General features: G+C 71.6%; 47 protein-coding genes. 17 read left to right on the forward strand and 30 right to left on the reverse strand.

Annotated features, from left to right (window positions below):
• Positions 1–139: 139 nt before the first annotated feature.
• The 3 genes from ABZ915_RS37565 to ABZ915_RS37575 form a co-directional block, all read right to left on the reverse strand.
• Positions 140–1,801: an ABC transporter substrate-binding protein gene (locus ABZ915_RS37565; RefSeq protein ID WP_361812797.1), complete on the reverse strand. Its 1,662-nt coding sequence runs from the start codon at positions 1,799–1,801 to the stop codon at positions 140–142.
• Between the two features lie 573 nt (positions 1,802–2,374).
• Positions 2,375–4,282, reverse strand: a complete 1,908-nt coding sequence (gene typA / locus ABZ915_RS37570) for a translational GTPase TypA (RefSeq protein WP_361812799.1) — start codon at positions 4,280–4,282, stop codon at positions 2,375–2,377.
• A 185-nt stretch (positions 4,283–4,467) separates the two neighbouring features.
• A complete protein-coding gene (locus ABZ915_RS37575; RefSeq protein ID WP_361812801.1) occupies positions 4,468–6,585 on the reverse strand; it encodes an ABC transporter family substrate-binding protein in 2,118 nt (705 codons plus the stop codon).
• 290 nt (positions 6,586–6,875) lie between these two features.
• Here ABZ915_RS37575 and ABZ915_RS37580 point away from each other — a divergent pair, with 290 nt between their 5' ends.
• The 4 genes from ABZ915_RS37580 to ABZ915_RS37595 all read left to right on the forward strand — a co-directional run bounded on the left by ABZ915_RS37580 (position 6,876) and on the right by ABZ915_RS37595 (position 10,856).
• The gene (locus ABZ915_RS37580; RefSeq protein ID WP_361812803.1) at positions 6,876–7,166 is read left to right on the forward strand and encodes a hypothetical protein; all 291 of its coding nucleotides are present in this window, start codon (positions 6,876–6,878) and stop codon (positions 7,164–7,166) included.
• A gap of 143 nt (positions 7,167–7,309) precedes the next feature.
• Positions 7,310–8,131 carry a hypothetical protein gene (locus tag ABZ915_RS37585; protein ID WP_361812805.1) on the forward strand — a complete coding sequence of 274 codons (822 nt, stop codon included), beginning with the start codon at positions 7,310–7,312 and terminating at the stop codon, positions 8,129–8,131.
• 17 nt (positions 8,132–8,148) lie between these two features.
• A complete protein-coding gene (locus ABZ915_RS37590) occupies positions 8,149–10,089 on the forward strand; it encodes a fumarate reductase/succinate dehydrogenase flavoprotein subunit (protein ID WP_361812807.1) in 1,941 nt (646 codons plus the stop codon).
• Entirely contained in the window at positions 10,086–10,856 is a 771-nt protein-coding gene (locus ABZ915_RS37595) for a succinate dehydrogenase/fumarate reductase iron-sulfur subunit (RefSeq protein WP_361812809.1), read from the forward strand. Before ABZ915_RS37590 ends, ABZ915_RS37595 begins: the two co-directional genes overlap by 4 nt.
• Here the strand turns inward: ABZ915_RS37595 and ABZ915_RS37600 are convergent.
• The 3 genes from ABZ915_RS37600 to ABZ915_RS37610 all read right to left on the reverse strand — a co-directional run bounded on the left by ABZ915_RS37600 (position 10,837) and on the right by ABZ915_RS37610 (position 13,381).
• Positions 10,837–11,151, reverse strand: coding sequence for a hypothetical protein (locus ABZ915_RS37600; RefSeq protein ID WP_361812811.1), 315 nt, complete (start codon positions 11,149–11,151; stop codon positions 10,837–10,839). The genes ABZ915_RS37595 and ABZ915_RS37600 overlap by 20 nt on opposite strands.
• 21 nt (positions 11,152–11,172) lie before the next feature.
• Entirely contained in the window at positions 11,173–12,090 is a 918-nt protein-coding gene (locus ABZ915_RS37605; protein ID WP_361812813.1) for a class I SAM-dependent methyltransferase, read from the reverse strand.
• Positions 12,091–12,211: 121 nt separating this feature from the next.
• Positions 12,212–13,381, reverse strand: a complete 1,170-nt coding sequence (locus ABZ915_RS37610; RefSeq protein WP_361812815.1) for a hypothetical protein — start codon at positions 13,379–13,381, stop codon at positions 12,212–12,214.
• Between the two features lie 86 nt (positions 13,382–13,467).
• Between ABZ915_RS37610 and ABZ915_RS37615 the strand changes: the two genes are divergently transcribed.
• Positions 13,468–15,033 (forward strand): hypothetical protein, encoded by a 1,566-nt coding sequence (locus tag ABZ915_RS37615; RefSeq protein ID WP_361812817.1) that lies wholly within the window; start codon positions 13,468–13,470, stop codon positions 15,031–15,033.
• A gap of 7 nt (positions 15,034–15,040) precedes the next feature.
• On the opposite strand, the gene ABZ915_RS37620 is transcribed toward ABZ915_RS37615, so the two are convergent.
• The 6 genes from ABZ915_RS37620 to ABZ915_RS37645 form a co-directional block, all read right to left on the reverse strand.
• Entirely contained in the window at positions 15,041–17,626 is a 2,586-nt protein-coding gene (locus ABZ915_RS37620) for a SpoIIE family protein phosphatase (RefSeq protein ID WP_361812819.1), read from the reverse strand.
• Positions 17,627–17,889: 263 nt separating this feature from the next.
• The gene (locus tag ABZ915_RS37625) at positions 17,890–18,318 is read right to left on the reverse strand and encodes an ATP-binding protein (protein WP_361812821.1); all 429 of its coding nucleotides are present in this window, start codon (positions 18,316–18,318) and stop codon (positions 17,890–17,892) included.
• A gap of 97 nt (positions 18,319–18,415) precedes the next feature.
• Positions 18,416–18,814 carry a (deoxy)nucleoside triphosphate pyrophosphohydrolase gene (locus tag ABZ915_RS37630; protein ID WP_361812823.1) on the reverse strand — a complete coding sequence of 133 codons (399 nt, stop codon included), beginning with the start codon at positions 18,812–18,814 and terminating at the stop codon, positions 18,416–18,418.
• A 43-nt stretch (positions 18,815–18,857) separates the two neighbouring features.
• Positions 18,858–19,055 (reverse strand): SPOR domain-containing protein, encoded by a 198-nt coding sequence (locus tag ABZ915_RS37635; protein ID WP_361812825.1) that lies wholly within the window; start codon positions 19,053–19,055, stop codon positions 18,858–18,860.
• A 331-nt stretch (positions 19,056–19,386) separates the two neighbouring features.
• Positions 19,387–20,139 carry a GntR family transcriptional regulator gene (locus ABZ915_RS37640; protein ID WP_361812827.1) on the reverse strand — a complete coding sequence of 251 codons (753 nt, stop codon included), beginning with the start codon at positions 20,137–20,139 and terminating at the stop codon, positions 19,387–19,389.
• Between the two features lie 147 nt (positions 20,140–20,286).
• Entirely contained in the window at positions 20,287–21,468 is a 1,182-nt protein-coding gene (locus ABZ915_RS37645; RefSeq protein WP_361812829.1) for a DUF4190 domain-containing protein, read from the reverse strand.
• Between the two features lie 89 nt (positions 21,469–21,557).
• Between ABZ915_RS37645 and ABZ915_RS37650 the strand changes: the two genes are divergently transcribed.
• Positions 21,558–22,763 (forward strand): serpin family protein, encoded by a 1,206-nt coding sequence (locus ABZ915_RS37650; protein WP_361812831.1) that lies wholly within the window; start codon positions 21,558–21,560, stop codon positions 22,761–22,763.
• A 2-nt stretch (positions 22,764–22,765) separates the two neighbouring features.
• On the opposite strand, the gene ABZ915_RS37655 is transcribed toward ABZ915_RS37650, so the two are convergent.
• The 6 genes from ABZ915_RS37655 to ABZ915_RS37680 are packed head-to-tail and all read right to left on the reverse strand — an operon-like array spanning position 22,766 to position 32,365.
• Positions 22,766–26,215, reverse strand: coding sequence for a hypothetical protein (locus ABZ915_RS37655; RefSeq protein ID WP_361812833.1), 3,450 nt, complete (start codon positions 26,213–26,215; stop codon positions 22,766–22,768).
• On the reverse strand, positions 26,212–27,285 hold the full coding sequence (locus ABZ915_RS37660; RefSeq protein WP_361812835.1) for a hypothetical protein: 1,074 nt from the start codon (positions 27,283–27,285) through the stop codon (positions 26,212–26,214). Before ABZ915_RS37660 ends, ABZ915_RS37655 begins: the two co-directional genes overlap by 4 nt.
• On the reverse strand, positions 27,282–28,301 hold the full coding sequence (locus tag ABZ915_RS37665) for a hypothetical protein (protein WP_361812837.1): 1,020 nt from the start codon (positions 28,299–28,301) through the stop codon (positions 27,282–27,284). Before ABZ915_RS37665 ends, ABZ915_RS37660 begins: the two co-directional genes overlap by 4 nt.
• Positions 28,298–29,917 (reverse strand): vWA domain-containing protein, encoded by a 1,620-nt coding sequence (locus ABZ915_RS37670; protein WP_361812839.1) that lies wholly within the window; start codon positions 29,915–29,917, stop codon positions 28,298–28,300. The genes ABZ915_RS37665 and ABZ915_RS37670 overlap by 4 nt, the downstream gene beginning before the upstream one ends.
• Positions 29,914–31,344, reverse strand: a complete 1,431-nt coding sequence (locus ABZ915_RS37675; RefSeq protein WP_361812840.1) for a hypothetical protein — start codon at positions 31,342–31,344, stop codon at positions 29,914–29,916. Before ABZ915_RS37675 ends, ABZ915_RS37670 begins: the two co-directional genes overlap by 4 nt.
• Position 31,345: 1 nt before the next feature.
• Positions 31,346–32,365 (reverse strand): hypothetical protein, encoded by a 1,020-nt coding sequence (locus ABZ915_RS37680; RefSeq protein ID WP_361812842.1) that lies wholly within the window; start codon positions 32,363–32,365, stop codon positions 31,346–31,348.
• Positions 32,366–32,468: 103 nt separating this feature from the next.
• Here ABZ915_RS37680 and ABZ915_RS37685 point away from each other — a divergent pair, with 103 nt between their 5' ends.
• Positions 32,469–33,611 carry an FHA domain-containing protein gene (locus tag ABZ915_RS37685; RefSeq protein WP_361812844.1) on the forward strand — a complete coding sequence of 381 codons (1,143 nt, stop codon included), beginning with the start codon at positions 32,469–32,471 and terminating at the stop codon, positions 33,609–33,611.
• A 77-nt stretch (positions 33,612–33,688) separates the two neighbouring features.
• On the opposite strand, the gene ABZ915_RS37690 is transcribed toward ABZ915_RS37685, so the two are convergent.
• On the reverse strand, positions 33,689–35,524 hold the full coding sequence (locus ABZ915_RS37690; RefSeq protein ID WP_361812846.1) for a hypothetical protein: 1,836 nt from the start codon (positions 35,522–35,524) through the stop codon (positions 33,689–33,691).
• 203 nt (positions 35,525–35,727) lie between these two features.
• Here ABZ915_RS37690 and ABZ915_RS37695 point away from each other — a divergent pair, with 203 nt between their 5' ends.
• Positions 35,728–36,633 carry an alpha/beta hydrolase gene (locus ABZ915_RS37695; RefSeq protein WP_361812848.1) on the forward strand — a complete coding sequence of 302 codons (906 nt, stop codon included), beginning with the start codon at positions 35,728–35,730 and terminating at the stop codon, positions 36,631–36,633.
• Between the two features lie 40 nt (positions 36,634–36,673).
• Here ABZ915_RS37695 and ABZ915_RS37700 read toward each other — a convergent pair whose 3' ends face one another.
• The 3 genes from ABZ915_RS37700 to ychF are packed head-to-tail and all read right to left on the reverse strand — an operon-like array spanning position 36,674 to position 38,772.
• Positions 36,674–37,123 carry a hypothetical protein gene (locus ABZ915_RS37700; RefSeq protein WP_361812850.1) on the reverse strand — a complete coding sequence of 150 codons (450 nt, stop codon included), beginning with the start codon at positions 37,121–37,123 and terminating at the stop codon, positions 36,674–36,676.
• Positions 37,120–37,623: an RNA polymerase sigma factor gene (locus tag ABZ915_RS37705; RefSeq protein ID WP_361812852.1), complete on the reverse strand. Its 504-nt coding sequence runs from the start codon at positions 37,621–37,623 to the stop codon at positions 37,120–37,122. Before ABZ915_RS37705 ends, ABZ915_RS37700 begins: the two co-directional genes overlap by 4 nt.
• Positions 37,624–37,683: 60 nt before the next feature.
• Positions 37,684–38,772, reverse strand: a complete 1,089-nt coding sequence (gene ychF / locus ABZ915_RS37710; RefSeq protein ID WP_361812854.1) for a redox-regulated ATPase YchF — start codon at positions 38,770–38,772, stop codon at positions 37,684–37,686.
• A 189-nt stretch (positions 38,773–38,961) separates the two neighbouring features.
• Between ychF and ABZ915_RS37715 the strand changes: the two genes are divergently transcribed.
• A complete protein-coding gene (locus ABZ915_RS37715) occupies positions 38,962–39,528 on the forward strand; it encodes a DUF6542 domain-containing protein (protein WP_361812856.1) in 567 nt (188 codons plus the stop codon).
• Between the two features lie 127 nt (positions 39,529–39,655).
• On the opposite strand, the gene ppgK is transcribed toward ABZ915_RS37715, so the two are convergent.
• Both ppgK and ABZ915_RS37725 read right to left on the reverse strand, forming a co-directional pair.
• Positions 39,656–40,426, reverse strand: coding sequence for a polyphosphate--glucose phosphotransferase (ppgK, locus tag ABZ915_RS37720; RefSeq protein WP_361812858.1), 771 nt, complete (start codon positions 40,424–40,426; stop codon positions 39,656–39,658).
• A 51-nt stretch (positions 40,427–40,477) separates the two neighbouring features.
• On the reverse strand, positions 40,478–41,485 hold the full coding sequence (locus ABZ915_RS37725; RefSeq protein ID WP_361812860.1) for a 4-hydroxy-3-methylbut-2-enyl diphosphate reductase: 1,008 nt from the start codon (positions 41,483–41,485) through the stop codon (positions 40,478–40,480).
• An 81-nt stretch (positions 41,486–41,566) separates the two neighbouring features.
• Here ABZ915_RS37725 and xseA point away from each other — a divergent pair, with 81 nt between their 5' ends.
• From xseA to ABZ915_RS37740, 3 genes are all read left to right on the forward strand, one after another.
• Positions 41,567–42,787 carry an exodeoxyribonuclease VII large subunit gene (gene xseA, locus ABZ915_RS37730; RefSeq protein ID WP_361812862.1) on the forward strand — a complete coding sequence of 407 codons (1,221 nt, stop codon included), beginning with the start codon at positions 41,567–41,569 and terminating at the stop codon, positions 42,785–42,787.
• Positions 42,784–43,008, forward strand: a complete 225-nt coding sequence (locus ABZ915_RS37735) for an exodeoxyribonuclease VII small subunit (protein ID WP_361812864.1) — start codon at positions 42,784–42,786, stop codon at positions 43,006–43,008. Before xseA ends, ABZ915_RS37735 begins: the two co-directional genes overlap by 4 nt.
• Positions 43,009–43,141: 133 nt before the next feature.
• Complete coding sequence (locus ABZ915_RS37740) at positions 43,142–43,732, forward strand: malonic semialdehyde reductase (protein ID WP_361812866.1); 591 nt, start codon at positions 43,142–43,144, stop codon at positions 43,730–43,732.
• An 86-nt stretch (positions 43,733–43,818) separates the two neighbouring features.
• On the opposite strand, the gene ABZ915_RS37745 is transcribed toward ABZ915_RS37740, so the two are convergent.
• Complete coding sequence (locus ABZ915_RS37745) at positions 43,819–44,343, reverse strand: DUF4245 domain-containing protein (RefSeq protein WP_361812868.1); 525 nt, start codon at positions 44,341–44,343, stop codon at positions 43,819–43,821.
• 127 nt (positions 44,344–44,470) lie between these two features.
• On the opposite strand from ABZ915_RS37745, the gene glpX reads away from it, so the two are divergent.
• Positions 44,471–45,505: a class II fructose-bisphosphatase gene (gene glpX / locus ABZ915_RS37750; protein ID WP_361812870.1), complete on the forward strand. Its 1,035-nt coding sequence runs from the start codon at positions 44,471–44,473 to the stop codon at positions 45,503–45,505.
• Between the two features lie 59 nt (positions 45,506–45,564).
• Here the strand turns inward: glpX and ABZ915_RS37755 are convergent, their stop codons facing one another.
• Entirely contained in the window at positions 45,565–45,936 is a 372-nt protein-coding gene (locus tag ABZ915_RS37755) for a WhiB family transcriptional regulator (RefSeq protein WP_361812872.1), read from the reverse strand.
• A 174-nt stretch (positions 45,937–46,110) separates the two neighbouring features.
• On the reverse strand, positions 46,111–46,830 hold the full coding sequence (locus ABZ915_RS37760; protein WP_361812874.1) for a DUF1707 domain-containing protein: 720 nt from the start codon (positions 46,828–46,830) through the stop codon (positions 46,111–46,113).
• A gap of 166 nt (positions 46,831–46,996) precedes the next feature.
• Here ABZ915_RS37760 and ABZ915_RS37765 point away from each other — a divergent pair, with 166 nt between their 5' ends.
• Positions 46,997–48,664 (forward strand): fumarate hydratase, encoded by a 1,668-nt coding sequence (locus ABZ915_RS37765; protein WP_361812876.1) that lies wholly within the window; start codon positions 46,997–46,999, stop codon positions 48,662–48,664.
• A gap of 370 nt (positions 48,665–49,034) precedes the next feature.
• Here the strand turns inward: ABZ915_RS37765 and ABZ915_RS37770 are convergent, their stop codons facing one another.
• The gene (locus ABZ915_RS37770; protein WP_361812878.1) at positions 49,035–49,535 is read right to left on the reverse strand and encodes a hypothetical protein; all 501 of its coding nucleotides are present in this window, start codon (positions 49,533–49,535) and stop codon (positions 49,035–49,037) included.
• Positions 49,532–50,047, reverse strand: a complete 516-nt coding sequence (locus tag ABZ915_RS37775) for a SigE family RNA polymerase sigma factor (RefSeq protein WP_361812880.1) — start codon at positions 50,045–50,047, stop codon at positions 49,532–49,534. Before ABZ915_RS37775 ends, ABZ915_RS37770 begins: the two co-directional genes overlap by 4 nt.
• A 161-nt stretch (positions 50,048–50,208) precedes the next feature.
• Between ABZ915_RS37775 and ABZ915_RS37780 the strand changes: the two genes are divergently transcribed.
• The 3 genes from ABZ915_RS37780 (at position 50,209) to ABZ915_RS37790 (ending at position 54,747) form a co-directional block, all read left to right on the forward strand.
• A complete protein-coding gene (locus ABZ915_RS37780; protein ID WP_361812882.1) occupies positions 50,209–51,594 on the forward strand; it encodes a class II fumarate hydratase in 1,386 nt (461 codons plus the stop codon).
• Between the two features lie 94 nt (positions 51,595–51,688).
• Positions 51,689–52,390, forward strand: a complete 702-nt coding sequence (locus ABZ915_RS37785; RefSeq protein ID WP_361812884.1) for a DUF402 domain-containing protein — start codon at positions 51,689–51,691, stop codon at positions 52,388–52,390.
• 275 nt (positions 52,391–52,665) lie between these two features.
• The gene (locus ABZ915_RS37790) at positions 52,666–54,747 is read left to right on the forward strand and encodes a SpoIIE family protein phosphatase (RefSeq protein ID WP_361812886.1); all 2,082 of its coding nucleotides are present in this window, start codon (positions 52,666–52,668) and stop codon (positions 54,745–54,747) included.
• A gap of 87 nt (positions 54,748–54,834) precedes the next feature.
• On the opposite strand, the gene ABZ915_RS37795 is transcribed toward ABZ915_RS37790, so the two are convergent.
• Positions 54,835–57,222: a transglycosylase domain-containing protein gene (locus ABZ915_RS37795; protein ID WP_361812888.1), complete on the reverse strand. Its 2,388-nt coding sequence runs from the start codon at positions 57,220–57,222 to the stop codon at positions 54,835–54,837.
• Positions 57,223–57,245: the final 23 nt, after the last annotated feature.

The raw sequence follows: 57,245 nt of genomic DNA on the forward strand, positions 1-57,245 counted from the left end.
CCTCGACCCTCCCCCCCCGCCGCTCTCGCCGGCCCCGCCGCGCCCCGGCCCCCCGGCGCGGCGGCGCGGGGGGGGGCCCCCCCCCCCGCCCCCCCCCCCACGACCCCCATCACCGAACGCCGCCGTCAGCGGCACCCGATTACTTCAGGCTGATCTCCGGAAGGCTCGGGTTCTCGTGGAAGTCCAGCGTGGCGTTGCCGAACTTCTTGGTGTTGACCAGACGGAACTGGGTGCGGTTCCACAGCGGGATGAGCGCCATGTCGTCCAGCGCGACCTTCTCGGCCTGCTTGTACAGGTCGTTGCGGCCGGCCTGGTCCGCGGTGGCCCGGGCCTTGGCGACCAGACCGTCGAACTTCTTGCTGTTGTAGCGCTCCCGGTTGTCACCGGTGACCTTGCCGGAGGCGTCCTTGTTGATGGACGCGGAGTCCAGCAGCGGGAACAGGTAGTTGTCCGGCGTCGGGTAGTCCGCGCCCCAGGCGAAGCGGTACAGGCCCGTGGCGCCCGGCTTCTGCTGGTCACCGAGGAGCTCGGCGAACGGCTTGCCGGCGGTCTTCACCTTCACCCCGAGGACGTCCTGGAGCTGCGCCTGGACGGCCTGGATCCACTCCTCGTGGCCGGCACCGGTGTTGTAGGCCAGCTCGATGGTGGTGCCCGGCTTCAGGCCGCCTTCCTTGGCGAGCTGCTTGGCCTTGGCCTTGTCCTGCTTGACGCAGGAGGCGCACAGGTCCTTCTGGTACACGTCCTTGAAGACCGGCGGCAGGATCGTCGTGGACTTCGTCATCATGCCCTGGAAGACGCCCTTGATGATGGCGTCCCGGTCGATGGCGTAGGAGATCGCCTCGCGGGCCTTGACGTTGTTCAGCGGCTTGTTGTCCGTGATCGGCAGCAGGTAGTTCATGCCGTTGGTGTCGACACCGATCCACTCACCCTGCGCGTCGTACTTGGCCTTGGCGGCCGGCAGCTGCGGGGTGGGCATACGGGCCCAGTCGTACTGGCCCGATTCGAAGCCCTGGTACTCCAGGGTGACGCCGTTCTGGGAGTTGAGGATGTCGATCTGGACCTTGTCCAGGTGGGCCTTCTTCAGGCCGTAGCTGTCGTTGCGGACGAGCGTGACCGACTTGTTGTGCTCCCACTTGCCCTGCATCTTGAACGGGCCGTTGCCGATGGGGGCTTCGTTGTACGTCTTGTTGTGGGCGTCGCCGGCGACCTTGGGGACCGGGCTGAAGACGGTGTGCGAGGTCTTGATGTAGAACTCGAAGTCCGGCTTCGACAGCTTCACCTGGAGGGTGTACGGGTCCGGGGCGGACAGACCGGACATGGTCTTGGCCTTGCCCGACTGGGCGTCGTCGAAGCCCTCGATGCCGGCCATGTGGTAGGCCACGTCGGACGCGGCCGACTTCACCGCGACACGGTTCCAGGCACGGATGAACGACTCGGCGTTCACGTCCTCACCGTTGGTGAACTTGGTGCCCTTCTTGATGGAGAAGGTCCAGGTCTTGCCGTCGCTGCTGACCTTCTTCGAGGTGGCCAGCGCCGGAACGACCTGACCGTCCGCGGTCGGGTCGTACAGACCGGTGAAGAGGTTGTCCGTGACGAGCTGACCCTCGGACTCCTGCGAGTTGTAGGGGTCGATGGCCACCGGCTCGGTGATACCCATACGCCAGGTGCCACCGTTCTTGCCGGAGCCCTTGCCGCCGCCGCCGCTGCCGCCCCCGTTGTCGTCGCTGCTTCCGCAGGCCGTCGCAGCCAGTGCTATGACGATCGCACCCGCAACCCACTTGGCGCTCTTGGCACCACGCATGGGGCTCCTCCTCCTGAGTCCAATGATTCACCGCATCAGGGAACACAAGACACATCACCGTTACCGGTGCCTGAAATGGTCAAGTGCCCCCGCGCTCGTGAGTCGGCGCCGCCTCCAGCGCGTGACGCGTCGATCCGAGCTCTACGCGCCTAACTATCTGCCATGCCCCAGCGACCGAACCACACCTGCAAGGTCTCGGTTCGATCACACCTGACGCGTACTTCTTCCAAAATCCGGACAAAGGGTTTGCCGAAAGATCCCTGCGAAACGGACTTGTTACACAACTATCGGGCATCGATGTCCGTATACCGGACGGAAGGGCTGGAAAACCTGTTGCGCGGCCAGGCGGACCGAGCTGTGGACCAAGCTGTGTCGACGCCATGACGCGGGACAGACCGGCGCGAGAGCCCGAATGCCGCAGAATCCGGTCACTTTACCAACGGTAAACAGCCAGGTGGGGTCCCGGACGGGATCTGACGCCCTTTCATAGGGAAAACCCTCTACACGCGGCACGGCCGGGCGTCCTGGGACACCCGGCCGTGCTTTTTACCCGATTTTTCCCGTTGCCGTGCCTCAGCCGTGCTTGGCGCGGCTGGCGGCGCGGGCGCGCTCGCGGGCGTCCAGGTTCACCTTGCGGATGCGGACCGCCTCCGGGGTCACCTCGACGCACTCGTCGTCGCGGCAGAACTCCAGGGACTGCTCCAGCGACAGCTTGCGCGGCGGCACGATCGACTCGGCCACGTCGGCCGTCGACGACCGCATGTTGGTGAGCTTCTTCTCCTTGGTGATGTTGACGTCCATGTCGTCGGAGCGGGAGTTCTCGCCGACGATCATGCCCTCGTACACCTCGGTGCCCGGCTCCGTGAACAGCACGCCGCGCTCCTGGAGGTTCGTCATCGCGAACGCGGTGACGGCACCGGAGCGGTCGGCGACCAGCGAGCCGTTGTTACGGGTCTGGAGGGTGCCGAACCAGGGCTCGAAGCCCTCGTGGATGGAGTGGCCGATGCCGGTGCCGCGGGTCTGGGTCAGGAACTCGGTCCGGAAGCCGATCAGACCGCGGGACGGCACGACGAACTCCATGCGGACCCAGCCGGAGCCGTGGTTGGACATGTTGTCCATCCGGCCCTTGCGGACACCCATGAGCTGCGTGACGGCACCCATGTGCTCCTCGGGCACGTCGATGGTCATGCGCTCGACGGGCTCGTAGACCTTGCCGTCGACGTCCTTGGTGACGACCTGCGGCTTGCCGATGGTCAGCTCGAAGCCCTCGCGGCGCATGGTCTCGACGAGGATGGCGAGGGCCAGCTCACCACGGCCCTGGACCTCCCAGGCGTCCGGACGCTCGGTCTCCAGGACGCGCAGGGAGACGTTACCGATCAGCTCGCGGTCCAGGCGGTCCTTCACCTGGCGCGCGGTGACCTTGCGGTCCTTGACGGCCGCCTTGTTGTCGGCGCCCTTGCCGGTGCCGCCGCGGCCGACCAGCGGGGAGGTGTTGGTGCCGATGGTCATGGAGATCGCGGGCTCGTCGACCGTGATCAGCGGCAGCGGGACGGGGTTCTCGGTGTCGGCGAGCGTCTCGCCGATCATGATGTCGGGGATACCGGCGACGGCGCAGATGTCACCCGGGCCGGCCTTCTCGGCGGGCTTGCGGGTCAGCGCCTCGGTCATCATCAGCTCGGAGATGCGGACGTTGCTGATGCTGCCGTCCCGCTTGATCCACGCGACGGTCTGGCCCTTGCGCAGCTCGCCCTGCTCGACGCGGAGCAGCGCGATACGGCCGAGGAAGTTGTCGGCGTCCAGGTTGGTGACGTGGGCCTGGAGCGGGGCGGCCTCGTCGTAGGTCGGGGCCGGGATGTGCTCCAGGATCGTGGAGAAGAACGGCTCCAGGCTGGTGGAGTCGGCCGGGACCGTGCCGTTGTCCGGCTTGGTCAGCGAGGCGATGCCGTCACGGCCGCAGGCGTAGACGATCGGGAACTCGATCTGCTCCTCGTCCGCGTCCAGGTCGAGGAAGAGGTCGTAGGTCTCGTTGACGACCTCGTCGATACGGGAGTCCGGGCGGTCCGTCTTGTTGATGCACAGGATGACGGGCAGGCGCTGCTGGAGGGCCTTGCGCAGCACGAAGCGGGTCTGCGGCAGCGGGCCCTCGGAGGCGTCGACGAGCAGCACGACACCGTCCACCATCGACAGACCGCGCTCGACCTCACCACCGAAGTCGGCGTGGCCGGGGGTGTCGATGATGTTGATCGTGATCGGGTCCCCGCCGTCCTTGGGGTGATACTTCACCGCCGTGTTCTTGGCGAGGATCGTGATGCCCTTCTCACGCTCCAGGTCGTTCGAGTCCATCATGCGGTCGTCGACGGAGTCGAGCTGGTGCGCGGCGAAGGCACCGGCCTGCTTCAGCATGCCGTCGACGATGGTCGTCTTGCCGTGGTCTACGTGGGCGACGATGGCGACATTGCGGATGTCGTGGCGCGTGGCCATATTGCGGCGTACTCCCGGAGTGTGAGGATTGCCCTGCGCGGACGTCTGCAATTGCGCGGGCCCTGCCGGGCTGGACACGCCACGGCCTCACCCCATGGTACGGGGCCCTCCGGGGGTTTGGCGTTCCGGGGTACGTCGGTGCAGCTCAGGGGCGGTTTTGGGGTGCCCAGGAGCAGCGGTGGCGATCAGCTTCCGGACGGGGCCGGTGAGGCCTTCGCGCCCTTCGCTCCCTTTTTCAGGAAGCCCATGTCCTCGTAGACCGGGGTCTGGAAGCCGAAGGCCCCGGTGTTGGCCAGGGTGGTGCGGGCGCCGACGAGCTGGGGGCGCTGGTAGAGCGGGATCGAGCCGGCGGCGGCCCAGATGCGGGCGTCCGCCTTGCGGATGAGGTCCCGGGACTCGTCCTCGTCCAGCGTGGTGGCGGCCTGGTCGAAGAGCTGGTCGATCTGGTCGGTGCCGACGCGGGTGTAGTTCTGCTCGACGTTCAGGGAGCCGTCGGCGGCCGGAACCGGCTTGGCGTAGATCGGGCGGGCGTCGGTGGCGGGAAAGGCGGAGGACGGCCAGGAGTACAGGGCGAGGTCGTACTGGCCGGCGGCGATGTGGTCCTTGAAGTAGCTCTCGTCCGGGACCTTGGTGATGTCGGTGCGGATGCCGATCTTCTGGAGCATGTTCGTGATCCGGTCGGCGACCGCGCGGAGGGCCTCGGAGCCGGGGCCGGAGGGGAGCACGAAGCGCAGGATGAGCGCCTTGCCGTCCTTGGCGAGCGCTCCGGTCGCGGCGCCCCCGGGGGCGGCGGTGCCCCGGGGGGCGTACGCGCCCGGGGCACCGCCCTGCTTGCCGGTGTGCTGCCTGCCGTCCTGCGCGAGGTGCTTACCGCCCTCGTCGGTCTTCGTGTGGTCCTGGTGGTCCCTGGCGTCCTTGTTGTCCTCGCCGACGATGTACGCGCCGTCGTCGCCGCCCTCCGACTCGTCCCCCTTCTTCTTCTTCACCTCGGGGCCGGCCGCCTTCTCGGGCTTCTTCTGCTCCTTGACCGGCCCGCCGAGCACCCACCCGGCGTCCGCGAGCAGCGCCTGCGCCTCGGCGGTGTCCTGACCGCCCAGGGCGCCGCTGTTGTCGGCGTAGTCGGGCTGCCCGGACAGGGCGAGGTGGCTGCCGACCGGGACGGCGGGCAGGCCGAGGGGGGTGAGGACGACCTTGGCGAGCTCGGTGCGGTCGAGGGCGTGGGCGACGGCGCGGCGGACCCGCTCGTCGGCGAGGGGGCCCTCGGCGCCGTTGAGGGCGAGCTGGGTGTAGGCGGGTTCGAGGGACTTGCGGACCTGGAAGCCGCGTAGCTGCTGCTGCCGGCGCAGATAGGTGGAGAGGGACTCGCGCAGTTTCTTGGCGGCGGTGCGCCCGGCCCCCTGGAGGGGGGTGCCGGTGCCCTTCTCGCGGGTGGCGAGGTTGATGCGCTGGGCCTCGCCGGTGTCGACGTCGGCGAGGTCCACCGTGCCGTCGGCGAGCGCGGCGGCCCGCTTGTCGCGGGGCACGGCGTGCAGCACGATCTCGGACAACTTGGCGGGCCGGCCCCACCAGCGGGGGTTGCGGGAGAGGACGACGTCCTTCTGCGCGGTGTCGACGTTCTTGACCTTGAAGGGGCCGGCGGTGACGTCGAGCTTGCGGCGGGCGCCGTCGTTGAAGGCGTCGGGGGTGCCCATGACGTCCTTCGGGTACAGCGGGGAGAACAGCGACCGCCAGTCGGCGTAGGGGCGGTCGAAGGTGACCCGGACCTCCAGGTCGTTGGCGCCGCGTTCGATCTTGGCGATGCGGTCGTAGCCGGCGTTGCGGGCGGTCCAGTAGGCGGCGTCCTTGCCGGACAGGGCGCGCCACTGGGCGGCGAAGTCGGCGGCGCCGATCTCCCGGCCGTCGCTCCACACGGCCTGCTGGTTCAGCCGGTACAGGACGACCTGGCGGGGCTCGGTCTCGATGACCTTGGCCTCCTCCAGGTAGTCGGGGTTGCGCACCGGGCGGCCGAGGGCGTCGAGGCGGAACATCGACGGCAGGACGGCCTGGGCGACCCGGGTGGTGGCGGCGTCGGCGTCGGCCTGGAAGGTGTTCAGCGTCTCCGGTACGTCGTCCACGGCCCAGCGGAGGGTGCCGCCGTCGGCGATCCGGGTCCGGGCGGCGGAGGCGATGTCCTGCCCGGCCAGCGGGGCGCTCGGCTCGTCGTCGGATCCGCAGCCGCCGAGGAGGGGCATCGTGAGCGCGCCGGCGGTGAGGAGGGCGACCGAGCGCATGACCGCGCGCAGTCCGACGCCGTCGTGGGACATCTCTGCTACCTCCGGGGAGCCGCGGGCGTTATGATCACTTTTGGCGGTATATGGAGCTGATCAGATCTATCTCACCCACTGAAGAGGAAAGGATCCGGCAACAGAGCGCGACACGGCGGCGACAGACGGCAAACCCACCCGTGCGGCGCAACACACCAGGAGATGCACCCGTACGCCCCCGGCCAATCGATGCACATCTCTTCACAGGGGCAGGTGTGGCGCGCAACACTCGCAGGCGCATGAACGTTGCCGCCCAGGGCCCGCAGGACCCATGGAAGTGAGGGCAAGTCATGTCCGTGCACGACGAACTGACATCAGTCCAGCGCTGTCTCGACGACCTCTACCGGTCGCTGGGACATCTGGAGAAGCAACTCGGCAGCGGCGGTCTGGAGATGCGCCGGGTCCGGACGGACGCCGACCATCTGCGTGAAAGCGTGGCGCTGCTGCGGGACACGGCCGCCGCCCCGGCCACCGCCAAACGGCCCGACCTCGTCACCATCTCCGACGCCCCCTACGACATGAGCCTGTGGACGGACACGGACGACGAGGGTCTCGGCGCCCGCGACCGGCACGCCCCCTGACCCGACCGGAGTGAGCCGGAGGGGCGCGCCGGTGTCGAGTGGCCGAGCGCGCGGAGGCCCGGAGGGCTGAGCACGATCGGTCACTCGACACCGGCTTCGGGCGCCCCGGAGGCGAACGGAGCAATTGGAAGCGGAGTCCTGCTTTGGCCACTGGTACGGAACCCAGACCTGACAGCGGCGGTGTACGCACCGGTACGCGCGCCGCGATCGCCGCCCCGCACCTGCGGACCGACCGCTGGTGGCTGGCCCCTGCCGTCACCGCGGCCGGTCTGTTCGCGTTCGTCGTGTACTCGACCTGGCGGGCCTTCGCCAACGCGGACTACTACGCGGCGCCGTACGTCTCGCCCTTCTACTCGCCGTGTCTGGCGGAGAACTGCCGGACGATGCACGCGGGCCCGAACGCCGACCTCTTCGGCAGCTGGTGGGCGATCTCCCCCGCGATCATCATCCTGATCTTCCCGCTCGGCTTCCGGCTGACCTGCTACTACTACCGCAAGGCGTACTACCGCAGCTTCTGGGCGTCGCCGCCCGCCTGCGCGGTGGCCGAGCCGCACCGGACCTACACCGGCGAGACCCGCTTCCCGCTGATCCTCCAGAACATCCACCGGTACTTCTTCTACGCCGCCCTGCTGGTCGCCGGGGTGCTCACCTACGACACCGTGCTGTCCTTCCGCGACGAGCACTACCGCTGGGGCCACATGGGCCTCGGCACCCTGGTGTTCCTGGCCAACATCGTGCTGATCTGGGCCTACACGATCTCCTGCCACTCCTGCCGGCACATCGTCGGCGGCAAGCTCAAGCACTTCTCCAAACACCCCGTGCGCTACCGGATGTGGCAGTTCGCGGGGCGGCTCAACGCCCGCCACATGCAGCTGGCCTGGGCGTCCCTGGTGAGCGTGGCGCTCGCCGACTTCTACGTGTACCTGGTCGCGTCCGGCGTCTTCGACGATCCGCGCTTCTTCTAAGTGAGTGGGGCTTTGTGATGTCCGTGGTCGACCGTCAGGAGTGGGACGTCGTCGTGGTCGGCGCGGGCGGCGCCGGGCTGCGGGCCGCCATCGAGGCCCGTGAGCGGGGCGCCCGTACGGCGGTGATCTGCAAGTCGCTGTTCGGCAAGGCCCACACGGTGATGGCCGAGGGCGGCATCGCGGCGGCCATGGCCAACGCCAACGAGCACGACAACTGGCAGGTCCACTTCCGGGACACCATGCGCGGCGGCAAGTTCCTCAACCAGTGGCGGATGGCCGAGCTGCACGCCCAGGAGGCCCCGGACCGGGTGTGGGAGCTGGAGACCTGGGGCGCGCTGTTCGACCGGACCAAGGACGGCCGGATCTCGCAGCGCAACTTCGGCGGCCACGAGTACCCGCGCCTCGCGCACGTCGGCGACCGTACGGGCCTGGAGCTGATCCGCACGCTCCAGCAGAAGATCGTCGCGCTCCAGCAGGAGGACCACCGGGAGACCGGGGACCACGAGTCCCGGCTGAAGGTCTTCCAGGAGTGCACGGTGACCCGGGTCCTGAAGCAGGACGACCGGGTCTCCGGCGTCTTCGCCTACGAGCGCGAGACCGGCCGCTTCTTCGTCCTGGAGGCGCCCGCCGTGGTGATCGCCACCGGTGGCATCGGCAAGTCCTTCAAGGTGACGTCGAACTCGTGGGAGTACACCGGCGACGGGCACGCCCTCGCGCTGCTGGCCGGGGCGCCGCTGCTGAACATGGAGTTCGTGCAGTTCCACCCGACGGGCATGGTCTGGCCGCCGTCGGTGAAGGGCATCCTGGTCACCGAGTCCGTGCGCGGCGACGGCGGGGTGCTCAGGAACTCCGAGGGCAAGCGGTTCATGTTCGACTACGTCCCGGACGTCTTCAAGGAGAAGTACGCCGAGTCGGAGGACGAGGGCGACCGCTGGTACGAGGACCCGGACAACAACCGGCGCCCCCCGGAGCTGCTCCCCCGGGACGAGGTCGCCCGCGCGATCAACTCCGAGGTGAAGGCGGGCCGCGGCTCCCCGCACGGCGGGGTCTTCCTGGACGTGTCGACGCGGATGCCCGCGGAGGTCATCAAGCGCCGGTTGCCGTCCATGTACCACCAGTTCAAGGAGCTGGCCGACGTCGACATCACGGCCGAGGCGATGGAGGTCGGGCCGACCTGCCACTACGTGATGGGCGGCATCGCGGTCGACTCGGACACGGCGGCGGCGCGCGGGGTACCGGGGCTGTTCGCGGCCGGTGAGGTCGCGGGCGGCATGCACGGCTCGAACCGGCTCGGCGGCAACTCGCTCTCCGACCTGCTGGTGTTCGGGCGCCGGGCGGGCTGGCACGCGGCCGAGTACGCGGCGGGTGCGGCGCCGGTCCGGCCGCCGGTGGACGACGCCCAGGTGGACGCGGCCGCGGCCGAGGCGCTGCGGCCGTTCTCCGCCGAGGCGGAGGGAGCGGAAGCGGCCGACGGGCCGCCGGAGAACCCGTACGCCCTGCACCAGGAGCTCCAGCAGACCATGAACGACCTGGTCGGCATCATCCGCCGCGAGGGCGAGATGGAGCAGGCGCTGAAGAAGCTCGGGGAGCTGCGGGTACGGGCGCGGCGGGCCGGGGTCGAGGGGCACCGGCAGTTCAACCCCGGCTGGCACCTCGCCCTGGACCTCAGGAACATGCTGCTGGTCAGCGAGTGCGTGGCCCGGGCGGCGCTGGAGCGCACGGAGTCGCGCGGCGGGCACACCCGCGAGGACCATCCGTCGATGGACCGCGCCTGGCGCCGGCTCAACCTGCTGTGCCGGCTCACCGATCCCACGGGCGGACTGGCGGCGACGGACCCGGTCCGCGGCCAGATCACACTCTCCCGGGAGACCACCGATCCCATCCGTTCCGACCTGCTCGCCCTCTTCGAGAAGGAGGAGCTGGTCAAGTACCTCGCCGAAGAGGAGCTGTACGAGTGAGCAGCTACGAGGCCCGCTTCAAGGTGTGGCGGGGTGATGTCGGGGGCGGCGGCCTGGAGGACTTCGAGGTCGAGGTCAACGACGGCGAGGTGGTGCTCGACATCATCCACCGCCTCCAGGCCACCCAGGCGCCGGACCTGGCGGTGCGCTGGAACTGCAAGGCCGGCAAGTGCGGTTCGTGCTCCGCGGAGATCAACGGGCGGCCCCGGCTGATGTGCATGACGCGGATGTCGGTGTTCGACCGCGCGGAGACGATCACCGTGACCCCGCTGCGGGCCTTCCCGGTGATCCGGGACCTCGTCACGGACGTCGGCTTCAACTACCAGAAGGCCAGGGAGGTCCCCGCCTTCGTCCCGCCGGCCGGTCTCGCCCCCGGCGAGTACCGCATGATGCAGGAGGACGTGGACCGCTCGCAGGAGTTCCGCAAGTGCATCGAGTGCTTCCTGTGCCAGGACACCTGCCATGTCGTCCGGGACCACGAGGAGAACAAGACGGCGTTCGCCGGTCCGCGCTTCCTGATGCGGGTGGCCGAGCTGGACATGCATCCCCTGGACGCGGCGGCCGAGACCGGCCTGGACCGCAAGAGCACGGCCCAGGACGAGCACGGCCTCGGCTACTGCAACATCACCAAGTGCTGCACGGAGGTCTGCCCCGAGGGCATCAAGATCACGGACAACGCGCTGATCCCCCTGAAGGAACGCGCCGTCGACCGCAAGTACGACCCGCTGGTGTGGCTGGGGTCGAAGATCAGGAGGCGGACCTCGTAGCGGCGCGGCCGGGACGCCGGGCCAGGAGCTGGAGCCCGAGCCCGGCCATGAACATCAGCCATCCGATGACCGGCAGCGGGCTCAGCCCCGCCTCGGCGAGGGGCCCCAGGAACATGAACAGGGCCATGCCGACGGCGCCGAGCAGCGCCCCGTATCCCCACAGCCGCGGGCGCAGGACCCGCCCGCGGGCCCCGGGCATCACCCAGCCCGTCGCGGCGGCCGCGCCCCCGGCCGCCGTCAGCAGCAGCACGGCCAGGACGGCCGCCACCACCAAGTACATGTGCATGACGGTCATGGTCCCACGAGGGTCGTGGCCTCAGGCATCCGCCCGCAGATAACCCGAGTGCGCCACCCGGCCGAGGAGCCGCAGCCGGGTGTTCGTGGTCATGTGCTTCTCGAAGGCCTCCTGGACGCCCGGCCACTTGGGGTGCCCGAAGTCGTCCAGGACGACGATGCCGCCGGGCGCGACGATCTCCTCGGCCCACTCCAGGTCCGCGGCGACACCGGCCGCGGAGTGGTCGCCGTCGACGATGATCACGCCGTAGGAGCGGTCGGAGAGCAGGGCGCGCACCCCGGCGTCCTCGGAGAAGCCCTGCTGGATCCGGGTGGCGGCACCGGCCGCGCCCGCGAGTGCCAGGTTGGTGCGCACCGCGGCTCCCCGCACGGGGGTGCCCGACGCGTCGTCCGCCATGGCGGCGCCGGGCTGCAACTGCGTTCCGGCGAGCGGGTCGACGATCGTCAGCCGCGGGTCACGGCCGGCGCGCTCCATCATCCGGATCAGGGCCGCGCCGAACATCCCGTACAGGGTGCCGATCTCCAGGATGTCGTCGTTCGGCGGGTCGAGCAGCGGTACGGCGGACAGCTTGCCGACGATGTTCATGGTGCCGCCGGCGATCCGGCCGACCCCCAGTGCCTCCAGCGCGATGAGCAGCCGGAACGCCTGGGCGACGTTGCGCTCGGCGCCGTCCCTGTCCCCGGTGACCTGGGTGAGCTCCTCGATCGCACGGTCGAGGTGTGTGCTGGACGGCAGCCGTGACACGCCACGCCCGGTCGAGTCGAAGAACAGTTCCAGGGGTCGCTGGCGGTTGCGCAGCCTCTTGATCTCCTTCCGCAGATCGTCCGAGGAGATGTCGTCGACGGCTCTGCGGACCTGGCGCTCGATGCGCTGGTCGATGAGTTCGGCCACCGGTCGCAGCGCGCGGCGGACGGCCTTACTGGTCAGTGCGGATCGCATCAGTTGAACCTTCACAGGGACGGGAGATGTGGACGCTAGGCGGCTCACAGCCCCCACACAACCAACGGGCGCGCCCGTCGAGGAGAAGCACACATGACGAACCTGCGAAGAAACCTTGACCTCAGCCGACCCAGCCGTCCCGGTACGCCGCCCAGTCCTCCTCCGACGCCGCGAAGTCCACGTACAGGGCGACGCCGAACCGGGCGCGGGCCGCGTCGGTGCGGGACAGGCCCAGGCGGACGCCCCGGACGGCGGCCGGGACGGTCTCGGCCCAGCCCCAGTGACCGAAGCGGTTCTCGTAGTAGAAGGGCAGGCCCATGAGCAGGTCGGTGCCGGGCGGGGTGACCTCCAGGGCCAGGGAGGTCTGCTGGGCGACGTAACCGCCGTACAGGCTCTGCGCCGGCTGCATGGTGTCGTACGACATCACGGCGATCTGGTCGACGCGGCGGGCCACCTGGCCGAAATACGCCTGGGACCACCACTTGGGGTGGTTGGTGAGGGTGCCCCACAGGGAGTGGAAGGCGGGCAGCGGGTCGATCTGGTGGGCGGCGACGGAGAGCAGGGCGTGGTGCTCGCGGGTGACGCGGCGCAGGTCGTCGAGGAGGCCGAGGTAGTCGCGGTCGCCGGAGTGGAGCGGCTCCAGGTCGAAGTGGGCGCCCTGGAAACCGGCGGCGAGGATCGCGCGGGTGGAGCGGACGACGGCGGCGCGGGTCGCCGCGCGCTCCAGACGCAGGCCGTCCGGGGACTCGCCGGCCAGTACGTCGCCCAGCCAGGCCTGGACGCGGACGCCGGGGAGTTCCCGGTGGACGGCGGCTATCAGCCAACCCGCCCTTGGGTAGTCCGATGTGGGGAGGGTGCCGTCGTGTTCCAGGGGGCCGGAATGGACGTACAGGTCGCGGATGCCGGTGCCTCGCAGGCGGCGGGCGAGGGCCTTGACGTCCTGGTCCTTCTTTCGGCCGTCCACCCAGGCGTGGCCGAGCCAGATGGCGTCCTTGCCGCGGGTGTACGTGCCGTCCGCGGGGTCGCCGGTGTAGTTGGCGCGGAGGGCGATCTCGGCGGTGAGGAGGGGGAGGAGGAGCAGGAGGGTCAGGGCGAGCGCGGTTCGCTTGAGCCGGCGGGGTGCCGGGCGGCGCTTCGGCGTGTTCTCGGCCTCGGCTTCGCCTTCGGCCTTTTTGTTCCCACCCGCACCACCCGTGCGGCTTTCGTCGTCGGGTGCGGCGGGCCCCTGTGGGGGGTGTTCGCCGTCGGCGGCCGCGGGTTGCGTTCGTTCCTGCTCCGGTTCCTCGTCCATCCCCGTGCTCCCCGTGCTCGTCGTCACCGTCCACCGGCCGCCCGTCCCGGTCGCGAAGCCCGTTACCTGCCCATACGCTCCGAAATGTGACGTCAACCTTGATCCGGGGCCGGCCTCGGCACGCCACGTCGCGCATAGCCGTGCGGGTGGCGCACGCCGTGCTGGGCGGTGCGGCCGGGGTCGTGTGGCTGGTGTTGCCGGGGATGACGACCGGTGCCCAAGATCCGGTTCCCGTGGCCCGCGCCGGGCCGGTCGCGGGTGCCGCCGTGGCGGAGCGGGACGAGACGTCCCCCGCCGATCTCGTGCTGCCGCTCGTGGCGCTGGGCGCGGTCGGGGTGCTGGCCGGGTACGGGTACGTGCGGCGCACCCGGCGGGCCCGGAGCCGTACGACGCCCGGGGTGGTGTCCGTCCGACCGCCGGCGCCGACGGTGGGCGACTTCGAGCGGCAGGCGCGGACCGCGCTGGTCGTCGCGGACGACAGCGTCCGCACCAGCCGCGAGGAACTCGGCTTCGCCGAGGCCCTGTTCGGGGCGGAGGCGGTGGAACCGTTCGTGCGGGCGCTGCGGGCGGCCCAGACGGAGCTGGCGGCCGCGTTCGCCATACACCGGCGCTACGAGCGGGGCGTGCCGGAGGACGAGCAGGCCCGGCGGCAGGCGCTGGTGGGGGTGGTGGGGCGGTGCGCGGAGGCCGGGCGGCGGCTGGACGCCGAGGCGCCCGCGTTCGACGGGCTCCGGGCGCTGGAGCGGGGGGTGGACGAGGCCCTGGAGGTCGCGGAGGGGCGGTTCCGGGAGCTGGCGGGGCGGACCGGCGGGGTGGCCGCGACGCTGGACGAGCTGGGCGGGCGGTTCACCGCGTCGGCGGTGGAGCCGGTCACGGGGTACGTCGAACAGGCCAAGGACCGGCTGGTGTTCGCCACCGGTCACCTCAACGCGTGCCGCCAGGCGGCCGACAGGGACGACCAGGAGCGTGCGGCGCGCCATCTCCGGTCCGCCGAGGGGGCCATCGACCAGGCCGGTGTCCTGGTCACCGGGGTGGAGCGGCTCGCGGCCGAGGTGCGGGAGGCGGCTGGGCTGGTGCCGGCGGCGCTGACCGGCGCGGAGGCGGAGATCGCGGCGGCGCGACGGGCCGAGGCGACCGAGGTGCCCGCCGGGGAACTGCGGGCGCGGATCGTCCGGGCCGACGGCGTGCTGGCCGCCGTACGGGAGCAGCTGACCGGGGGGCCGTACGACCCCCTGGGCGCCCTTCGGCACATCGCTCGGGCCGTCGAGCCGCTGGGAGTCGGCCGGGCCGGGGTGGTGACGGCGGGGGCGCTGCTCGTCGCCCGCAGTGCCGTCGGCGCCGCGGAGGACTTCATCGGCACGCACCGGGGAGCCGTGAGCGCCGAGCCCCGCACGCTGCTGGCGGAGGCCGCCCGGCTCCTGTCCGGCGGTGCCCCCGCGCACGCCCAGGCCGACCGGCTCGCCCGCGACTCCCGCGAGCTGGCCGAACGCGACGTCCGCACCCACGGAACCCCCTACCCCGACCAGACCCCCACCGGCCTCACCGGAGCCGTCCTCGGCGGCATCCTCCTCACCGCCGAACCCGACGCCGGCCCCCCGGCGAGCTTCGGCGGCCCGGAGACCCGGGGCCGGCGGACCCTGCCGGGGCCTTGACCGCCCGTCAGAACAGGCTCAGCAGTGCCTCCGCCGGGTCCGTCAGGCCGGTTTCGCCGTCGGGGAGGGGGAGTTCGAACCAGACCGTCTTGCCTCGGGGGGTTCGGCGGGAGCCCCAGGCGGCGCTGAGGAGGCCGACGAGTTGGAGGCCGCGGCCGCCCTCGTCGGTGTCGCGGGCGCGGCGGCGGCGGGGCTGGACCAGGCCGGAGTCCCAGACCTCGCAGACCAGGGTGCGGTCCAGCAGCAGGCGGAGGCGTATCTCGCCCTCGCCGTAGCGCAGGGCGTTCGTCACCAGCTCGCTGACCAGCAGCTCCGTGGTGTCGACCAGGGGTTCGAGGTCCCAGCTGAGCAGCTGGCCGCGCGCGTACTCGCGGGCGCGGCCGACGCTGCGCGGCTCGCGCGGCAGCGTCCAGTCGCCGACGGACTCGGCCGGCAGTCCCTGGACACGGGCCATCAGCAGCGCGATGTCGTCCTCGCCGTGGTGGGTGTCGAGGGTGTTGAGGACGTGGTCGCAGACGTCCTCCAGCGGCTGGGTGGGGTCGGTCAGGGCGCCCACGAAGGCCTGGAGGCCCTCGTCCAGGGGATGGTCGCGGGATTCGACCAGTCCGTCCGTGTAGAGCGCCAGCAGCGCGCCCTCGGGGAGGTCGACCTCGACCTCCTCGAAGGGTTCGCCGCCCACGCCCAGCGGCATGCCCGGCGGCACGTCCAGCATCAGCGCGGTCTCACCGGGTTCCACCAGCACCGGCGGCAGATGGCCCGCGTTGGCGAAGGTGCACCGCCTGGTCACCGAGTCGTAGACGGCGTACACGCAGGTCGCGAGGTAGACCTCGGACAGGTCGGCGTCCCTGGGCTGCCGGGCCGTGCGGGTGGCCTGCTGGATGCCGCCGGGCGTGCCGAGGCCGCGGGCGATCTCGTCCAACGCGGCCAGGACCTCGGCGGGTTCGAGGTCGAGGAGGGCGAGGGTGCGGACCGCCGTGCGGAGTTCGCCCATCGCGACCGCCGCGCGCAGGCCCCGGCCCATCACGTCCCCGACCACCAGCGCGGTGCGGTGGCCGGGCAGTTCTATGACGTCGAACCAGTCGCCGCCGACCTCCGTCGCCGCGTTGCCCGGCAGGTAACGGCAGGCGATGTCGAGTCCGGAGGCCTCCGGGTCGCCGGGCGGGAGCAGGGACCGTTGCAGTATCAACGCCCGCTCGTGCTCACGGCGGTAGAGACGGGCGTTGTCGATACAGACCGCCGCGCGCGCCGCGAGCTCCACGGCCAGGTCCCGGTCGCGGTCGCCGAACGGCTCGCTGCCCTTCGTACGGGCGAACTGGGCGAGTCCGACGACCGTGTCGTGGGCGACCATCGGGACGGCCAGCGTGGACTGGACGAGCCCGCCCTCCTCGGCGGGGACGGACTGCGGGCGGGCGGTGCGCAGGGCGTCCGCGCAGGCCGAGTTGAAGGGGTAGTGGTGGACCGCGCCGACCGCGACGGGCGCCCCGCCGCCGACGAAGGGCGTGTCCGAGACGGCGCTGGCGAAGGCCACACGGCGCAGCTCCGCGCTGCCGTCGGCGAGTCCGGGCGGGGTCTCGTCGCCGGCCAGCAGGCCCTGGTAGAGGTCGACCGTGGCGAGGTCGCAGAAGCCGGGCACGACGACGTCGAGGAGTTCGCGGGCGGTGGTCTCGAGGTCGAGGGAGTTCCCTATGCGGGCGCCCGCCTCGTTGAGGAGGGCGAGATTGCGCCGTGCGGCGGCGGCCTCGCGGGCGGCGGCGCGGCGGGCGGTGATGTCGGTGCCGAGCCACGCGATGCCGATCGGCCGGCCGCTTCCGCTGTGTACGCGGTAGAGGTTGATGGACCAGTGCCGGCGCTCGTCCGAGCCCGGTACGAATCCCGTGACGTGCATGTCCGTGATGGAGTTGCCCGTCTCCAGGACCCGGCGCAGGGTGGCGGCGACCCGCTCGGCCTCGCCGCGCTGAAGGTAGTTCTGGACGCCGAGGCCCCGGTGGTCGTCGGGTGTGCCGCCGAAGGTGGTGGCGAACTGCTGGTTGGCGCGGCGGACCCGCAGATCGGTGTCGATCAGCAGGAACCCGAACGGAGATTGACCGAATATCGCCTGCGAGGCGGCGAGATCGGTCTCGATGCTGCGCAGGGTGCGTACGTCGACGACGATGCAGACGGCGGCCTTGTCGCCCTCCGCGGTGCGGGTGGGCATGACGTAGACCTCGGCGAGGCCCTCCTCGCCGCGCTCCCCGTCCGCCGTGTCGGGCATCCGGAAGGGGACCACTCCGGTCCACTCCCGCCCGTCGAGGATCTCGGCCATCTTCCGCTCGCCGCGCTCGCGCAGATCGGGGTCGACGAAGGCCTCTATGGGGTCCATGCCGACGGCGCGCTCGGCCGGGATACCGAAGAGTTGCTCGGCGCGCAGGCTCCACTGGTCGACGAGCCCCTTGGCGCTGATGGAGAAGGACGCCACCTTGATGTAGTCGTAGATGGAGCCGGGCGGACTGCTCTGCCACATGGCGTCGACGGGCGGCCGCTCCTCCACGGCCTCCGCCCTAGCGCCGTCCGACGGGTCCTCGGACTCCGTGGCCTTCGCTGGTATCTCGCTCACGCGAACCGTCCCCTCCAGCTCACCGCACCCGGCACCGGTCACCGGGGGCGGCTGCCCGCAGTATCCAGCACTACGGCGCCGCACAACACGGTGTTCACGATCACAGCACGGTCCCGGTGGTTTTCGGTCCGGGCCGTGACAACACTTCCAGTCTTCTAACCAGGCGACACGTCGTCGAATCACACAAGACGGCAACGGTCCGTGACAGGAACCGGTCGATGGACAGCGCGGCCGGGCGTGTACAAGTGCGGCGCTGTGCGCGCTCACCCCGGAACAGCCAGCTCGAACCAGACCGTTTTGCCGGTGTCTCCGGGCCGGGTGCCCCAGCGGCGCGAGGAACCGGCGACCAGTTGGAGACCGCGGCCGCTCTCCTCGTCGGGGCGGGGGGCGCGCTCGTGCGGCGGGTCCGGGAGCGGGTCGGAGACCTCGACCAGCAGGGTGTCGTCGAGCTCCGCCGGGCGTACGAGGCGTACGCCGATGGGGCCGGTGGCGTGCCGCAGGGCGTTGGTCACCAGCTCACTGACCAGCAGGGCCGCGAGGTCGGCGAGGCTGTCGAGGCGCCAGCCGCAGAGTTGGTCGCGGACCGCTCCGCGGGCGGAGCGCACGGCGCCCGGTTCCGCGGGAAAGGTCCACTTGGCGTAGTCGCCGTCCGTGTCGATCACGCCGATCACTTCCCAGGCCAGCGAGCCCACCCATGTCCGGTTTCATGGGGTTAATTGGCACATACCCGGTATCCAGTGCTGAATATCGCCTTGGCGAGCGCACAGTGGCACGAACGGCGTACGGGGCTCAGTGCAGGCGCACGGCCACTTCCCGCACCGCCGGGACGTCCTGGTCGAGCCAGGGCACGTCCCAGAGCCGGTCCGGCGCGAGCCAGCGCAGTTCGTCGTGGTCCTGGAGCGGCTCGGGACCGGGGGAACCGGCGCACGGGCGGGCGGTCCACACCTGGAGGACGTACGGGGGCCTCAGGGGCCACTCCCCCGGTACGCGCTCGACGACCTCGGCCTCGACGCCGAGTTCCTCGCGCAGCTCCCGCACCAGGGCGCCCTCGGGCGACTCGCCGGGCTCCACCTTGCCGCCGGGCAGCTCCCAGCGCCCCGCCAGCTCGGGCGGCGCGCTGCGCCGCGCGGCGAGCAGACGGCCGTCGTCGAGCAGTGCGGCTCCGACCACCACGATCCGTTCGGTCATGCGCCGGAGCCTAGACCCTGGGCCAGCGGGAGTCGGCCGGAGGTCAGGCGCGGGAGCCGTTGCCGTTCTGGCCTATGCGCTCGACCCAGTAGATCTGCTTGTGGCCGCGGTCGTCGAGGCTGTCGGCGATCTTCTGGGCCTCGGCGCGGGTCGCATACCGGCCCACGCGGTAGCGATTGCCGCTGTCGTCCTGCCGTATGACGAGCCACGGCAGCGAGACCGTGCCGTTGGCGTCGTTCATCGCACCCCACCTCTTCTTCCGGCCCTCGCCCGTCCGTCTCCCGTCCCCGGCTCCCGCCGTGCCCCGCCCGCTGAGGAAACCGCAGTCCGCATATGCCCGAGCGTACGCCTAACCTTCACGCAGCGAATACGGCTTTTCACCAAGAGATACGCAACCGGCCAGAACGCGGGGGGCGCACGATGACGAGCGCGCCGTCCGTGCGCATCGGTGCATCGGATTGACGGGCCGCCGGGCACACCGGGGATCACCTGGGAAAACGGCCGGATTCCAACGGCCCGCGCGCGGGCGGGAGTCGACCGGCCGGACGGGGCAACTGCCCCCGGGGTGTGCGCTACTTCACTGGGAGGTGGTACGCGACCCGGTAGCGATCGGCGGGGATCACGACGTCGGCGGTCTCCACGGGACGGCCGGAGGCGTAGTAGGTGCGCTGGACGACCACGACGACATGGCCGGGGACACCGCCCAGGGTGAGCAACTCCTCGGCGAGGCCGGGGCGGGCGCCGACCTCCTCGGTGACGTTGTCCACGATGACGTCGATGGCGCGCATCCGCTCCACGACGCCCATGCCGCCGAGAGGGCCCTCCTCGGGCAGCATGACGGGAGTGCGGCCGGTGACCGCGAGGGGCTCCCAGGAGGTGGAGAGCATCATCGGCTCGCCGGCGTCCCGGAAGACGTACTTGGTGCGCATCACCCGGTCGCCGGGCCGGACGCCGAGCCGCTCGGCGATGGCCCCGCTCGCCTGCGTCTGCTCGCTGCGGGACTCCCAGGTGCCGCGCGCGGCGGCATCGGCCTGCTCCTGCCGGAAGGGCGTGGCACCGGCGGGCGGACGGAAGCCGGAGCGGGCGATGCGCCGGGGCACGGGCCGCTCGCGCACATACGTCCCCGAGCCGGAGCGGCCCTCGACCAGCCCCTCGGCCATCAGCACCTTGCGCGCCTCCAGGGCGACCGTGTCGGAGACGCCGTACTCCTCGCGGATCCTGGCCTGGGAGGGCAGACGGGCGTGGGGCGGCAGCGAACCGTCGACGATCTTCTTACGGAGATCACCCGCGACACGCAGATACGCCGGCTGCTCACCGAAAGTCACAGGCCGCTCCCATCAGGTTGTACAGACAGCAACAGCCTGGCAACCGTGGGTTGTGCCACGCAAGCAAAGGCCAGAGAATCACCCGATGTGATGACATCTGCCCAGGGCAGGCTTTACGCAGGCACTTTCTCCCCGTTCTGGCCTGCGTCACACCTCCAGGCCGGTGTCGTCCGTGGACGGCGGGGTCGTGGCCAGCCCCAGAACCTTGCGCGCCGTCACCGTCCGGTCCGGGTCGATGAGCTTGAAGCCCTTGTCGTAGTGCGCGTAGAAACCGTCGGCGTCGGCGGCCTTCGCGGCCTTCGCCCACTCCGCCCGCGCCTTGTCGAGGTCACCTGCCAGCCCTGTCACCGGCTTCTCGGCGTCCGCGGGCCAGTCGTGCCCGCGCAGCATCCCGGCCTGCTGCTCCAGGGCCGCCGCCACGCGCCGCGCCCACGCCTTGTGGCCGGGCAGGTCGTCCTCGACGTACTCCGCGTCCGGCGCGGTGTCCATGGCCGCGTTGAGGACGTGCGCCGCCTTCAGATAGGCGACCTGGTCGGCGTCGAGGACGGTCTCGTCGTTGCGCAGCGAGCCGGTCAGGCGGGCGCTTTCATCGGTGTCGCGGAACACGCAGGTGACCTGGCGGTCGCCGAGCGCCCAGCTGTCCCGGGTGGGCGAGAGGTAGTAGACGTCGACGTCGCCCGGAAGGGCCCAGCCGTCCATCGCGTAGCTGTCCTGAAGGCCGTAACAGCGCTCGCCCGCCCGGTCCGTGATGGACGAGTGGCCGGGATACGAACCGCCGTTCTTGAGCTGGAAGGACGCGAACACCTCGCCCTCGTGCTCCCGGTCGCAGGACACCTTGTCGACGTCGTACGTCACGCCCTCCGGTGACCCTTCCGGCGTGTTGAAGCACTCGCCCTTCTTCAACGAGATGCTCGCGCCGTTCCGCGCGCCCTCCGTGAAGCCCTTCCAGAACTCGGACGCGCCGCCCGTCACCAGTGCCACCGCCCACAGCGCGAGCCCGATCCCGGACAGCATGCAGCCGGCGATCGCCATGCCCTTCCCGCGCTCCCCCCGCTTCCTGATCTGCGCCAGCGCCACCAGCCCGAGCACCAGGCCCACGCCCGGCAGGAAGCAGAGGATGCCGAGCACGAGGGCGGCGATGGCGAGCCCGTTCACCGCCGCCGGCCGGTTGTACGGGCTGTAGCCCTGCGTCCAGGGCTGGTACTGCGGCCCCCCGTAGGGGCCCTGGGGCTGCGGTCCGTAAGGGCCCTGCGGGTACGGCGCGTACGGCGACGGTGGCGGATACGAGCCGTCGGGCTGCTGGGAACTGGGAGGCGGAGGTATGGACACGGGTACCGTGCTCCTGGGGTCGGGGCGGCGGCAGCGCTGAACTGACGTACGACTGCGCGCATCGTAAGCGCGCCGCTGATGGGGGTGGAATGCAGGTCGCGAGTGCGACGGTCCGGGGGGTGAACCGACTCACCACCTGGTGGGCGGGGGCCGCGGACGGCGGGACGGCGTTATCGGCGGCCGGTGTCTGGCCGTTGCTGGCCTTCCTGGCCGACGGGGCAGCGGGCCCGGCACGGGCCGAACTGGCGGAGGCCCTCGGACTGCCCGCCGAGCAGGCGGCGGGAGCGGCACGGGAGTTGCTCGGCACCATGGGCGGCATGGCCGGGCTGAACTCCGCCCTGGGGCTGTGGACCGACCGGACGCTTCGGCTGCGCGAGGAGTGGCGGGCCGGGCTGCCGGCGGACTCGCACGGGGTGCTGAGCGGCGACCGCCCGACCGACCAGAAGGCCCTGGACACCTGGGCGGCCGAGCGGACCGGCGGGCTCGTGGAGCGCATGCCGGTCACGCTGACGGAGGACGCCAGGATGGTCCTCGCCACCGCCCTGTCGCTGCGCACCGACTGGCCCCGCCCCTTCGACGAGCGCCCGCTGCGCCCGGACGCCGGGCCCTGGCAGGGCCGTACGCTGGTCGGACTGCACCGCAGGAGCGTCCGGCCGGACCGGATCGGGGTGGCGAACACCCCGCACGGCTACGTGACCGCCCTCAAGGTCCCCGGGGACAACGGCTTCGACGTCCATCTGGTCCTCGGCGAGGAACGGATGACACCGGGGCAGGTGCTGGCCGCGGGTGTGGGCGCCGTGGAACGCGCGCTGCCGGTGACCGGAGGCGGGCAACTGCCGTACGGGCACGTGGGTCCGGGGCTGCACATCGAGCGGCAGCCCGCCCTCTCCCCGGAGCCGGTGACCCTCGACGTGACGACGACGGCGTTCGACGTGCGGGCCGACCACGATCTGCTCGCCCTGGACCGCCTGTTCGGACTCACGACCGCGAAGGACATCCGGCAGGGCCACTTCCCGGGCATCAGCGCCGATCCGCTCGCCATCGGGGCGGCCCAGCAGTCGACGGTCGCCGAGTTCGGCGCCCTGGGCTTCCGGGCCGCCGCGGTGACGGCCGTCATGCCCGTGGCGGGGAGCGGCCCGCCCCAGTACCGCTACGAGACCACCGTCGTCCGCGCCCGGTTCGACCGCCCCTTCGGCTTCCTGGCGGTGCACCGGGAGACACAGCTCGTCCTGGTGGCGGGCTGGATCACGGACCCGCGGCCGTACCAGACGATGCCCTTCCACGGCGGTTTCTGACCTCAGCGGGCCGGCGCACTGCTCCACAGCCGCAGCAGCACCCGCTCCGGCTGCTCCCCGCGCGCCAGCAGGCGGGCCGTGCGGGGCCAGGTTTCCGGGGGGAGGCCGTTCTCGGTGATCAGGCGGTACAGGGTGGGGCCCGGCCCCGGCAGTGTCAGCAGTTCGCCCAGGAGCCTGGCCTCGCCAGGTGCGGCACCGGTGGCCAGGACGAGGTCCAGGGCGTCGGAGCCATAGCGTTCGACCAGCGTGAGTCCGTCGTCGCCGGCCGCCAGCAGCCACGGGGTGAGCCGCTCCGTACGGCGGCCGTGCTTCTCGCCCTGTTCGGTCAGCAAGCGCAGCACGCGCTCCCCGGAACGCCCCGCCAGCAGCGGCAGCCAGCGCGGCCCCCACTGGTTCACCGCCTCGGCGCCACCCGGCAGCCGCTGCTCCACGACCGCCGCCGTGACCGCGACCCGCAGCCCCCAGCGAGCGCCCACGGACAGCACGGCCTCCAGCGAACGCAGCGCCAGCTCACTGGTGAGGGGTTCCAGTTCGGCGAGCACACGGCGCTGCTCGGGGCTGAGCCCGAACCGCTCGGCATACTGCTGCGCGACCACGCCGAGCCCCTCGTGCAGCAGGGTGCGCAGGGTGCGCGGCGGGTCGTCGGCGGCCAGGATCAAAGGGAGTTCACGACGGGCCCGCGGATCGAGGGTGCCCTCGGGATCGGCGGCGTACAGCCGCAGCAGGGCGGTGCGCTGCGCGGGGCCGGCCAGGGTGCCCAGCAGCGGCAGCAGGACCGGGTCGGCCGCCAGTGCACCGGTCACCTCGGGGGCCGTGCCCGGACCGAGGACGGCGGCGCCGACGCGGTGCGCCAGCCGGGGCCCGTTCACGGCCCAGTCACGGATCCGCTCGGGACGCTGTACGACGTTGCCGATCACCCAGTCCAGCTCGTTGCCGAGGTCCAGCTGCCAGCGCGACCAGGCGACCGCGGCGGCCGTGCCCAGCGGCTCGGTCTGCTCCACGGTGTCGTGACCGCGCTCCTTGAAGGCCGCGACGACGTCGGACAGGCTGTGGCCGATCCCGTCGGCGTAGCCCTTGAGCCGGGCCATCGCCGTCTGGTCCAGGCCGAGTTCCAGCGCGTGCCGCAGGCCCTCGGTGCCGAGTTCGGCGAGCGCCGCCCGGGTGTCGGGGAAGCGGTCGGCGAGCTCGGCGATGCCCAGGTCGCCCTGCTCGGACAGCCAGCGGGCCGCGAGCACCGGGTGGGCGCACACGACCGGCCAGTCCGCGGGTGCCGTGCCGAGCAGGGCACGTACCGCGTCGCGCCCCGAGACCTCGGCGTCGGCGGCGATCTGGAGCAGCACCCGGGCGTCCACCGCGCCGGCCGTGTCCTGGTCGACGATCTGCACCCAGCCCAGGCCGAGCACGGTCAGATGCTCGGGCTGGCGCAGCCCGTCGAGCAGCCGCCGCCACATCTGCGGGGTGTAGCGGGCGAGCAGGTCCTGGTCCTCGCCGTGCAGGTGGGGTCGCAGCAGGTCGAGCAGCTGCGGGTCGTCGAGGCGGCCGGCGAGGAACTGGAGGCTGGGCGCCGGGATCTGGGAGAGCAGCGCGACCAGCGGGTCGTCCATGCCGGCGACCGCGGCCGCGAGCCGCTCGGGCGCGACCTCTGGGACGGCCGTGCACAGCCGCCCGTAGAGGCCGACGCGGCGGATGCCCTCCAGCTCCCGCAGTGCGGTGGCCATCGTCAGCCCGTCGGCGCCCACTTCCCCGCGCGGGTCGAAGACCTCGGCGAGCCGGCCCGCCACGGGCAGCAGCCGGTGGGCGGCCTCGTCGTACAGGTCACGCTCCGCGGGCCCGAGCAGCGCCGACATCAGGCACTCCCGGAAGACGGACCGGGGCACGCCCGACAGGGCGGTCACCAGACGGCGCATGCCGGCCTCGTCGAGCAGCCTGTTCTGCTTGCGCAGGCCCGGCGCGTTCTGGAGGGAGCGCACCGCCACCAGCAGTTCCGTGTCGGTGCCGAAGCAGTCGGCCAGCAGCTCCAGGAGCTTCGCGCGCGGCGAAGGCCCCATCGTGCGGTCGACGCCGCCATGTCTCAGGGTCCAGCCGGCGGCGAAGGTGCGCCGGCGCCGGGCCGCGCCGCCCCTGCTGTCCAGGACCTGCGCGTGGTACTCCTCCAGATTCGGGTCGGTGACGAACGGCAGCCGGTCGGCGGCCATGCCCGCGATCCGCGGCGAGGGGATCGACAGGTCGTCCCAGTCGACCTGTTCGACCTGTCCGCCGCGCACCCGCTGGAGGTTGCGCAGGGCGGCGGATGTCATCCGGCCCGCGACCACCACGCGGGCGTGCGTGGCCTGCGACGCTATCCGGCAGGCCAGGTTCACCAACTCGTCCGGGGACACCAGGACCCAGCCCGCGCCGGAGAGCAGCGTGGCGCCGCGGGTGCTGAGCCGCCGCTGGTCGAAGGCGGCCATGGCGATCACGTTCGGGCCGTGCTCGTGGAGCAGGCCGAGCCGCAGCGACTCGGGGTTGATGCTGAGCCGCTCGCCGCCGCTGTACTGCGCCGTGTCGTCGTAGACCAGCAGGGCCTCCGCCCCGGCCAGGTCGGCGCGGGCGCGGGCCTGTTCCTCGTCGTGGGCGGCGCGGGCGAGGGTGTCGGCGAGCCGGCCGGGGCGCAGCGCGGGCACCCGCTGGAATCCGGCCGCCTCCAGATAGCCGTAGAGGTCGGCCGGGCCGTCGACCGGGCCCCAGGCGCCGGGCGGCAGTCCGCAGGCCATCCAGCCGGCCAGCCGGGTCAGGGCGCGTACCTGCACCTCCCGCCACTGGGCCAGGGCCTGGTCCCCGCTGCCCGCGCTCGGCACGTCCCCGCCCAGGAGCAGCGCGCTCGGCAGGGACATGCCCTGGGCGCCGGGCATGCGGCCCTCGAGCGGGATGTAGCCGTGCCGGCCGATGCCCGCCAGGACCACCGACCCGAAGTTGACCACGAGGTGGTCGGGTGAGAGCTCGACGGGGACGAATCCGGCGTGTGCCATGTCGTCCAGGGCCCGGCCGAGGGGTACCAGGGTGCGCAGGGCTCCGGCAGGTGTCCAGCGGTGCCCGCCGGCGAGCATCGCGTCGAGGTCGTCGCGGTCCCGCAGCGCGTGCAGGGGCACCTTCTTGTTGCCCGGCGCCCAGGCCGTGATCAGGGCGGGCGGCAGCTGGGGGTGGTCGACCATGTCCAGGAGCGTGGGTGTGACGGGGCTGCCGGCGGCGAGCAGCGCGGCCGCCCGCCTGCGGTCCCTGACGTTGGGGAAGAACCGCAGCGCGCCGAAGGCCTCTTCCTCCGCGTCCTTGACGAGCCGGGTGGCGCGCAGCGCGTTCGCCCCGGACGAGCGCAGATGCCCGGGGCGCAGCTGCTCGGCATGCGGTTCCCAGTGGCGTCCGGAACGGCCGCGGACCCGGGTGAGGAGCCGGCCGAACGTGGTGTTCGCGGTCATCGGGGCCCGCCTCCCAGGGTGCTCAGCGCCGATTGCAGGGCCGTGACCCGGCGGGCGCGGGCGAGGTCGATGCGGACGCGGTCGACGTTGGCGAGGCGGTACGTCCGCGTGGACAGGCAGGTGGTGAGGGCGTTGGTCAGCACCGGCCCGTAGCCCTGTTTGGTGAGGAACCTCTTGGCCGGGGCGATGGTCTCGTACGCGGCTCCCTCCGCGTACAGCAGGCGGCGGTGCTCCTCGGAGAGGCGTTGGAGGGCGGCCGCGTGGGCCAGGGTGGCGCCGAGCATGTAGATGTCGAAGCGCTCGGCCGCTGGGGACTTCTCGCTCGGCTCGTCGGTGCCCTCGGCGGACGGCGGCGCGTAGGCGGCGGTGGTGGTGTCGACGCGTCCGCCGATCCGCACGGCCGCGTCGTAGTCGATCAGGACATAGCGGGCGGGCGGGCCGAGCACCAGGATGTTCTCCGGTTTGATGTCGGCGTGGATCCAGCCCTTGGACGACTTGTCGTCCTCGTGCCGGTCGGCGTGCAGGGCGGCGAGGGTGTTGCACAACTGCTCGGCCAGGTCGAGGAGTTCGTCCTCGGTGTAGGGCCGTTTCGCGTCCCGCCGGGCGTCGATGTCCTGCTGGAGGGTGATCGAGGCGCCGCCCTGCTGTCCGATGAACTGCTGCACCAGGAAGCTCTCGACCTGCGGCCGCGGGTGGCCGGCCTCGGTCAGTGACGGCGAGGGCTGGGACTCCACGCTGATCACGACGGGGCACTGCTGGGTCAGCTGGGCCGCCTGCCGGGCGGCGTGCAGCCCCTGCCGGCGGGCCTTCTGGTGCTGGGACAGGGTGGTGAGGACGTTGCGCGGGTCGCCGAGGGCCGACTCGGGCCACCACATGCCCTTGACCACGACGTCTCCGCCGGACCAGCGGTCCTTGGCGAGCAGGGCGTACCCCTGCCCGCCCCGGGAGAGGATCTCGAGGGTGGCGAACCGGCCGTCCATCCCGAAGTCGGCGGGCACCCAGGCCTTGCGCGGGGAGCCGTTCTCGTCGGGGCTCTCGGCGTACACCCATTGCGGTACGAACGTGGTCACGCGTCGCTCCCGAAGCCGATCCGGAGCCGGACGGTGCCCGGCCCGAGGCAGAGTTCGTCGCCGTCCTCCAGTGCGTACGGCGTCCTGGAGGCGAGCCGGGAGGACTTCGGGCGTCCCCGGAAGTCGAGCTCCGGATTGAGGAACGACGCGTTCTGCTCGGGTTTCGGGAGGTGCTCGACCATGGGCTTCCCGTCGTCGTCGAGGAAGATCCGCAGATGGGCGCGGGAGATCTCCAGGGCGTGCTCCTCGTCCAGTCCGGCGGTGACGACCGTGATCTCCGGGCGGCTGCGCGAGGGCCGGCCCAGGGTCAGGCCGTCGGGGGGCACGGTGAGCGTGTCCCGGGTGCGGTGGCCGTGCAGCACCGTCACGCGGACGGGACCGGTGCCGGGGGCGGGAGCGGGGGGTGGCTCCGCCAGGATCTCGTTCACGTCGAAGTAGCACAGGCGGCAGTACCAGCGGTTGCCCTGCTTGTGCACGTGCCGGGGCTGGAGTTCCTCGTCGGCGTGTACGCAGCCGGACGTGTCGGAGGCGTGCCGGAACCGTTTGTCGGAGCCGGGGTGGAGCAGGCCCGCCTTGCGGAGCTTCTTGAGCCGGTCGCGTTCTATCTCCTCGTCGGTGGCCACGCCCAGGTGGCGCAGCGTGAGGATGACCTCGCCGCGCATCCGGCGCACGCTCCACACCCGGGAGCTGTTGCCTTGCAGCCAGGGGTGTTCACGGCGGGCGTAGCGGAAGTTGTCGTCGGAGACGATCGCCGCGTCGTACTGGTCGGCGAGGGAGAGGATCCGGTCGTCCGCGTCGCCCCGGTGGACCTGGAGCCAGCGAGCGCGTTCGGCCTGTTCGACGAGTTTCTGGTCGTCCAGGTGGGGCCGGACGGTGGCGTCCAGGACGGCGATGGCGTCGGCGCCGGGGTGCCGGCGCAGCCAGGCCTCCCGTACGTCGACGACCCGGGAGAACGGCCACGGGGTCTGGCCGGTCGCGGCCACGTTCGACGCGTCGATGATGACGGGCACGCTCATGGCCGGCTCCGGCGCGGCGGCTGGGTCGGGGCGTCGGAGCCGCCGTGGCCGCCGTGGTCCTGGCCGCCGTCCGGTGCGCCGCGGTACGGGTCGCCGTAGGAGTGCCGGCCGCTGCCGCCGCCCGAGCCGTATCCGCCGCCGTCCTCGGAGTCGTATCCGTCGTCGCCGTATCCGCCGCCGCTGTACGACCCTCCGCCGTACTGGCCGTCGCCGTACTGGCCGTCGTCATCGTCGAACAGGCTGCGCTGTTTGCGGTGTTCGCGGATCTTGTCGGGCTGCTCGACCTCGATGTCCTTGAACCAGTCCCGTTTGTTGCGGCTGGAACTGCTGCGGCTGGAGGAGGCGCGGGACTCGTTGAGCACGTCCCTCGACTGCATTCCCTCGCGCAGTCCGCCGACCGCCTGCTGGAAGGCGGCGATCAGCAGGGGGTCCGGGATCTTGCGGGCGCGCTCCACCCCCTCCTCGTAGATCCGCTCCCGTTCGGTGTTGGAACCGGCCGCGGCGGCCCGGTTGTTGATCTCCTGTTCGAGTTCCGCGGCGGCGACCTCGCGGCCGTACTCGGGGCGGAGGATCTGCGCGTACGGGTCGTTCACGACCCAGACGTCGGTCGTCACCGGTGCCAGCTCCCGCGCCTCGGGTCCCGAGCCGAGCCGCCCGGTCGCCTTGGCGACGAGCAGCGCGGTCGTGCTGGTCCGGTCGGGCGCCCGCAGCTTCAGCACATAGCGCAACTGGCCCTCGTCGCCCGCGCCGACCGCGCCCAGGCTGAGTCGTACCCGGCTGGGGCGCCGTCCTCCGCCGTCGGAGACGGCACTGTCGAGGCGTCGGCGGACCGGGTCGATCTGGTAGACGGCGACGACCTGGATGAAGGGGTTGATCTCCAGGGACAGTTCGGCGCTGCCCGCGACCACGTCCCGGCTGTAGGCCGCGAAGCTCGACGCGATCTCCCGCATCTTCTCGGCGGCGGTCGCGCGGGAGGACACGTGAGCGGTCATCCCGGTCGACGCGAGCCCTTCCAGCAGGGCGTAGTCGGCGCCTTCGCCGATACCGATGACGTCGGTGTGCAGCTCGCGACCGGCCGCCTCCCGGGCGATCGCGGCGAGCTGCCCCGGGTCGGTCGTACCGAAGTTGGGCAGTCCGTCGCTGAGCAGCACGAGCCGGCGGGCGGCCGCCGTCCGCCGGCCCAGCTGCGCGTACGCCTCCCGCAGCGCGCCCTCGATGTTGGTCCAGCGGCGCTCGTCCTCGACGTTGCCGTGCCAGCTGCCCTTGTCGCGCAGCTCGGCCGCCGTTCCGGAGAAGCGCAGGCCCGCGTTCTGCGCGAAGGTGAGCACGTCCACCCCGGCGTGCGGGGGCAGCGCGGCGACCAGCTCGCGCACCCCGGACTCGGCCACGTCCTTGCGGCTGGCGTCCCGCGGGTCGTCCGGGTCCGCGAACTCGTCCGTGGAGGAGTTCGCCTTGATGCCCATCGACCAGCTGTCGTCGACCGCGAGCACATAGGCGATGCCGTCCGCGATCCGGTCGGCGCGGCGCAGTACGCGCGGGGCGACCGACACGAAGAACTCGTCGCCGACATGGACCTGCGGCCGGTCCACTCCGAGCTTGATGTCCTCAGTGGTCATGCGTCCTTCGCCTCCCCGATCCCGCACACCAGTGCCGTGGCGTTGTCCCAGCCGCCCAGGGCCTCCGCCCGCTGGACGAGGGCGGCGGCCAGCGCCGGGGCGAGCGGCCGCCCCGACTCCTCCAGCTTTGCGGCCAGTTCGGCCAGTACGGCGCCGAACCAGCGGTCCCGCTCGGGTTCCGTCGCCCCGTCCGAGGCGAGCAGCAGCAGGTCCCCCGGGGCGAGGGCGACGGTGGTCTGCGTCCAGCGGCCGGGGCCGTTGCCGAGGTAGTTGACCAGGGCGGACCCGTCGCCGTGGGCGTGCGGGCTGACCCTCAGCCGCTCGGCGTAGCCGGTGTGGGCGGGGGTCAGTTTCCATGCCGCGTACGGCAGTTCACGCGGCGGTGGACCGCCCGGTGCCGGTCCGCGCAGGGGCCGCACCAGCCAGGCCTCCGCGTCCCCGACGGACACCAGGCTCGCCGTGCCGTCGGGGCGCACCGTGGCCAGGACGGCCGCCGCACTGCCCGTCTCAGTGGTCCGGCCGACGGCCGCGTCGAGTTCGTCGACGAGTTGCCGCGGCGGCAGGTCCTCCTCCAGCCGCCAGAGCCGCTCGGCCTGTCCCAGTGCCGCCTGGGCGGCGATCCGGCCGGAGCCGTCCCCGTCGCCGGTCACCCCGTCGAACACGGCGCACCGCACCGTGCCCGAGGCGCCGCGACCGGCGCCCGCCGCGTCCTCGTTGTCGGTGCCCGGGTCGCCCTTGGCCTTGCGGGAGCCGACCGCGCTCTCCTGGTAACAGGTGGCCGAGACGCGGTCGGGGGCGCGGCGCGCGAGGACCTCGTGCAGCGGTGCCATGCCCGCTGCCACGCCCTGGCGCAGGTCATGGCCCAGCAGCCGGTGGCACACCGCGTCGAGGCCGGGCGGGAACGTGCCCGCGAACACGCCGAGCAGCTGGAGCGCGTCCCGCAGGTCCAGGCAGGGCCGCTCGGCCACGGCGTCGACCAGCGCCTGCACCAGGGCACGCCGGTCCCGGGGCGCGGGCGCGACCTCGCGCCGGTCGTGGAACTCGATGCCGCCGTCGAGGTCGTAGCGGGGCAGCGCGGCGATCTGCCAGCCCTCGTACGCGTCGTACCGTACGGACTCGGTCACCAGGCATCCGGGCCCGAGCCGTTGCAGCGCGGCGTCCACCCGGTGCCAGAGGTCGGGCAACTCGGCGATCAGTTCGTCGCGTTCGGGCCTGCCGTGCTCGTCGACGCACTCGCGCAGGGTCGGTGCCAGGTCCTGGTCCCAGCGCACGGCGATCTCGGGGACGGCGACTGCGACGAACTCGGGCGTCTCCATCTCCTGGATCTCCACGGCCGTTCCGGGAATCGCGTCGAGGTTCCGCTCCCCCGCGAGGTCGGCGTCGGCATCGTCGTCGCGGCCGATGACCTCGTCACCGTGTTCGCTCATGTCACGCTCCCTTGAGGAAGACGGTGAGGACGACCGCGATCACGGCCAGTACTCCCAGGAAGACCAGGCGCTGTGTGCTCGTCCGGTTGGCGCGTTGCAACTCCTCGGCCGCGCCGCGCCGTTCGGCCTCCGCCTGCTGTGCCCGGAACTGCCACTGCTGGACGGCCTGCGCCACCTGGTTGCGGGCGTCGTCGACTTCCCGCCGGGCTGCCGCCTCGGCCGCGGCGATCCGCTGGTCGGCCCGGCTCTCGGCCTCGGCCAGCCGCCGGTCGGCTTCCTGCCGCGCCCGCCGTACCGCCTCCTCGGCCCGCTCCTCGCGCAGCCGGGCGCCGCGCTCGACGAGCTCGGTCCGCTCGGCCAGCTCCCGGTGCGCGTAGGCGAGTTCCTCCTGGGCGCGGCGTGCCGCGGCGGCGGCCTCGGTACGCACCCGCTCCCGCTCCTCCGCCACCGCCCGCTCCAGCAGGACGTCCAGGTCGGGTCCCTGACCGACCGGGAAACGCGCGGTGCGCCGGGGCCCGCCGGTGTCGGGGGGTTCGGTGTCGGTGTAGAGCTCGGCGACGGAGGTCGCCGCGCCGACGGGCGGTTCGGCCAGGGACAGGGGCACCGGGCGCACGGTCAGCCGGGACGGGTCGACGACGACGACCGGGCGCCAGCCGCTGAAGCCGTCCGGCTCGTCGTCGTACACCGCCGTGGCGGGGCAGCCGGAGCCGAGCACCGCGTCCGTGCCGTCGACCTGTGCCCACAGCGTCTCACCGGCCGTCAGCAGGGAGCCGACGACCTCCGGTGACGGAACCGGTACGCCCGCCGAAGGTGCGAACGGGCCGGACCGCCGGCCGCCGGGTCCGGCGGGCCCAGGGGGCTCCTCGGCCAGACCGCCCCAGCCGTCCGGGCCGCCGGGGCCGTCCGGGCCGGCGGCGTCGAGACTGCCCCACTCGTCTTCGGCGGCCGGAGGAGGCGGGGCCGCCTGCTGCCGCCGTTCCCCGGACGGCGTCTCGTCCGCAAGTGAACCCCACTCGGTCATATGCGCCCCCCGCATTTCAGGATCCCCAAGTCCACTGCCCAATAAAGTAACTAACATCACATCAGCGGACGCGTGGGGACTTTCGGGGAAGCGGGGGCAACCTGTGGAGAAGCATCTGACCGCGGACTTCGAAGAGGCGTGCTTCCTCGTCGATCTCTCGAACGTGGTGCGCCGCCAGGACCTCGGCGAGCCCGGCCTGCGCTCGCTGCGCCGCCTGGCCCTCGTCGTCGACGCGGCTGTCCGGCTCGCCCGCGACCCGGACGTCAAGCTGTACCTCGTCGCCGACCGCAGTCTGCGTCACGGCGGCGGCCGGCACGAGTTCACCGACCCGGCGGACGTACGCCTGCTGGCGAAGTGGGTGCGGCTCGGCCTGGTCGAGGAGCTGGACGACGCGGACGGACGGGTCCTGGAGCTGTGCGAGATGACCGGCATCCCGGTCATCACCGGCGACCGCTACCGGGACGCCCGCGACGACTTCCCCTTCCTCCAGGGCAACACCGACGACTTCCTGGAGCCGGTGCCGGGACCGCACGGCACGGTCCGGCTCGCCCCGCTGGACATGGCGGTGGCCTCCGCGGCACAGATCTCCCGCAAGAAAGAGGAGTCGGTCCTGAAGAAGCAGGGCCTGCTCGATCCCCGGCGCAGGCCCCGCTCCGAGGTGGTGCGGCGCAACTGGCGCTGCCCGGACGGCCGGTGCACCGTGTACGACACCCGCAAGGGCACGCTGGTGCTGCTGCCCCGCATGCGACGTGGCGTCCCGACCTGCGAGCAGCACGGTCTCGAACTGGTCGACGACGGCCCGCGCACCGCCACCGCCCAGGTCAAGCTGCTCGTCGCCGACCGGGTCGCGGCCCGCTTCACCCTGGAGGACGGCTCGACGGTACGGATCGGCCGGAAGCCGGAGCCCGACGGCATCGCCCTGCACGACCTGCTCCCCGCCGACCTGGCCGCCCTCGTCAGCCGCGCCCATGTGGAACTGCGGGTCGCGGGAGGTGCCGTGCGCGCCACCGACGTGAGCAGCTTCGGCACCCGGTGGCGGGCGACGGGCACGTCGGGCCCCGGGCCCTGGCACGACCTCCCCAAGGGCGCCGCACGCGACTTCCGCGCCGGGGACGAACTGGAGCTGACCGAGGGTGTCGTCCTCGCCCGCAGCGGGCGGCGCTTCCCCGCGGAGCTGGCTCAGGAGTGGCAGCGCCGCAGGCCGCCGAGCGGGGAGGGGGCGGAGGCGGTCACGCGGGTGTACTGAGGGACGGTCACGCGGATGTCCGGGGGCGCACGCGGATGTCCGGGAGGCGGTCACGCGGATGTCCGGGAGGCGGCGCCTCAGCCCCCGGACGACGAGCCGACTCCGGTGCCCTCCGCCCCGCCGGCCGCGCGGACCAGGCCCTGCGCCTCGTCCTCCAGGCGGCGGGTGATGAAGTGGCCGACCTGACGGTCGTGGAGCCACGCGGCGAGCTCCCCGAAGTCACGGGCCGCGCTGAGCACTTGCCGCCGGACGCCGTCCGGGAAACCCCTTCGTGGCAGGTCACGGGCGTCGTCCACCTCGCTCAGGACCCGGTGGAGCGTCAGGCGTACGGCCGTCGCCTCCGCCTCCGGCAGCTCCGACCGCGCGAGCAGCCGCCGCACCCGCCCGGCCGCCTCGGCCACCCTGTCCAGGAGCTGTACCTCCCGGTTGGACGTCACCCCCGAGGGTGACACCACGCTGTTGAGCGCGTGCCGGAAACAGGGGTGCACATGGAACTCGTCCTCCCCCGGCCCCGGCGGCGCCTGGCTTCCGCCCGAGTACACCACCCCGTCGCCGCGCCGCACCCCGAGGAACCCGGCCCCGTACAGCACGTCGATCAGTCCCCGCACCGTCAGGCTGTCGGTGTAGTCGGGGTAGTCCCGGTGCAGCGCGTCCCGGCGTGCCTCGAACCGGCTCTCCAGTGCCTCCCGCGTCACGACGTACCCGCTGTTCTCGAACATGGCGAACAGCGACCGCAGGAAGGGATGGTTGACCAGGTACTCCTTGGCCAGATCCTGCAACTTCCACCGGGAGAACCGGTCCGTCGCCGCCAGCACGTCCGCCTCCGTGATCCACGGCCCGCCCCGCTCATGAGCCACGCCGCGGCAGGCGTTGAGGAACTGGATGGCGTCCCGGGGCCGGGGCAGCGCGCGCCGGAAGAGGTAGTCGGCGGTCGGCTCACCCCGCACCACCGCCGGGAAGACCTCCCCCCACAGCTGCTCCTCGCCGATCTCGGCACCCAGCGAGGCCCGGGCCCGTGCGAGGGCGACGTCCTCGAGGCCCTTCCGGCTCCAGCTGATCCTGATCTCGTCGCTGTGGAACTTGTCCCCCTCGCTGAAGTTGAGGGTGTCGTAGATGTCGGACCGCAGGAACAGCGCGGTCCGTACGGCGCCGCCGTAGCGCCCGGTCGCCTGCTTGGCGGCCAGCAGCAGCCCGGCGACCAGGGCGTGGCTGTCGGCGTCCACGGTCCACACCTGTTCGAGCTGGTCGACGAGGAAGAGCAGCGGCGGATGGCGGCCGTCGCATCCCAGCTCGGCGAAGGCGGCGGCCACCCCGTCCTCCAGAACCTCCAGCTGTCTGCTCGCCCGCGCCCCTTCGGACGCCCCGTTGACCCCTAACGCGGCCTCCACCACGCCGAACGCCTTGAGGGACAGGTTCGCGGACTGGAGCCCGCTCGCGCCGCGCCTCAGCCGGTCGTAGAGCCGGGAGTCGTCGTACTCCCCGTTGGCCCGCAGGAACCGGCGCAGCGCCCGGACCGCGGACGGCAGCCGCCGCCGGTGGTGCTCGGTACGCGCGTGGCCGGTCAGGTGCCGTGCCGCGTGCACCGCGAACACGTACCGCCAGATCAGCGACTTGGCGGTGTCGGCGGTGACCCCCTGCAACTCGAACCGCCGGATCTCGTCACCGGCGGCGTCGTCGGGCGTGATCAGCACGGAGGCCCCGGGATGCCCCTCCGCTGTCGCCAACTGCCGGCAGATGGCGCTCTTCCCCGACCCCTTGCGCCCGATGATCAGCGACTTCCGCCCCGAGAGCACTTCCTCGTAGGCATGGTTGGGCCGGAACACCGCCCCGCGCAGCAGCCCGTCCTTGAGATCGGTCTCGGCATCGTCCCGCCCGAAGAACAACCGCCCGACCGAAGCATCTTCCCACCCCACGCACGCCCCCCGATGATCCCGCGGCTTGTGTGGAGGTACCCCCGCTCGCCCCTTTCGAAAGCTGCCCCGTCCCGACGAGGTCACCGCGGCGCCGCTCATGTACTGACCGTCGCATCCGGCGGGGAACCTTTCGGCCCGGTCCTGCCTCCTGGCATGCCGAAGCGGGCCCTCAAGAGGCCCGCCGGAGGCGAGAGGTGTTTCCCATGGCATCGAGCACGACCTCGGTATCGGCCGCGGCTGACAGACCGCTCCCGAACGCCGAAGGGGCGAGGCACAGCTGGCTGGAGGTGCGCGGCATCCGGCTGCATGTCGCCGAGTACGGGACCGGGGCGCCGGTCCTGCTGCTGCACGGCTTCCCACAGCACTGGTTCGCCTGGCACCGGGTCGCCGTCCTGTCGGCCGCCGGACGACGGCTGATCTGCCCGGATCTGCGGGGCTTCGGCTGGTCGGAGCAGACCCGGCGCGGCTACGACATCGACGGCCTGGCCGACGACATGCTCGCGCTGCTGGACGCGCTCGGGCTCGACCGCGTGGATCTGGTCGGGCACGACTGGGGCGCCCACGTCGGCTTCCGGCTGTGCCTGCGGGCACCGGAGCGGTTCAGCGGTCACCTGGCCCTCAACGTGGCGCACCCGTGGGCCAGGCAGCGGGCCATCCTGCCGAACCTGTGGCGGCAGTGGTACACCGCCTTCATCGAGTATCCGGTGATCGGCCGGGCGGTGCTGCGCCGCTGGCCGGCGTTCAGCCGCTTCCTGCTGCGTCACCAGGTCGCCGGCCGGTCGGTCTGGCAGCCCGACGAGCTCGCGGAGTTCAGCGCCGCGGCCCAGGCCGGCGCGCATGCCGGGCAGGCCATGTTCTGGCAGTACGTGGTCCGGGAGATCCCGGCGTTGCTGCGCGGCACGTGGCGCGGGCAGCGGCTGACCGTCCCGACGGTGCTGCTGGGCGGTGAGCGGGACAATGTGTTCCCGCCGTCCATGCTGGCCGGGGGCGAGAGCCACGCGGACGCCCTCACCGTACGGATCGTGCCGGGCGCCGGCCACTTTCTGCCTCGGGAGAGCCCCCACGTGGTCGCCGAGGCGATGAACGAGCTGTTCGTGACGGGCCGTTGAACGACTACGGGAACGAGCACGGGAACGACTACGAGAACGGCTACGGTCGCTCGGCCGCCCGCAGCGCGACCTTCCGGATGAAGGCCCGGCTGCGGCGGGCCCCGAGAGCGTACGCCCACTGAACCGGCCGCAGGGCGGCGGGACGCGCCGCGCCGAGCATGGCGAAGCGCGTGCCGTCGCCCTCCGGCACGGCGGCCATGCCCCCCACCACGAGTCGCGACTGCATCAGGCACCAGCCCGGCGCGAGCCGCACCTCGAAGGCGCTGCGGGCGCCCAGCGGGCCCACCGCCAGGGCGTGCTTGCGATCGGCGTCGCCGGGCGGGACGCGGAACTCGCGCAACAGCGGCACGAGGTGGGGCAGCTCGCCCGCCAGATCCGAGGCGACCGCCCACACCTTGTCGTACGGCAGCTCCAGGCGCTCCTCCGCGTACAACGTGGTGTGCAGGCCCGCGGCCAGCAGCCGCAGCCGGGTCACGGCATCGACGCTCATTGCCCCCACGCCTTCCTGAACGCCGAACGGGCGCGGTGCAGCCGGGACTTGACCGTGCCCTGCGCGACACCCAGTAGCTCGGCCGCACTTCGCTCGTCAAGCTCCTCCAGCTCGCGCAGGACGAGCACGGCGCGATGATGCACGGGCATCCGCGCAAGCACGTCCCGTACCTGTGCCGACAGCTCGCCGTCACCGACGCCGACGAGACCGCGCAGGCGGGCGACCCCGTCGGGATCGACGGCCCGCTCGCCGGCGGTGCGCCGCGCCACCCGCACCGCCTCGCGCACGGTGACGGTGCGCACCCATCCGTAGAACGCCTGCGGATCGCGCAGTCCCCGCATCCCGACGAAGACCGCGGTCAGCGCCTCCTGGACGGCATCCTCGTAGTCCGACAGGGCGATCGGCCGGCACAGCCGGGTCACATACGGCGTCACCACGGTCAGCACCTCGTCCATCGCCAGCGCGTCCCCCGCCCGCGCCGCCCGCACCAGCGCGGCCACGGCATCCCAGGGCGGCTGAGGCTCTCCTGAAGAGTGCTGCACGTGGCGGTACGTCGTCCGCTACACGTTGAAGCGGAACTCCACCACGTCCCCGTCCTGCATCACGTACTCCTTGCCCTCCATCCGCGCCTTGCCCTTGGCGCGGGCCTCCGCCACCGAGCCGGTCTCCACCAGGTCGGCGAAGGAGATGACCTCGGCCTTGATGAAGCCCTTCTGGAAGTCGGTGTGGATGACGCCGGCGGCCTCGGGGGCGGTGGCGCCCTTCTTGATGGTCCAGGCGCGGGATTCCTTGGGGCCGGCGGTGAGGTAGGTCTGGAGGCCGAGGGTGCGGAAGCCGACGTGGGCGAGGGTGGCGAGGCCGGGCTCGTCCTGGCCGACCGACTGGAGGAGTTCGAGGGCCTCGTCCTCGTCCAGTTCGGCGAGGTCCGCCTCCAGCTTGGCGTTGAGGAAGATCGCCTCGGCGGGGGCGACCAGGGCGCGCTGCTCGTTCTTGAAGTCCTCGTCGACCAGCTCGTCCTCGTCGACGTTGAAGACGTACAGGAACGGCTTGGTGGTGAGCAGGTGCAGGTCGTGCAGGAGCTCGTTGCGCTCGGTGCCCTGGACGATGCCGTGCGCGAAGAGGGTGTCGCCCTTCTCGAGGATCTCCTTGGCCTCCTCGACCGCCTTCACCTTCGGCGCCACGTCCTTCTTGATCCGCGACTCCTTCTGGAGGCGCGGCAGGACCTTCTCGATCGTCTGGAGGTCGGCGAGGATCAGCTCGGTGTTGATCGTCTCGATGTCGTCCTTGGGCGAGACCTTGCCGTCGACGTGGACGACGTTCTCGTCCTTGAAGGCGCGGATGACCTGGCAGATCGCGTCGGACTCGCGGATGTTCGCCAGGAACTTGTTGCCCAGGCCCTCGCCCTCGCTGGCGCCGCGGACGATGCCGGCGATGTCGACGAAGTCGACGGTGGCCGGGAGGATCCGCTCGGACTTGAAGATCGAGGCCAGCTCGGCCAGCCGGGGGTCGGGGACACCGACCACGCCGACGTTCGGCTCGATCGTGGCGAACGGGTAGTTGGCCGCCAGCACGTCGTTCTTGGTCAGGGCGTTGAACAGGGTCGACTTGCCGACATTCGGCAGACCGACGATTCCGATCGTGAGCGACACGTTGCGACTTCCCGAAGTGAGAGGGCCAGAGGCTGCCAGGGGTGAGGGGCCAGGGGACTGGACCGGCCGATCCACCAGTCTACGGCGTCCCGGCACTCGCCCGGTGGCCGCGTCGAACGCCTGGACAAGCTCGGCTCACCGGCGTGTCAGATGGGCTATTCGACACATAAAACGACCTAGGTTGGTCCAGTGGAGCAACACAGGACGCCACCCGAGCGACACGGACCGCGACGCGGCGCACCGCCGACGCCATTTCCACCGCAGACCAGGCACCGCCCGGGGGAGGAACGAGGACCCGCCCCGGGGGCGGCACGGCAGGCGCCGGGAGCACGGCAAGGACCGGCGGCAGCGCCCGCGGCCGGGTTACGACGGCTGCCGAATCCCCGGCTCACCGGGCTCGGCGGGGGACTGTTCGGCGGCGCGGCCATGCTCCTGCTGGGCTGCCTCGACCAGCTGCTGTTCGGGGCGTCCCTGACGCTGTACGGGGTGCTGTTCCTGCCGGTGTGCGTGCTGACCGCGCTGTGGGTGCGCGGGGGCGACCTGCTGACCGCGCCGGTGGTCGCGCCGATCGCCTTCACGGTGGGGCTGGTCCCCGTGGCCGACAGCGCCGGGGGGACGGGGGGCCGGGCCATGGGGCTGGTGACCGCGCTGGCCACACAGGCGGGGTGGCTGTACGGGGGGACGCTCGTCGCCGGTGCGATCGTGCTCGTACGCCGGGTCCGGCTGGTGCGCCGCCGGACCCTGCGGCACCGCTAGGGCCTGTCGCCACATTCCCGTCTGCCCCGCGGCGCCTGGCACGCGCTCTCGCCGCACCAGACACCACGGGGCCGCCCTTCGGGGGACGACGGGGATGTGACGACAGGCCCTAGCTGGGGACCGAGGCTCACACCGGCAGCGGTGCGGCTCCCTGCCCGTCCTTCGCCGCCCGCATCGCCGCCCCCACGATCCCCGCGTTGTTCTGGAGCTGCGCGGGCACGATCTCGGCCCTGATGTCCTCGATCAGGTGCAGGAACTTGCCCGCCTTGCGGCTGACGCCGCCGCCGATGATGAACAGCTCCGGGGAGAAGAGCATCTCGACGTGGGCGAGGTACTTCTGCACCCGCTGCGCCCACTGCTCCCAGGTCAGCTCGTGGTCCTCCTTCGCCTTGCTGGAGGCCCGCTTCTCCGCGTCGTGGCCGTGCAGTTCCAGATGGCCGAGCTCGGTGTTGGGGACGAGGGTGCCGTCGACGAAGACGGCGCTGCCGATGCCGGTGCCGAAGGTGAGCAGGATGACCGTGCCCCGGCGGTCCCGGCCCGCGCCGAACTCCATCTCGGCGACGCCCGCCGCGTCCGCGTCGTTGACGACGGTCACCGGCAGGCCGCCGAGGCGCCCGCCGAACAGGGCGCGCGCGTCGGTGTCGATCCAGTTCTTGTCGACGTTCGCCGCCGTACGCACCGTCGCCCCGCCCGTGACCACGCCCGGGAAGGTGAGCCCGACCGGGCCCGTCCAGCCGAAGTGCTCGACGACCTGCTTGACGCCGTCGGCCACCCCGTCCGGTGTCGCCGGATGAGGGGTGAGCACCTTGCAGCGCTCCTGGGCCAGTTCGCCCCTCTCCAGGTCCACGGGAGCGCCCTTGATCCCGGATCCACCGATGTCCACGCCGAAGATCTGCATGAACCCACGCTACGACGTGGGGCCGGTGGTCACGTCACGGACGTACGCCGCTCACGCCTGAGGGGTGCCGGAACCGCCCCGCTCCGCCACCAGAGCCTCCGCCTCGTCGCGCAGGTCGCGGCGCAGCTCCTTCGGCAGGGAGAAGGTGATGGACTCCTCGGCCGCCTTGACGATCTCCACGTCCCCGTAGCCGCGCTCGGTGAGCCACTCCAGGACCTGTTCGACCAGGACCTCGGGGACGGAGGCGCCGGAGGTGACGCCGACCGTGGTCACGCCCTCCAGCCAGGCCTCGTCGATCTCGCTCGCGAAGTCCACGAGGCGGGCGTCGCGGGCGCCGGCGAGCTTGGCGACCTCCACGAGCCGCTTGGAGTTGGAGGAGTTGCGGGAACCGACCACGATCACGAGTTCGGCCTCGGCGCCCATCTGCTTCACGGCGAGCTGGCGGTTCTGCGTGGCGTAGCAGATGTCGTCGCTGGGAGGAGAGATGAGCTGCGGGAACTTCTCCTTCAGGGCGTCGACCGTCTCCATCGTCTCGTCGACGGAGAGGGTGGTCTGGGAGAGCCAGACGACCTTGGACTCGTCCCGGACCTCGACCTTGGCCACGTCTCCCGGGCCGTCGACGAGCTGGATGTGGTCGGGGGCCTCGCCGGAGGTGCCGATGACCTCCTCGTGGCCCTCGTGCCCGATGAGGAGGATGTCGTAGTCCTCGTTGGCGAAGCGGACGGCTTCCTTGTGGACCTTGGTGACCAGCGGGCAGGTGGCGTCGATGGTGGCGAGCCGGCCGTGCTCGGCCTCGTCGTGCACGACGGGGGCGACACCGTGCGCGGAGAACATCACGATGTTGCCCGGTGGCACCTCCTCCGTCCGCTCGACGAAGACGGCGCCCTTCTTCTCCAGGGTCTGCACGACGTACTTGTTGTGGACGATCTCGTGCCGGACATAGATCGGGGCCCCGTACTGCTCCAGGGCCTTCTCGACGGCGATCACGGCGCGGTCCACTCCCGCGCAGTAGCCACGGGGGGCGGCGAGCAGGACACGGCGGCCAGGCGAAGCAGTCATGCCATCCATCGTAAGGCCGGGCCCGGGGCCGTAGATCGCGTGCGTCCCGCGTTGTCGGTACCGGCCGTTACGCTCGACCGCATGGCTGTGAACACGTCCGCGGACGCCCCGCTGCCCGTCGGCGAGATCTCGCGGCTCATCGGGGGCTGGATCGACCGGCTCGGCGCGGTGTGGGTCGAGGGGCAGATCACCCAGTTGTCGCGGCGGCCGGGTGCCGGGGTGGTGTTCCTGACGCTGCGCGACCCGTCGTACGACATCTCGGTGAGCGTCACCTGCTACCGGCAGGTGTTCGACGCCGTCGCCGATGTCGTCGGCGAGGGCGCGCGGGTCGTGGTGCACGCGAAGCCGGAGTGGTACGCGCCGCGCGGGCAGCTGTCCCTGCGGGCCGCGGAGATAAAGCCCGTGGGGGTCGGGGAGCTGCTGGCCCGGCTGGAGCAGCTGAAGAAGACCCTGGCGGGCGAGGGGCTGTTCGCGCCGGAGCGGAAGAAGCCGCTGCCGTTCCTGCCGCAGCTGATCGGGCTGGTGTGCGGCCGCGCCTCCGCGGCGGAGCGGGACGTGCTGGAGAACGCCCGGCACCGCTGGCCCGCGGTCCGCTTCGAGGTGCGCAATGTGGCCGTGCAGGGCGTGCACGCCGTACCGCAGGTCGTGCAGGCGGTGAAGGAGCTCGACGAGCTCGACGCCGTCGACGTGATCATCGTGGCGCGCGGCGGGGGCAGCGTGGAGGATCTGCTGCCCTTCTCCGACGAGCAGCTGGTCCGGGCCGTGGCCGCCTGTCGTACGCCGGTGGTGTCGGCCATCGGCCACGAGCCGGACAACCCGCTGCTGGACCATGTGGCGGACCTGCGGGCCTCGACCCCGACCGACGCCGCCAAGAAGGTCGTACCGGACGTCGGCGAGGAGCTCGACCGGGTGCGGCAGCTGCGGGACCGGGCGCGGCGGTGCGTCACGGCGCTGGTGGAGCGCGAGGAGCGGGGGCTGGCCCATGCGCTGGCGCGGCCCTGCATGGAGGATCCGCACCGGATGGTCGACGAGCGCGCCGACCATGTGGCGTCCCTCGTCGACCGCGGTCGCCGTACCCTCGGCCATCTCCTCGACCGCGCCGACTCGGAGCTGACGCACACGCACGCGCGCGTGGTGGCCCTCTCCCCGGCCGCGACCCTGAAGCGCGGGTACGCGGTGCTCCAGAAGGCCGACGGGCACGCGGTGCGTGATCCGGACGAGGTGGCGGCGGGCGAGGCGCTGCGGGCGCGGGTCGCCGAGGGCGAGTTCTCCGTACGAGTGGACACAGGGATGGGTGGATGACCGGCAAGGTGGATGCGGCGCTCGGCTACGAGCAGGCGCGGGACGAGCTGATCGAGGTCGTACGGCGGCTGGAGGCCGGCGGTACGACGCTGGAGGAGTCCCTGGCGCTCTGGGAGCGGGGCGAGGAGCTGGCCAAGGTCTGCCGGCGGTGGCTGGAGGGGGCGCGGGCCCGGCTGGACGCGGCGCTGGCCGAGGAGGAGAAGGCGGAGGCGGAGGAGTAGGCACGGCGGAGCGCTGTGAAGCGGATCACGACGCTCCAGTATTTGTTGAAGGTTGAACTTCCCTGGCGTACTGTCGTGCCGTCAGCCGGTCCGGCGCCCCCGGATCCGGACGTCGTCTCCAGAGAGTTCAGCCATGCCCCTCGTTCTTGACTCCGCCGCCCAGGACCTGCTCTTCCGCGAGGCCCGCACCGCGAACGCCTTCACCGACGAGCCGGTCACCGACGAGCAGGTTCAGGCGATCTACGACCTGGTCAAGTACGGCCCGACCGCCTTCAACCAGACCCCCCTGCGCGTCACCCTGGTCCGCTCCGCCGAGGCCCGCGAGCGTCTGGTCCCGCACCTGTCCGAGGGCAACCGGGCCAAGACGGCCGCCGCCCCGCTGGTCGCGATCCTCGCCGCCGACAACGAGTTCCACGAGGAGCTGCCGGCCCTGTTCCCGGCCTTCCCGCAGGCCAAGGACGCCTTCTTCGCCGAGCGTCCGGTGCGTGAGCGCTCCGCCACGCTGAACGCCGCCCTTCAGGCCGCGTACTTCATCGTCGGCGTCCGCGCCGCCGGCCTGGCCGCCGGCCCGATGACCGGCTTCGACCCCGAGGGCGTCCGCAAGGAGTTCCTCGACGACGACCACACCCCGCTGATGATCGTCAACATCGGCAAGCCGGGCGAGAACGCCTCCTACCCGCGCTCGCCGCGACTGGCGTACGACGAGGTCGTCACCACCGTCTGAGCCCCGAGCACGGCAGAGGCCCCCGGTTACCGCCGGGGGCCTCTGCCGTGCTCGTGGCTCACGGTCGGTGGCTCACGGTCCGTGGCTCACGCCATCTTCAGCGCCTCGGCCATCTTCGTCAGCTGCGCGAACGACGCCGTGCCCGCCACCACCGTCGTGGAGCCGGGGGTGTCCTCGAGGACGAGCGCGTCGTAGCGGCCGCCGGTGTAGCGCGTCCACGTGTGGTCGCCGATCCTCTCGGTGACCTTGGTCGCCTTCGCCCCCTGGCTGGCGGTGTCGATGAAGTCCGCGCGCTTCTGAGTGGACTGCTCGACCGCCACGTATTGACCGTCGGGATTCTGGTAACCAAGATGCCAGCGGTCGAAGTGGTCGCCCTGGAAGCTGACGGACGTCGCCTTCCAGGCGCCGGGCAGGCCCTCGGGCGCGGCCACCGGGTAGTCCGCGGCGCGGCGTGCCGTGAGCAGCTCGACCCGGTAGTCGACCCGCTTGAGGTCGGGAGCGTGGTCGTCGTGCGGGACGAAGAGGTAGATGACCCCCGCCGCGACCCCGATCACGGCCAGGGACTGGATCATGCCCCGGATCGTCTTCTGCTTGCCGTTCGTGCCTGCCACGCCCCCTATCGTCGCAGGTGCCCGGCGCGCTCATCCGTGGGGTCCCCTGCTCATTTTGTCTGCCTAACGATAGAGTCGGGGATATCACCCTCATCCGGCCGTCGTCGTATCAGAAAGGTGCGCTCCGATGACCGAGCATCATCATCTGCCCTCGGAACTGGACGTCCCGTCCGAGGCCCCCGACCGCAACCTCGCCCTCGAGCTCGTCCGGGTGACCGAAGCGGCGGCCATGGCCGCGGGCCGCTGGGTCGGCCGCGGCGACAAGAACGGCGCCGACGGTGCCGCGGTGCGGGCCATGCGGACCCTCGTCTCCACCGTGTCGATGAACGGCGTGGTCGTCATCGGCGAGGGCGAGAAGGACGAAGCCCCCATGCTCTTCAACGGTGAGCAGGTCGGCGACGGCACCGGACCCGAGGTCGACATCGCCGTCGACCCGATCGACGGCACCACGCTGACCGCCAAGGGCATGCCCAACGCGATCGCGGTGCTGGCCGCCGCCGAGCGCGGCGCGATGTTCGACCCGTCCGCCGTGTTCTACATGGACAAGCTGGTCACCGGCCCGGAGGCCGCCGAGTTCGTCGACATCAACGCGCCCGTGACCGTGAACATCAAGCGGATCGCCAAGGCCAAGAAGTCCGCGCCGGAGGACGTCACCGTCGTCATCCTCGACCGGCCCCGGCACGCGGGCCTGATCAAGGAGGTCCGGGAGGCGGGCGCGCGCATCAAGCTCATCTCCGACGGCGATGTCGCCGGCTCCGTCTACGCGCTGCGCGAGGGTACGGGCGTCGACCTGCTGCTCGGTATCGGCGGCACACCGGAAGGCATCATCTCGGCCTGCGCCGTGAAGTGCCTGGGCGGCACGATCCAGGGCAAGCTGTGGCCCAAGGACGACGAGGAGCGGCAGCGGGCCATCGACGCCGGGCACGATCTGGACCGGGTGCTCACGACGGACGACCTGGTGCAGGGGGAGAACGTCTTCTTCGTCGCCACCGGGATCACCGACGGTGAACTGCTGCGGGGTGTGCGGTACCGGTCGGAGACCGCGCTGACCGAGTCGATCGTCATGCGCTCCCGGTCCGGCACGGTCCGGCGGATCGACTCCGAGCACCGACTGAGCAAGCTGCGGGCGTACAGCGCGGTCGACTTCGACCGGGCGAAGTAGCGCCTGCCCCCTGGGTGGGGACGCGCCCTCTGTGCGGAGAGGGCGCTCCCCGTCCGCGATCAGCCCGCTATACGGCTCGCCGCTCGGGCGGCCTTCTTCAGTTCCATGTCGCGGCGGCGGCGCCGGGCGAGGACCACGCGGCGTTCGGCCGCGGTGAGGCCGCCCCAGACGCCGTACGGCTCGGGCTGGAGCAGTGCGTGCTCGCGGCATTCGACCATCACGGGACAGCGCGCGCAGACCCGCTTGGCCGCCTCCTCGCGGGACAGCCGGGCGGCGGTGGGTTCCTTGGAGGGGGCGAAGAACAGGCCTGCCTCGTCGCGCCGGCACACCGCCTCGGTGTGCCAGGGTGCGTCTTGGTCCCTGTCCCGCACTGGCCCCCGCTGGGCCGGCACAGCAGCTACCTGCAGGGACGAATGCGGCGGTTGCAGCACGGTCTACTCCTGACGACGGCTTCGCGAGCGAGAGACGATGCAGCAAGCCCTACCCGCTGTGCGCGCGCCTATGCACTGCGTTCCGGGCCGCGGGAGTGCGGCGGCTTGTTCACGACCCTGTGCGCCGGCTGTCGAAGGACCGAAACGTTCCGGTTCCTGCCTCCTTCACGACCGTCAACGGTCCAGGTGTTTGCGCAAACCCTTGTCGACCTTGCGATGCACGCGGTCGAGGATGTCCGCGACGAGCTTGCCGCGCTTCGGCCGCGCCTCCACGTTGCCCAGCACCGCCCATCCGTCCACGTAGATGACGGGGGCGTCGGACTCGACCGAGTCCAGCGTGTCCACCTCGAAGTTGCCGAGCACTCCGCCGCCGGTGCCGCGCAGCGACACGTTCTCCGGTACGCGGATCTCGACGTTGCCGAAGACCGACACCGCCTTGATCACGACCTGCTGGTACTCGAAGATCGCCTCGCTGAGATCGATCTCGACGCTGCCGAAAATGGCGTACGCGTGCAGTCGGCGCCCGGCGCGCCAACGGCCCCGGCGCATGGCGCTGCTGAACACCGCGACCACATTGGCGTCCGCCTCGGCGGGTATCGCACCGGCGGCGGGGCGGGGCGGCACCGGCGTGTAGCCCGGGGACGCCTGACGCCCATGGGCCGCCGGCAGGTCCTGTATGAAGACCTCCAGCTCGCCCACCGTCTTGGCGTTCAGCACCCCCTCCACCCGCTCGGCGTGCTCGTCCGCGGTCAGGCGCCCCTCGGCGAGGGCTTCGCGCAGGATGTCGGCGATACGGTCACGGTCGGCGTCCGAGGCGCGGAGTTCGGTGACGCGCGGTGCCGCGCCCTGCTGTCGAGCCGGCTGATCCTGCTGATCCTGCTTCTGAAGGTCCACGGCAGCAGCGTACCGAAACGCGATAGATCGCGACTAGGGGTGTGGATAACCTTGGCGTGGCGAACTGAGCCTTACCTCACAGGTGTCCTGCCAGGGGCAGGTTCTACGCTGGTGAGCGCCCGCCAACGTCGGCGGGCGCCGTCCGTAGAGTGAGGAATGGGCTGAGATGCCTGAGTTCGCGTACACCGATCTGCTCCCCCAGGGAGAGGACACCACCCCCTACCGGCTGGTGACCTCCGAGGGTGTCTCCACCTTCGAGGCCGACGGGCGGACGTTCCTCAAGGTGGAGCCGGAGGCGCTGCGCAAGCTGGCCGAGGAGGCCATCCACGACATCCAGCACTACCTGCGCCCGGCCCACCTCGCGCAGCTGCGCCGCATCATCGACGACCCCGAGGCGTCGGGCAACGACAAGTTCGTCGCGCTCGACCTGCTGAAGAACGCGAACATCGCGGCGGCGGGCGTGCTGCCCATGTGCCAGGACACCGGCACGGCGATCGTCATGGGCAAGCGCGGGCAGAACGTGCTGACCGAGGGCCACGACGAGGAGGCGCTCTCCCGTGGCATCTACGACGCCTACAAGAACCTGAACCTGCGCTACTCGCAGATGGCTCCCCTCACCATGTGGGAGGAGAAGAACACCGGCTCCAACCTGCCCGCGCAGATCGAGCTGTACGCCACGGACGGCGGCGCGTACAAGTTCCTGTTCATGGCGAAGGGCGGCGGCTCCGCCAACAAGTCCTTCCTGTACCAGGAGACGAAGGCCGTCCTGAACGAGGCCTCCATGATGAAGTTCCTGGAGGAGAAGATCCGTTCGCTGGGTACGGCCGCCTGCCCGCCGTACCACCTGGCGATCGTGGTCGGCGGCACCTCGGCCGAGTACGCGCTGAAGACCGCAAAGTACGCCTCCGCGCACTACCTGGACGAGATCCCGGCCGAGGGATCCGAGCTCGGGCACGGCTTCCGGGACAAGGAGCTGGAGCAGAAGGTCTTCGAGCTCACCCAGAAGATCGGGATCGGCGCGCAGTTCGGCGGCAAGTACTTCTGCCACGACGTGCGGGTCGTCCGGCTGCCGCGGCACGGCGCGTCCTGCCCGGTCGCCATCGCGGTGTCGTGCTCCGCGGACCGCCAGGCCGTCGCGAAGATCACGGCGGAGGGGGTCTTCCTGGAGCAGCTGGAGACGGACCCGGCGCGGTTCCTGCCGGAGACGACGGACGAGCACCTCGACGAGTCCGCGGACGTGGTCAAGATCGACCTCAACCAGCCGATGGACGACATCCTCGCCGAGCTGACCAAGCACCCGGTCAAGACCCGGCTTTCGCTCACCGGTCCGCTGGTCGTGGCCCGCGACATCGCGCACGCCAAGATCAAGGAGCGGCTGGACGCGGGTGAGGAGATGCCGCAGTACCTGAAGGACCACCCGGTGTACTACGCGGGGCCGGCGAAGACGCCGGAGGGTTACGCGTCCGGTTCCTTCGGGCCGACCACGGCCGGGCGCATGGACTCCTACGTCGAGCAGTTCCAGGCGGCCGGGGGCTCGAAGGTGATGCTGGCGAAGGGCAACCGCAGCAAGCAGGTCACCGACGCGTGTGACGCGCACGGCGGCTTCTACCTCGGCTCCATCGGCGGCCCGGCCGCCCGGCTCGCCCAGGACTGCATCAAGAAGGTCGAGGTCGTCGAGTACGAGGAGCTCGGCATGGAGGCCGTCTGGAAGATCGAGGTCGAGGACTTCCCGGCGTTCGTCGTCGTCGACGACAAGGGCAACGACTTCTTCCAGGACCCGGCCCCGCAGCCGACGTTCACGTCGATTCCGGTGCGGGGGCCGGGGCTGGCGTAGTCCCTTCGGGGCGGCGGGGTGCGTTTCTCGCCCCCGCCGCCCCTGCCCTTCCCGCCCCCCAGGGGCTCCGCCCCTTCGACCCCGCCAGGGGCTCCGCCCCTTCGACCCCGCCGGGGGCTGCGCCCTCGAACCCCCGCGGGGCTCCGCCCCTGCACCCCGCCGGGGGCTCCGCCCCCAGGACCCCTGCGGGACTCCGCCCCCTCAACCCCCGCAGGGCTCCGCCCCCGAACCCCGCCGGGGGCTCCGCCCCCAGACCCCCATCGGCCTGAACGGCCTCGTCCTCAAGCGCCGGACGGGCTGGTATGAGCGGGCCAAGCTCCCTCGGTGACTGGCGCCCGCCCCTGATCGGCGCAGGGGCGGGCGTCTTGTGTCAGCGGGAGCAGAGGACCGCGTTGATCGTGTCGCCGACCGTGACGGTCTTGGGGGTGTGGGGGCTGACCGCGATGACCGTGCCCGGCTTGCAGCCTGTGAGCGGGCGCTTGGAGACCGTGCCGAGCTTCATCTGGGTCTTCGCCATGTAGGACTTGAAGTCCTTCAGGTCCCAGCCGTAGAAGTCGATCGGGTTGGTCCGGCCGTCGGTGGTGTACGCCACGGTGGCGGCGTCGTGCCCGCGGGCCGCGGCCGTGCTGCTCGGCTTGGCGTGCGAGCCGCCGGCGATCGAGGTGGCCAGGGCCGTTCCCCCGCCCGCCAGGATGAGGGCGGTGGCGACGGCGGCGATGCCGGCGGTCCGCCTGCGGCGGGTGCGGCGGACGATCCCGGGCGCGTCGAAGTCGGGCGCCTCGGCGGAGTCCGCGTAACGGTTCATGGCGTTCATCAGTTCCTCTTCGAAAGGTGTGCAGCCGGAAGGCCGCGCGTCGTCGTACGAGGTCATCGGATTCCTTCCGTCGGCTGCCGTGGTGAAGGGCCGGAGAGCGCGGGGAACTGGCTTCTGAGCTTCTCGATCCCCCGGGCGAGCTGCGAGCGCACCGTGCTCGGCGAGATGTCCAGGTCGGCGGCTATCTCGGCGTCCGAGAGGTCGTGGAAGTAGCGCAGCACCACGACCGTCCGCATCCGCATGGGCAGTTGCTGGAGAGCGCGCACCAACTGGTCCCTGCTGTCGACCTGTCCGTACTCGTCGCCCGGGGCGGCCCGGTCGGGGCCGTCCGCCTGCGGAACCGTACGGCGGAAGCGGCGCCAGCGGTCGTTGGCCAGGTTCACCATGATCCGCCGCACATAGGCGTCCGGGGCGTCCTTGGCGGAGATCCCGCGCCACTTGCGGCAGGCCCGCTCCAGGGTCTCCTGGACCAGGTCCTCAGCCGCCTCGCGGTTGCCCGTGAGGACGAGGGCTCCCCGGAACAGCGCGGCCGACCGGGCGGCGACGAAGCCGTCGAAGTTCGTCTCCACACGCTCCTCCCTTCCTGTCACCCGTCCTCGACGTGACAGCCCCCGCGTCTGCTGCACGGGCGGCATGGGATGAGACCTGAGTCACAGCTGCGGGCGGCCGTGCGGCACCCGGGCGGCCCAAAGCCCGGAACATCCCCACCGCCCCGATCGCTATAACCGGTATGAGCGACTACCGGATCGAACACGACTCCATGGGCGAGGTCCGTGTCCCCGCCCACGCCAAGTGGCGTGCCCAGACGCAGCGGGCCGTCGAGAACTTCCCCGTGTCGGGGCAGCGGATCGAGCGGGCGCACATCGAGGCGCTGGCCCGGATCAAGGGTGCGGCGGCGAAGGTGAACGCCGAGCTGGGGGTGCTGGACAAGGAGGTGGCCGAGGCGATCCAGGAGGCGGCGAGGGAGGTCGCCGAGGGGAAGTGGGACGAGCACTTCCCGGTCGACGTGTTCCAGACGGGGTCGGGGACCTCGTCCAACATGAACACCAACGAGGTCGTCGCCACGCTGGCGACGGAGCGGCTGGGCCGGCCCGTGCACCCCAACGACCACGTGAACGCCTCCCAGTCGTCCAACGACGTCTTCCCGTCCTCCCTCCACATCGCCGCCACGGCCGCCGTCACCCACGACCTGATCCCGGCACTGGAGCACCTCGCCGACGCCCTCGGCCGCAAGAGCGAGGAGTTCGCGGACGTCGTGAAGTCCGGGCGGACGCATCTGATGGACGCCACTCCGGTGACGCTGGGGCAGGAGTTCGGCGGGTACGCCGCCCAGGTGCGGTACGGCGTCGAGCGGTTGAACGCCTCGCTGCCGCGTCTCGCCGAGCTGCCGCTGGGCGGGACCGCCGTCGGGACCGGCATCAACACGCCGCCGGGATTCTCCGCCGCCGTGATCGCGGAGGTCGCCCGGGTCACCGGGCTGCCGCTGACCGAGGCGCGCGACCACTTCGAGGCGCAGGGCGCCCGGGACGGGATCGTGGAGACCAGCGGGCAGCTCAGGACGATCGCGGTCGGGCTGACGAAGATCGCCAACGATCTGCGGTGGATGTCCTCGGGCCCCATGACCGGGCTCGCGGAGATCTCGCTGCCCGACCTCCAGCCCGGCTCCTCGATCATGCCGGGGAAGGTCAATCCGGTCATTCCGGAGGCGGTCCTCATGGTCGCGGCCCAGGTGACCGGCAACGACGCCACGATCGCCACCGCCGGTGCCTCCGGGAACTTCGAGCTCAACGTCATGCTCCCGGTCATCGCCAAGAACGTGCTGGAGTCGGTGCGGCTGCTCGCCAACGTCAGCCGGCTGCTCGCCGACCGGACCGTGGACGGGATCACCGCCCACCGCGAACGGGCCCGCGAGTACGCCGAGTCCTCCCCCTCGGTGGTCACCCCGCTCAACAAGTACATCGGGTACGAGGAAGCCGCCAAGGTGGCCAAGAAGGCCCTCTCGGAACGCAAGACGATCCGTCAGGTCGTGCTGGAGAGCGGGTACGTCGAGCGCGGCGACCTCACCCGCGAGCAGCTGGACGAGGCGCTGGATGTCCTGCGTATGACGCACCCGTGACCGGTCGTCGCCGGTCACGGAACATTCGGGCCGCCCGGCCGGGACGGTGACGCGCACCGCAGCGTCGTATGCCTCGGGCACCTAATATCTGTGCATGGCAGACGGTGAAGCGGTGAGACGCGCGGTACGCGGGGAAGCTGGCGGCGCTGCGCCCTTCTGGGCGCCCGGGAGCCGGATCCTGTGGCGGTACCGGGAGAACGGCGGCGACCACATCCACATCGCCCGCCCCGTCACCGTCGTCCGGGACGACGAGGAACTGCTGGCCGTGTGGCTGGCGGCGGACACCGAGTGCGTGAAGCCGGTGCTCGCCGACGGTACGCCCGTGAACCTGGAGCCGCTTCGGACGCGCTACACCAAGCCCCGCTCGGTGCAGCGCGACCGGTGGTCCGGTACGGGCGTGCTGAAGCTGGCCCGGCCCGGTGAGCCGTGGTCGGTGTGGCTGTTCTGGGAGCCGGGCTGGCGGTTCAAGAACTGGTACGTCAACCTCGAGGAACCGCTGGTCCGCTGGGACGGCGGGGTCGACTCCGAGGACCATTTCCTCGACATCTCCGTGCACCCCGACCGCAGCTGGCACTGGCGTGACGAGGACGAGTTCGCGCAGGCCCAGCGGGACGGCCTGATGGACGACAAGCTCGCCGAACGGGTGCGGGAGGCGGGGCGCGCCGCGGTCGAGGTGATCCGCTCCTGGGGCCCGCCGTACTCCGAAGGCTGGCAGCACTGGCGCCCGAACCCGTCCTGGGCGGTACCGTCACTGCCGGAGGACTGGGACCGTACGCCCGCGCACGTGTCCTCATGAGACCCTTGATGCGCCCCCGGTCCACAACCGTAGGATCGTCCTCCGCAAGGAGGATCAACCCACAACTCCCGGGGAAAGTACCGGGCTTGACCGAACGTCACCGAGGGGCGGCAGGACGTGAGCGAGTGGTGCGAGGGCAAGACCACAGCGGAACGGAAACGGTCCGCCGCAGGAACGGCCTCTGACCACGCGGTAATTCCGTTCCACGGGCACGTATTCCGGGTATCGGGATTTCTGCGGGACGAACCGCGCGCACGACGCGCGGCCCCGGACGGATGGATTCGACACGCGTGACGGAGCAGCCGACCTCCTACGAGCGCCCACAGCCGGGCGTCGACCCCGCGGAGCCTCGCGGGGCGCTCCTGCGTGCCCAGACGCCGCTCGGCCCCGCCGCCTTACCCGCACAGGCCCGCACCGGCGAGACGCCCTCCTCACCGGGTACCACCACGCCCTGCGGCAAGGGGAAGGAGCTCCCAGTCAACGGCCCCGAGCACGCCCAGCCGTCCGCTGCCGAGCAGGACGCGCACCGTCCGCGCCCCGCGCCCGAGCAGATCCCGGTCCAGCCGGGCGCCGAGCAGGAGCACGGCCCCGGCGGCCAGGAGCGCCGCACCGGGCGGGGACTGCCGCCCGGCCGGCCGCTGCCGATGCGCCGGGACGGTGACCGGCTGCGCTTCGTCGGCGCCGCGACCCGGCGGATCGCCCGCGGCATCGACCTCGACGAGATCGTCATGGGCCTGTGCCGGGCCACCGTGCCGACCTTCTCGGACGCGATCCTCGTCTATCTGCGCGACCCGCTGCCGATCGGCGACGAACGCCCGACCGGGCCCGTGGTGCTGCGGCTGCGCCGCACCGACCGGATCCCGGAGGAGCGGGACACCGAAGGCGGGTTCCTGCCCGCCCCGGCGCCGGAGAGCGAGCTCCCCGAGCTGTCGGCGATGACCGCCGAACTGTGCGAGGTACGGCCCGGCGGAGCGCTCAACGAGGTGCTGCGCGGGGTGCGTCCGGTGTTCGCCGACTCCCCCGCCGCCCGCGCCGCACTCCCCGAACTCCTGGGCGAGGGCGGCGAGACCGTGGTGCCCGAGGGGCAGCACGCGATCCTCGCCCCGCTGCGCGGCCGGCGCCGGGTGATCGGGGCCGCGCTGTTCCTGCGCCGCCCGGAGCGGATGGCGTTCGAGGCAGACGACCTGCTGGTGGCCGCCCAGCTGGCCACGCACAGCGCCCTCGGCATCGACAAGGCGGTGCTGTACGGCCGCGAGGCGTACATCGCCGACGAGTTGCAGCGCACCATGCTGCCCGAGACGCTCCCCCGCCCGACCGGCGTCCGGCTGGCCTCGCGCTATCTGCCGGCCGCCGAGACGGCGCGGGTCGGTGGCGACTGGTACGACGCGATCCCGCTGCCCGGCAGCCGGGTCGCCCTCGTCGTCGGCGATGTGATGGGCCACTCCATGACCTCGGCCGCGATCATGGGCCAGCTGCGGACGACCGCCCAGACCCTCGCCGGGCTCGACCTGCCGCCGCAGGAGGTGCTGCACCACCTGGACGAGCAGGCCCAGCGCCTGGGCACCGACCGGATGGCGACCTGCCTGTACGCGGTGTACGACCCGGTCTCGCACCGCATCACCATCGCCAACGCCGGCCATCCCCCGCCCGTGCTGCTGCACCTGGGCGGGCGGGCCGAGGTGCTGCGGGTGCCGCCGGGCGCGCCCATCGGCGTCGGCGGCGTCGACTTCGAGGCCGTCGAGCTGGACGCGCCCGCCGGGGCCACACTGCTGCTCTACACCGACGGCCTGGTGGAGTCCCGCCTCAGGGACGTGTGGACCGGCATAGAGCAGCTGCGCGAGAAGCTCGCCGCGACGGCCCAGCTGACCGGGCCCGACCACCCGCCGCCCCTGGAGGCCCTGTGCGACGAGGTGCTCGACATGCTCGGCCCGGGTGACCGGGACGACGACATCGCGCTGCTCGCCGCCCGCTTCGACGGGATCGCGCCGAGCGACGTGGCGTACTGGTTCCTGGAGCCGGAGGACGCGGCCCCCGGCCGGGCCCGCCGGCTGGCCCGGCGCGCGCTGGCCCGCTGGGGCCTGGAGGAGCTCAGCGACTCGGTCGAGCTGCTGGTCAGCGAGGTCGTGACGAACGCGGTGCGCTACGCCTCCCGTCCGGTCACCCTGCGGCTGCTGCGCACCGACGTGCTGCGCTGCGAGGTCGGCGACGACGTCCCGCAGCTGCCGCGCCTGCGTCAGGCGCGGGCCACGGACGAGGGCGGGCGCGGGCTGTACCTGGTGAACCGGATGGCCCGGCGCTGGGGCGCGACGCGGCTGAGCACGGGCAAGGTGGTCTGGTTCGAGCTGAACCGCACCTAGTCGAGACGGCGGAAAGGGCGCCCGGTTTCCACCGGGCGCCCTTTCGCGTTCTTTCCCCTATTGGCCCCTATTGGCCCCTGTTGGCCCCTACTGGCCTTCGGGCTTCAGCGGGTTGAGCGGGTCGTCCGGGTTGCCGGTCGTCGGTGAGTTCGACGGGCTCGGCGGCTGTGACGTCGACGGGGGCGCGGACGACGGCGGCGCGCTGCTGGTCGCCGGGGTCGACGGCGGCTCGGACGACGGGGAGTTGGAGCTCGGCGGGGCCGAGGACGGCGGCGCGGACGTGCTCGCGGTCGGCGGCTGGGAGAAGGTGAAGCTCTCCGTCGGCTCGACCGCCGCGCCCTGCGTGGTGTTGAGGTCGAACTTCGCCTTGTCCGTGACACCGAAGGTGTACTCGGCCCAGATCTTCGCCGGGGTGTCGCCGCCGTTCACACGGCCGCCGCCCATCGCCCCCTTCAGCGAGACGTGGTCGAACTTCTTGACCGGCTTGCCGTCGCAGCCGGTGCCCCCGGCCTTGTCCGCCTCGCCGAACAGGCCGACCGAGGTGACCAGGTCCGGCGTGTAACCGGTGAACCAGGCCGAGCGGTTGCAGTCGGACGTACCGGTCTTGCCCGCCACCTGCTGTCCGTTGCGGAGGGGGTTCTTCGCCACGGAGGTCTGGGCCGTACCGTCGTCGACCACCCCGGTCAGCACGGAGGTCACCGAGTCGGCGGCGGTCCGGCTGATCACCGAGCCCCCGATCGGGTTGTCCATGGTGATCGTGCTGCCCTTCTTCTCCGCCGACTTGACGATGGTGGGCGTGACCTTGTCGCCGTGGTTGTCGAAGGTGGCGTAGATCCCGGCCATCTCCAGCGGGCTGGCGCCCATGGAGCCCAGCGTCTGCGCGGGCACCGCCTGCATGCCGTCGGTGTCCATACCGAGCTTGCCCGCCGTGCCCATGACCTGCTTCATGCCCACGTCGACGCCCATCTGTGCGAAGACGGAGTTGACGGACTTGTTCATCGCCTGCTGGACGGTGATCTTCCCGTAGCTGGCGTTGTCCTCGTTCGGCGGGGCGAAGCCGACCTTGGTGCCGTCGTCGAGGACCTGGCGGCGGCTGGTGCCGTCGTAGACGGCGTCGGCGCTGATCGGCTTGTCGTTCTGCGTCATGGCGTCGTCTTCCAACGCCGTGGCGAGAATGATCGGTTTGAACGTCGAGGCGGGCTGGTAGTCCCGGCGGGTGGCGTTGCTGTAGTAGTGCTTGAAGTAGTCCTGGCCGCCGTACAGGGCGACGATCTTCCCCGTCTTGGGGTCCACGGACACGGCGCCGGCCTGGACGTCGCCGTCGACCTTGCGCTTCTTCTTGTCGAGCTTGCTCGTCAGCTGGGCCTTGACCGCCTTCTCCAGCGCGGCCTGCTTCTTGCGGTCGACGTTCAGGGTGATGGTCCAGCCCTGGTTCTCGACCTTGGCCTCCGCGTCGGACTTGGAGAGGCCCTCGTCCTTCATCAGCTTCTGTTCCAGCTGGGCGTTGGCGAGTGAGACCAGGTAGCCCTTCTGGCCCTCCATGCCGGGGGCGCCCTTGGGCTCCTTGGGCACGGGGAACTTCATGGTCTGGCGCTCGGCCTTGTCCAGCCAGCCCTCCTCGACCATGTTGTCCAGGACGTAGTTCCAGCGGGCTTTCACCAGCTTCTTACCGGTGGCGGAGGCCACTGCCCAGTCGTACTGGCTCGGCGCCTGGAGCAGGGCCGCCAGGTACGCGCCCTGTTCGACTTTGAGCTTCTGGGCGTCGACGCGGTAGTAGGCCTGGGCGGCGGCCTGGATGCCGTAGGCGCCGCGGCCGTAGTAGCTGGTGTTGATGTAGCCGGCGAGGATGTCGTCCTTGTTCTCCTCGCGGTCCACCTTCAACGAGATGACCAGTTCCTTCAGCTTGCGCGTGACGGTCTGGTCCTGGTTGAGGTAGTAGTTCTTTACGTACTGCTGGGTGATCGTCGAACCACCCTGCTTGCCCTTGCCGGAGAGCGTGTTGATCAGGCCTCGGGCGGTGCCTTTGAAGTCGACGCCGGCGTCGTGGTAGAAGCTCTTGTTCTCGGCGGCGACGAAGGTCAGTTGGACCTTCCTCGGCACCTTCGACAGGTCCACGATCTCCCGGTTGACCTTGCCGTTCCGGGCGAGGATCGTGCCGTCGCTGTACTTGTAGACATTGCTCTGGCGCTGTGCGGCCACGTTGCCCGCCGGGATGTCCACGGCCAGGTACAGCGCGATGAACCCGCCGATGCACAGCAGGCACAGCCCGAAGAACGTGCCGAGGATCTTCTTCCAGGTGAACAGCCTGCGTATTCGGCCCTTCGCGGGCTTGCCCGCCGCCGCGCGCCCGCCGCTCGTCGCGGCCTGGGCGTTCGCCGTGGGCTGGGCGTTCGCCGAGGGCTCCGAGCGGTGGCGCCTGGGCGCCGCGCGGCGGCCACCACGCTGTCGCGCTCGTCTCTCTTCCGCTCGTCCCATGAGTACCTACGCTCCGCTTCCGT

It is taken from the genome of Streptomyces sp. NPDC046915, assembly GCF_040644935.1.
In the GTDB taxonomy this organism is placed as follows: Bacteria; Actinomycetota; Actinomycetes; order Streptomycetales; family Streptomycetaceae; genus Streptomyces.

What these genes read in the sequence shown, in the direction of transcription:
- ABZ915_RS37565 (WP_361812797.1), bottom strand. Translation starts at nt 1,801, where the DNA reads ATGCGTGGTGCCAAGAGCGCCAAGTGGGTTGCGGGTGCGATCGTCATA.
- typA (WP_361812799.1), bottom strand. Translation starts at nt 4,282, where the DNA reads ATGGCCACGCGCCACGACATCCGCAATGTCGCCATCGTCGCCCACGTA.
- ABZ915_RS37575 (WP_361812801.1), bottom strand. Translation starts at nt 6,585, where the DNA reads ATGTCCCACGACGGCGTCGGACTGCGCGCGGTCATGCGCTCGGTCGCC.
- ABZ915_RS37580 (WP_361812803.1), top strand. Translation starts at nt 6,876, where the DNA reads ATGTCCGTGCACGACGAACTGACATCAGTCCAGCGCTGTCTCGACGAC.
- ABZ915_RS37590 (WP_361812807.1), top strand. Translation starts at nt 8,149, where the DNA reads ATGTCCGTGGTCGACCGTCAGGAGTGGGACGTCGTCGTGGTCGGCGCG.
- ABZ915_RS37600 (WP_361812811.1), bottom strand. Translation starts at nt 11,151, where the DNA reads ATGACCGTCATGCACATGTACTTGGTGGTGGCGGCCGTCCTGGCCGTG.
- ABZ915_RS37605 (WP_361812813.1), bottom strand. Translation starts at nt 12,090, where the DNA reads ATGCGATCCGCACTGACCAGTAAGGCCGTCCGCCGCGCGCTGCGACCG.
- ABZ915_RS37610 (WP_361812815.1), bottom strand. Translation starts at nt 13,381, where the DNA reads ATGGACGAGGAACCGGAGCAGGAACGAACGCAACCCGCGGCCGCCGAC.
- ABZ915_RS37630 (WP_361812823.1), bottom strand. Translation starts at nt 18,814, where the DNA reads ATGACCGAACGGATCGTGGTGGTCGGAGCCGCACTGCTCGACGACGGC.
- ABZ915_RS37635 (WP_361812825.1), bottom strand. Translation starts at nt 19,055, where the DNA reads ATGAACGACGCCAACGGCACGGTCTCGCTGCCGTGGCTCGTCATACGG.
- ABZ915_RS37650 (WP_361812831.1), top strand. Translation starts at nt 21,558, where the DNA reads ATGCAGGTCGCGAGTGCGACGGTCCGGGGGGTGAACCGACTCACCACC.
- ABZ915_RS37655 (WP_361812833.1), bottom strand. Translation starts at nt 26,215, where the DNA reads ATGACCGCGAACACCACGTTCGGCCGGCTCCTCACCCGGGTCCGCGGC.
- ABZ915_RS37665 (WP_361812837.1), bottom strand. Translation starts at nt 28,301, where the DNA reads ATGAGCGTGCCCGTCATCATCGACGCGTCGAACGTGGCCGCGACCGGC.
- ABZ915_RS37670 (WP_361812839.1), bottom strand. Translation starts at nt 29,917, where the DNA reads ATGACCACTGAGGACATCAAGCTCGGAGTGGACCGGCCGCAGGTCCAT.
- ABZ915_RS37675 (WP_361812840.1), bottom strand. Translation starts at nt 31,344, where the DNA reads ATGAGCGAACACGGTGACGAGGTCATCGGCCGCGACGACGATGCCGAC.
- ABZ915_RS37680 (WP_361812842.1), bottom strand. Translation starts at nt 32,365, where the DNA reads ATGACCGAGTGGGGTTCACTTGCGGACGAGACGCCGTCCGGGGAACGG.
- ABZ915_RS37695 (WP_361812848.1), top strand. Translation starts at nt 35,728, where the DNA reads ATGGCATCGAGCACGACCTCGGTATCGGCCGCGGCTGACAGACCGCTC.
- ABZ915_RS37700 (WP_361812850.1), bottom strand. Translation starts at nt 37,123, where the DNA reads ATGAGCGTCGATGCCGTGACCCGGCTGCGGCTGCTGGCCGCGGGCCTG.
- ppgK (WP_361812858.1), bottom strand. Translation starts at nt 40,426, where the DNA reads ATGCAGATCTTCGGCGTGGACATCGGTGGATCCGGGATCAAGGGCGCT.
- ABZ915_RS37725 (WP_361812860.1), bottom strand. Translation starts at nt 41,485, where the DNA reads ATGACTGCTTCGCCTGGCCGCCGTGTCCTGCTCGCCGCCCCCCGTGGC.
- xseA (WP_361812862.1), top strand. Translation starts at nt 41,567, where the DNA reads ATGGCTGTGAACACGTCCGCGGACGCCCCGCTGCCCGTCGGCGAGATC.
- ABZ915_RS37735 (WP_361812864.1), top strand. Translation starts at nt 42,784, where the DNA reads ATGACCGGCAAGGTGGATGCGGCGCTCGGCTACGAGCAGGCGCGGGAC.
- ABZ915_RS37740 (WP_361812866.1), top strand. Translation starts at nt 43,142, where the DNA reads ATGCCCCTCGTTCTTGACTCCGCCGCCCAGGACCTGCTCTTCCGCGAG.
- glpX (WP_361812870.1), top strand. Translation starts at nt 44,471, where the DNA reads ATGACCGAGCATCATCATCTGCCCTCGGAACTGGACGTCCCGTCCGAG.
- ABZ915_RS37765 (WP_361812876.1), top strand. Translation starts at nt 46,997, where the DNA reads ATGCCTGAGTTCGCGTACACCGATCTGCTCCCCCAGGGAGAGGACACC.
- ABZ915_RS37770 (WP_361812878.1), bottom strand. Translation starts at nt 49,535, where the DNA reads ATGACCTCGTACGACGACGCGCGGCCTTCCGGCTGCACACCTTTCGAA.
- ABZ915_RS37780 (WP_361812882.1), top strand. Translation starts at nt 50,209, where the DNA reads ATGAGCGACTACCGGATCGAACACGACTCCATGGGCGAGGTCCGTGTC.
- ABZ915_RS37785 (WP_361812884.1), top strand. Translation starts at nt 51,689, where the DNA reads ATGGCAGACGGTGAAGCGGTGAGACGCGCGGTACGCGGGGAAGCTGGC.
- ABZ915_RS37790 (WP_361812886.1), top strand. Translation starts at nt 52,666, where the DNA reads ATGGATTCGACACGCGTGACGGAGCAGCCGACCTCCTACGAGCGCCCA.
- ABZ915_RS37795 (WP_361812888.1), bottom strand. Translation starts at nt 57,222, where the DNA reads ATGGGACGAGCGGAAGAGAGACGAGCGCGACAGCGTGGTGGCCGCCGC.